The 57671-nt window shown below is 59.0% G+C and carries 38 protein-coding genes and 18 pseudogenes; 28 read left to right on the forward strand and 28 right to left on the reverse strand.

What is annotated here, in order from left to right; genetic code table 11:
• A pseudogene (locus X733_RS01000000166725) lies at positions 1-876 on the forward strand (IS256 family transposase); the annotation flags it as partial.
• 1032 nt (positions 877-1908) lie between these two features.
• Here X733_RS01000000166725 and X733_RS01000000166730 read toward each other — a convergent pair.
• The 7 genes and pseudogenes from X733_RS01000000166730 to X733_RS138605 all read right to left on the reverse strand — a co-directional run.
• Positions 1909-2305: pseudogene (locus tag X733_RS01000000166730) on the reverse strand (FAD-binding protein); the annotation flags it as partial.
• Positions 2306-2369: 64 nt separating this feature from the next.
• Positions 2370-3032, reverse strand: a complete 663-nt coding sequence (locus tag X733_RS1000000167355) for an aldolase/citrate lyase family protein (protein ID WP_081740765.1) — start codon at positions 3030-3032, stop codon at positions 2370-2372.
• 60 nt (positions 3033-3092) lie between these two features.
• Positions 3093-3809 carry a recombinase family protein gene (locus X733_RS1000000168820; RefSeq protein ID WP_348625880.1) on the reverse strand — a complete coding sequence of 239 codons (717 nt, stop codon included), beginning with the start codon at positions 3807-3809 and terminating at the stop codon, positions 3093-3095.
• Positions 3810-4183: 374 nt separating this feature from the next.
• A pseudogene (locus tag X733_RS1000000171060) lies at positions 4184-4874 on the reverse strand (IS5 family transposase); the annotation flags it as partial.
• Between the two features lie 360 nt (positions 4875-5234).
• A complete protein-coding gene (locus X733_RS138615) occupies positions 5235-6344 on the reverse strand; it encodes a porin (RefSeq protein ID WP_023820102.1) in 1110 nt (369 codons plus the stop codon).
• Entirely contained in the window at positions 6341-6535 is a 195-nt protein-coding gene (locus X733_RS138610) for a hypothetical protein (RefSeq protein WP_023820103.1), read from the reverse strand. Before X733_RS138610 ends, X733_RS138615 begins: the two co-directional genes overlap by 4 nt.
• Positions 6536-6737: 202 nt before the next feature.
• On the reverse strand, positions 6738-7436 hold the full coding sequence (locus tag X733_RS138605) for a hypothetical protein (protein WP_245274539.1): 699 nt from the start codon (positions 7434-7436) through the stop codon (positions 6738-6740).
• Positions 7437-7518: 82 nt separating this feature from the next.
• Between X733_RS138605 and X733_RS1000000169895 the strand changes: the two are divergent.
• A pseudogene (locus X733_RS1000000169895) lies at positions 7519-7614 on the forward strand (IS5/IS1182 family transposase); the annotation flags it as partial.
• A gap of 177 nt (positions 7615-7791) precedes the next feature.
• On the opposite strand, the pseudogene X733_RS138600 reads toward X733_RS1000000169895, so the two are convergent.
• Positions 7792-8058, reverse strand: a pseudogene (locus tag X733_RS138600) (3-keto-5-aminohexanoate cleavage protein); the annotation flags it as partial.
• Between the two features lie 296 nt (positions 8059-8354).
• Here X733_RS138600 and X733_RS01000000166745 point away from each other — a divergent pair.
• The 5 genes from X733_RS01000000166745 to X733_RS138585 all read left to right on the forward strand — a co-directional run bounded on the left by X733_RS01000000166745 (position 8355) and on the right by X733_RS138585 (position 11480).
• Positions 8355-8999 carry a M81 family metallopeptidase gene (locus X733_RS01000000166745; protein WP_280790567.1) on the forward strand — a complete coding sequence of 215 codons (645 nt, stop codon included), beginning with the start codon at positions 8355-8357 and terminating at the stop codon, positions 8997-8999.
• Complete coding sequence (locus X733_RS1000000171355; RefSeq protein ID WP_023820108.1) at positions 8986-9498, forward strand: M81 family metallopeptidase; 513 nt, start codon at positions 8986-8988, stop codon at positions 9496-9498. Before X733_RS01000000166745 ends, X733_RS1000000171355 begins: the two co-directional genes overlap by 14 nt.
• A 197-nt stretch (positions 9499-9695) precedes the next feature.
• On the forward strand, positions 9696-10160 hold the full coding sequence (locus X733_RS138595) for a hypothetical protein (protein WP_155924284.1): 465 nt from the start codon (positions 9696-9698) through the stop codon (positions 10158-10160).
• 203 nt (positions 10161-10363) lie between these two features.
• Positions 10364-10921, forward strand: coding sequence for a hypothetical protein (locus X733_RS1000000169900; RefSeq protein WP_155924285.1), 558 nt, complete (start codon positions 10364-10366; stop codon positions 10919-10921).
• Positions 10922-11048: 127 nt separating this feature from the next.
• On the forward strand, positions 11049-11480 hold the full coding sequence (locus tag X733_RS138585; protein ID WP_023820113.1) for a PaaI family thioesterase: 432 nt from the start codon (positions 11049-11051) through the stop codon (positions 11478-11480).
• A 53-nt stretch (positions 11481-11533) separates the two neighbouring features.
• Here the strand turns inward: X733_RS138585 and X733_RS01000000166750 are convergent.
• Positions 11534-12524 (reverse strand): annotated as a pseudogene (locus X733_RS01000000166750) (IS481 family transposase).
• Between X733_RS01000000166750 and X733_RS0135930 the strand changes: the two are divergent.
• The 3 genes from X733_RS0135930 (at position 12507) to X733_RS138575 (ending at position 16796) form a co-directional block, all read left to right on the forward strand.
• The gene (locus X733_RS0135930) at positions 12507-12758 is read left to right on the forward strand and encodes a hypothetical protein (protein ID WP_155924286.1); all 252 of its coding nucleotides are present in this window, start codon (positions 12507-12509) and stop codon (positions 12756-12758) included. The pseudogene X733_RS01000000166750 and the gene X733_RS0135930 sit on opposite strands and share 18 nt — an antisense overlap.
• A 299-nt stretch (positions 12759-13057) precedes the next feature.
• Complete coding sequence (locus tag X733_RS138580) at positions 13058-15109, forward strand: hydantoinase/oxoprolinase family protein (protein ID WP_023820116.1); 2052 nt, start codon at positions 13058-13060, stop codon at positions 15107-15109.
• Positions 15102-16796 (forward strand): hydantoinase B/oxoprolinase family protein, encoded by a 1695-nt coding sequence (locus X733_RS138575; RefSeq protein ID WP_023820117.1) that lies wholly within the window; start codon positions 15102-15104, stop codon positions 16794-16796. Before X733_RS138580 ends, X733_RS138575 begins: the two co-directional genes overlap by 8 nt.
• Before the next feature lie 44 nt (positions 16797-16840).
• On the opposite strand, the gene X733_RS1000000169905 is transcribed toward X733_RS138575, so the two are convergent.
• The 3 genes from X733_RS1000000169905 to X733_RS1000000168850 all read right to left on the reverse strand — a co-directional run bounded on the left by X733_RS1000000169905 (position 16841) and on the right by X733_RS1000000168850 (position 19755).
• A complete protein-coding gene (locus X733_RS1000000169905; protein WP_155924287.1) occupies positions 16841-17365 on the reverse strand; it encodes a hypothetical protein in 525 nt (174 codons plus the stop codon).
• A gap of 133 nt (positions 17366-17498) precedes the next feature.
• Positions 17499-17765, reverse strand: coding sequence for a transposase (locus X733_RS138565; RefSeq protein WP_023820119.1), 267 nt, complete (start codon positions 17763-17765; stop codon positions 17499-17501).
• 1861 nt (positions 17766-19626) lie between these two features.
• The gene (locus X733_RS1000000168850) at positions 19627-19755 is read right to left on the reverse strand and encodes a zinc-binding dehydrogenase (RefSeq protein WP_023820123.1); all 129 of its coding nucleotides are present in this window, start codon (positions 19753-19755) and stop codon (positions 19627-19629) included.
• 1655 nt (positions 19756-21410) lie between these two features.
• On the opposite strand from X733_RS1000000168850, the pseudogene X733_RS1000000168865 reads away from it, so the two are divergent.
• Positions 21411-21780, forward strand: a pseudogene (locus X733_RS1000000168865) (transposase); the annotation flags it as partial.
• A gap of 544 nt (positions 21781-22324) precedes the next feature.
• Here the strand turns inward: X733_RS1000000168865 and X733_RS01000000166765 are convergent.
• Positions 22325-23520: pseudogene (locus tag X733_RS01000000166765) on the reverse strand (IS91 family transposase).
• Between the two features lie 7 nt (positions 23521-23527).
• A pseudogene (locus X733_RS01000000166770) lies at positions 23528-24382 on the reverse strand (tyrosine-type recombinase/integrase).
• A gap of 376 nt (positions 24383-24758) precedes the next feature.
• Here X733_RS01000000166770 and X733_RS138555 point away from each other — a divergent pair.
• The 5 genes and pseudogenes from X733_RS138555 to X733_RS1000000168880 all read left to right on the forward strand — a co-directional run bounded on the left by X733_RS138555 (position 24759) and on the right by X733_RS1000000168880 (position 30052).
• A complete protein-coding gene (locus X733_RS138555; protein ID WP_023820125.1) occupies positions 24759-25757 on the forward strand; it encodes a TatD family hydrolase in 999 nt (332 codons plus the stop codon).
• Positions 25758-25880: 123 nt separating this feature from the next.
• On the forward strand, positions 25881-27254 hold the full coding sequence (locus tag X733_RS138550) for an amidohydrolase family protein (RefSeq protein WP_023820126.1): 1374 nt from the start codon (positions 25881-25883) through the stop codon (positions 27252-27254).
• A gap of 75 nt (positions 27255-27329) precedes the next feature.
• Positions 27330-28937 (forward strand): ABC transporter substrate-binding protein, encoded by a 1608-nt coding sequence (locus tag X733_RS138545; RefSeq protein WP_023820127.1) that lies wholly within the window; start codon positions 27330-27332, stop codon positions 28935-28937.
• A pseudogene (locus X733_RS1000000168870) lies at positions 28937-29156 on the forward strand (ABC transporter permease); the annotation flags it as partial. The gene X733_RS138545 and the pseudogene X733_RS1000000168870, both read left to right, overlap by 1 nt.
• Before the next feature lie 554 nt (positions 29157-29710).
• A complete protein-coding gene (locus X733_RS1000000168880; protein ID WP_081740770.1) occupies positions 29711-30052 on the forward strand; it encodes a carbon-nitrogen hydrolase family protein in 342 nt (113 codons plus the stop codon).
• A gap of 398 nt (positions 30053-30450) precedes the next feature.
• On the opposite strand, the pseudogene X733_RS01000000166775 reads toward X733_RS1000000168880, so the two are convergent.
• A pseudogene (locus X733_RS01000000166775) lies at positions 30451-31647 on the reverse strand (IS256 family transposase).
• Between X733_RS01000000166775 and X733_RS1000000168885 the strand changes: the two are divergent.
• Entirely contained in the window at positions 31634-32053 is a 420-nt protein-coding gene (locus X733_RS1000000168885) for a hypothetical protein (protein ID WP_155924289.1), read from the forward strand. The pseudogene X733_RS01000000166775 and the gene X733_RS1000000168885 overlap by 14 nt on opposite strands.
• 75 nt (positions 32054-32128) lie before the next feature.
• Positions 32129-32998, forward strand: a pseudogene (locus tag X733_RS01000000166780) (transposase); the annotation flags it as partial.
• A gap of 63 nt (positions 32999-33061) precedes the next feature.
• On the opposite strand, the gene X733_RS1000000168890 reads toward X733_RS01000000166780, so the two are convergent.
• Together X733_RS1000000168890 and X733_RS138535 are read right to left on the reverse strand one after the other, a co-directional pair.
• The gene (locus X733_RS1000000168890) at positions 33062-33505 is read right to left on the reverse strand and encodes a M81 family metallopeptidase (RefSeq protein ID WP_081740772.1); all 444 of its coding nucleotides are present in this window, start codon (positions 33503-33505) and stop codon (positions 33062-33064) included.
• A 145-nt stretch (positions 33506-33650) separates the two neighbouring features.
• Positions 33651-34898 (reverse strand): acetyl-CoA carboxylase biotin carboxylase subunit family protein, encoded by a 1248-nt coding sequence (locus tag X733_RS138535; RefSeq protein WP_023820134.1) that lies wholly within the window; start codon positions 34896-34898, stop codon positions 33651-33653.
• 342 nt (positions 34899-35240) lie between these two features.
• Between X733_RS138535 and X733_RS01000000166785 the strand changes: the two are divergent.
• Positions 35241-35571: pseudogene (locus X733_RS01000000166785) on the forward strand (transposase); the annotation flags it as partial.
• A 504-nt stretch (positions 35572-36075) separates the two neighbouring features.
• Here X733_RS01000000166785 and X733_RS1000000171070 read toward each other — a convergent pair.
• The 3 genes and pseudogenes from X733_RS1000000171070 to X733_RS1000000169920 form a co-directional block, all read right to left on the reverse strand.
• Positions 36076-36590, reverse strand: a pseudogene (locus tag X733_RS1000000171070) (transposase); the annotation flags it as partial.
• Between the two features lie 162 nt (positions 36591-36752).
• The gene (locus X733_RS1000000167375; RefSeq protein WP_155924290.1) at positions 36753-37553 is read right to left on the reverse strand and encodes a class I SAM-dependent methyltransferase; all 801 of its coding nucleotides are present in this window, start codon (positions 37551-37553) and stop codon (positions 36753-36755) included.
• Between the two features lie 194 nt (positions 37554-37747).
• A pseudogene (locus X733_RS1000000169920) lies at positions 37748-37831 on the reverse strand (IS6 family transposase); the annotation flags it as partial.
• A 594-nt stretch (positions 37832-38425) separates the two neighbouring features.
• Here X733_RS1000000169920 and X733_RS1000000168905 point away from each other — a divergent pair.
• A pseudogene (locus tag X733_RS1000000168905) lies at positions 38426-38936 on the forward strand (winged helix-turn-helix domain-containing protein); the annotation flags it as partial.
• A 20-nt stretch (positions 38937-38956) separates the two neighbouring features.
• On the opposite strand, the pseudogene X733_RS1000000171075 reads toward X733_RS1000000168905, so the two are convergent.
• Positions 38957-39187, reverse strand: a pseudogene (locus X733_RS1000000171075) (3-oxoacyl-ACP synthase); the annotation flags it as partial.
• Between the two features lie 420 nt (positions 39188-39607).
• Here X733_RS1000000171075 and X733_RS01000000166790 point away from each other — a divergent pair.
• Positions 39608-40629, forward strand: a pseudogene (locus X733_RS01000000166790) (IS110 family transposase).
• A 483-nt stretch (positions 40630-41112) separates the two neighbouring features.
• Here the strand turns inward: X733_RS01000000166790 and X733_RS138520 are convergent.
• A complete protein-coding gene (locus tag X733_RS138520; RefSeq protein ID WP_023820140.1) occupies positions 41113-41808 on the reverse strand; it encodes an OmpW family protein in 696 nt (231 codons plus the stop codon).
• A gap of 702 nt (positions 41809-42510) precedes the next feature.
• Here X733_RS138520 and X733_RS1000000169930 point away from each other — a divergent pair.
• The 5 genes from X733_RS1000000169930 (at position 42511) to X733_RS138500 (ending at position 48961) form a co-directional block, all read left to right on the forward strand.
• A complete protein-coding gene (locus X733_RS1000000169930) occupies positions 42511-42693 on the forward strand; it encodes a hypothetical protein (protein ID WP_155924291.1) in 183 nt (60 codons plus the stop codon).
• Positions 42694-43545: 852 nt separating this feature from the next.
• Positions 43546-44028: a hypothetical protein gene (locus X733_RS1000000169935; RefSeq protein WP_155924292.1), complete on the forward strand. Its 483-nt coding sequence runs from the start codon at positions 43546-43548 to the stop codon at positions 44026-44028.
• Between the two features lie 25 nt (positions 44029-44053).
• Positions 44054-45358: a SidA/IucD/PvdA family monooxygenase gene (locus X733_RS138510; protein ID WP_023820147.1), complete on the forward strand. Its 1305-nt coding sequence runs from the start codon at positions 44054-44056 to the stop codon at positions 45356-45358.
• A gap of 496 nt (positions 45359-45854) precedes the next feature.
• Positions 45855-46634, forward strand: a complete 780-nt coding sequence (locus X733_RS138505) for a phytanoyl-CoA dioxygenase family protein (protein ID WP_023820148.1) — start codon at positions 45855-45857, stop codon at positions 46632-46634.
• Positions 46635-46957: 323 nt separating this feature from the next.
• Positions 46958-48961, forward strand: coding sequence for a class I tRNA ligase family protein (locus X733_RS138500; RefSeq protein WP_023820149.1), 2004 nt, complete (start codon positions 46958-46960; stop codon positions 48959-48961).
• A gap of 800 nt (positions 48962-49761) precedes the next feature.
• On the opposite strand, the gene X733_RS138495 is transcribed toward X733_RS138500, so the two are convergent.
• The 4 genes from X733_RS138495 to X733_RS138490 all read right to left on the reverse strand — a co-directional run bounded on the left by X733_RS138495 (position 49762) and on the right by X733_RS138490 (position 53302).
• Positions 49762-51237 carry an NAD-dependent succinate-semialdehyde dehydrogenase gene (locus tag X733_RS138495; RefSeq protein WP_023820150.1) on the reverse strand — a complete coding sequence of 492 codons (1476 nt, stop codon included), beginning with the start codon at positions 51235-51237 and terminating at the stop codon, positions 49762-49764.
• 153 nt (positions 51238-51390) lie between these two features.
• Positions 51391-51654 carry an insulinase family protein gene (locus X733_RS1000000171090; RefSeq protein WP_023712629.1) on the reverse strand — a complete coding sequence of 88 codons (264 nt, stop codon included), beginning with the start codon at positions 51652-51654 and terminating at the stop codon, positions 51391-51393.
• Positions 51655-51771: 117 nt separating this feature from the next.
• Positions 51772-52341: a hypothetical protein gene (locus X733_RS1000000171095; protein ID WP_023820151.1), complete on the reverse strand. Its 570-nt coding sequence runs from the start codon at positions 52339-52341 to the stop codon at positions 51772-51774.
• A 706-nt stretch (positions 52342-53047) separates the two neighbouring features.
• Entirely contained in the window at positions 53048-53302 is a 255-nt protein-coding gene (locus X733_RS138490; RefSeq protein ID WP_023671853.1) for a hypothetical protein, read from the reverse strand.
• Between the two features lie 344 nt (positions 53303-53646).
• On the opposite strand from X733_RS138490, the gene X733_RS138485 reads away from it, so the two are divergent.
• Entirely contained in the window at positions 53647-53859 is a 213-nt protein-coding gene (locus X733_RS138485; protein WP_023671852.1) for a cold-shock protein, read from the forward strand.
• Between the two features lie 226 nt (positions 53860-54085).
• Here the strand turns inward: X733_RS138485 and X733_RS138480 are convergent, their stop codons facing one another.
• Positions 54086-54559 (reverse strand): MucR family transcriptional regulator, encoded by a 474-nt coding sequence (locus tag X733_RS138480; RefSeq protein ID WP_023693512.1) that lies wholly within the window; start codon positions 54557-54559, stop codon positions 54086-54088.
• Between the two features lie 1157 nt (positions 54560-55716).
• Between X733_RS138480 and X733_RS1000000169945 the strand changes: the two genes are divergently transcribed.
• On the forward strand, positions 55717-56721 hold the full coding sequence (locus tag X733_RS1000000169945) for a glycosyltransferase family 10 (RefSeq protein WP_155924293.1): 1005 nt from the start codon (positions 55717-55719) through the stop codon (positions 56719-56721).
• A gap of 136 nt (positions 56722-56857) precedes the next feature.
• On the opposite strand, the gene X733_RS138475 is transcribed toward X733_RS1000000169945, so the two are convergent.
• On the reverse strand, positions 56858-57211 hold the full coding sequence (locus X733_RS138475; RefSeq protein WP_023671848.1) for a hypothetical protein: 354 nt from the start codon (positions 57209-57211) through the stop codon (positions 56858-56860).
• Between the last annotated feature and the right edge of the window lie 460 nt (positions 57212-57671).

Raw genomic sequence — 57671 nt, forward strand, 5'->3', positions numbered from 1 at the left:
TGTGACGCGGGTCGGCAAGCTCGAGCTGCGGGTTCCGCAGGACCGGGCCGGGCGCTTCTCCACCGAGCTGTTCGAGCGCTACCAGCGTTCCGAGCGGGCCTTGGTGGCGACACTGGCGGAGATGTATGTGCAGGGCGTGTCGACCCGCAAGGTGAAGGCGATCACGGAAGAACTGTGCGGCCATGCCTTCTCGGCCTCGTCGATCTCGGCCATCAACAAGCGGCTGGACGAGAGCCTCGCTGCCTTTGCCAGGCGCCCCCTTCAAGAGCCGTTTCCTTACCTCATCCTCGANAGAAGGTGCGTGAAGCCGGTGTTGTCATGAGCCAGGCGGTGCTGATCGCGGTCGGTATCGACTGGGACGGAAGGCGCCAGATCCTGGCCGTGGAGATGGCCAATCGCGAGAGCCGCTCGGCCTGGAGGGACTTCCTCGTCGGCCTCAAGTCGCGCGGCCTCAAGGGCGTCGAGTTGGTTGTGTCCGACGATCACGCCGGCCTGGTGGCAGCGATCGGCGAGGTGATCCCCGAAGCCGCCTGGCAACGCTGCTACGTGCACTTCCTCAGGAACGCGCTCGATCATCTGCCGAGGAAGCACGGCGACGACTGCCTGCAGGAANATCTGCCGAGGAAGAACGGCGACGACTGCCTGCAGGAATTGCGCTGGCTCTACGACCGGCGCGATCTCGCAGAGGCCAGGGCTGATCTTGCCGCATGGCTTGCCAAATGGTCGGCACGCTATCCGCGCCTGACAGGCTGGGCCGAGGATGCCATCGAACAAACCCTGACCTTCTTCAGGCTGCCGAGACAGCACCACAAGCATCTCAAATCCACCAACATGCTGGAGCGGCTCAACGAGGAAATCCGCCGGCGCACCTATGTCNGAAGCTCGCTCTGCGCCAAGCCGCATGACCAGCATCATGGCTGCCCCATTTTGCAAAACTTGACGCACACAACCACAGCATCTCGCGCCATTGCCTGGGCCAAAATGGCGGGAAATGCAGGGCCCGCACCTGTTAATCCCGTGAAATATTCCAGATCGAGCTCGGAACGCAACTCGTCAACTTCGCCCCAGGCTGAAAGAATGCGATCGGCAACGCCCCGGTCCTCGTCTGAAAGATTCGGCCGCGCGGCCCATGGCGTGTAGGACTGCCTGATTTCTGCAGCAGCATTCGGCAAGGATTGGACGACGCGATCCGTTCCAAGCTGATGGGAAAGCGTCGCCAAGTTGATCCCGGCCATAACGGAAATCACGAGCTTTCCTTCGATCGCGATGTCAACCGACCGAAAATGGGGTGGTTGGACCGAAGCGATGATGATCGAGGCCTTCTCGGCGAGCAGTTTGTTGTCCAGCGTCCACATTGAGCCCGGCAAAATATCGGGTCTTTTGCCTCGAAAGGAAAGGATCAAGTCCGCTGGTTCGGCTACCCCCGCATCAAGAAGACCCTGCGCCAACGCCGAGCCCAACCACCCCGACGCCCCGATGATACCAATCTTTGACATTCGATCTCCTCGAACGCACGCGCTCGACCTAATATAAGGTGATCAGCGCCTAGCTCTGACGTGACGCTGCTGGTTTCGATAGGAGATAGAAGCAACGTCTCTCGAGAGACCGTCCGTCGATGGAGCCCGGTGCCGGCAGAACCGGGGATCGATTATAGTTTCCATCCCACTTCCATACCCTCGTACACTGCTTCTTCTCAGGTCCGAGCCATTTGGCAGTCGCCGATCATATAGAATTCTCTATCACTTCCCTCGAACTTGTCCGCCAGTTCGTCATTTGGGTCGCCGCCTTGCGTCAGGACTGGGTATCGATGCCCTCGATCAGCATCGGGTCACCACTCACGATATGCTGCAGGTCGAATTCCATGCTTCTCGCGTTCGGGGAGTTCCGCTGCCATCAACGCTATACGCATCAAAACGCCTTCTGCAATTCTGGCAGCGCTTCGAAGAGGTCCGCAACGAGGCCGTAGTCTGCCACCTGGAGATCGGGGCCTCCTCGTCCTTGTTGATCGCGACGATGACCTTCGAGTCTTTCATTCCGGCCTATGCTAGGTGGCGCCCGAGATGCCACAGGCGATGTAGAGCAGCGGGGCAACCACCTTGCCCGTCTGCCCGACCTGCCAGTCGTTCGGGGCATAGCCCGCATCAACGGCAGCGCGGCTTACGCCAACGGCCGCACCGAGCTTGTCGTCGACCGGGAGGATCACATCCTGGAACTTTTCAGAAGAGCCGAGCGCACGGCCGTCCGAGATGATGATCTTTGCCCACGTCAATCCGGGTCGATCGGATGAGGACAGCGCGTCAGAAACGTGTGTCAAGACTGGAAGAAAGAGCTACTGTCGAGATTTCATGTGACAACGTCTTCGGATCTCCTCATTGTGTCTGTTCCTGGTTCCCCCCGCGGCTCCGTCGCAGGACGAGATGCGCCCTTGCGATGACCGGCGCGTCGATCATCTGCCCTTCCACGGCTCGCGTGCCGCCGTCGGCGGCCGCCTCGACGACGCGGCGAGCCCACTCGACTTCCGATGCGCCGGGCAGGAAATGTTCGAGAACGGCGCTCGGCTGCGAGGGATGGATGCAAAGCTTGCCGCCGGCGCCGCAAGCGACTGCCGTCAGGCATTCCGCCCTCAGCACAGCCGCGTCCCCGATCTTGAAGGCAGGGCCGTCGAGCGGCGGCGCGATGCCGCCGGCGCGGCTGGCGACCGCAAGCCGGCACAGGATGTGCCGTGTCATTTCGGCCGACACGGGCATGCCCATGTCGAGAAAAAAGTCGGCCGGTCCGAAAGCCAGTTGCGACACCTGCGGATGCCGGGCAATTCCCTGCGCGCCCTCGAGGCCCGCGGCGGTCTCGATCTGCGCGATCAGCATGACGGGATAAGGAAAGCCGACTGCGATGCGGTCGAGCTCGCTTGCGTCCTCGATCTTGGGGACGCAGAGTGCATCAAGCCGAGCGCACGCATAGCATCCAGGTCGGCTTCGTGCCAGCGCGTGTCTTCCGCATTGATGCGCACGAATGCCGGGACGGATAGCGCTCACGCCGCGCTGAGGTTCATGCGAACTTCGTCCTTAAGACTGTCGGGCACAGCGTCCTCGAGATCAACGATCACCGCGTCGGCACCCGAGACGGCGGCCTTGACGAAGCGCTCGGGCCGGCTGGCTGGCACAAACAGCGGGGCTGTGACTGGGGGCTCCTGCCCGCGTCTGGCAGCCCATCTGCTTGAGCCGCCGGCACACCTCCCGCAGGCTCATGCGATCCAGGCCGACCCATGCGAAGATCAGACGAACAATGTGCGCCCTCCGCCTCCACCAACCTCGAAGCGTGCCACGCCGCCACCTTGGTTCCGGCTCACATAGCGGTAGCCAAAGGGCGCACCCGTCAGAGCGCTGACGGAGCCGGAACGGGCCGCATGACGACGACCGCGACGGCTCCGCTCGAGGATCTTGGAGCAAAAGATCATCTTCGGCCGTGCCACCAATGGGGCGGTTCAGGAAGACGATCTCCACACCGGCACGACGGAACTCGTCGATCAGCAGCGCCTGATGGGCGTAGCGGCGGGCGAGCCGATCGGGAGCATGGACGTAGAGACGCTCGACGTGGCCACTGGCAACCGCATCCCTCAGCCGCTCCAGCGCCGGGCGAAGCAGAATCGAACCACTGTAGCCGTCATCCAGATAGCTGTGACCTGGCTCAAGCACGAAGCCATCGGCGGCAATGCGTTCCTGCAACGCTATGACCTGACTGGCGATCGTGTTGTCGCGCGTCTGGGCCTCGCTGGATACCCGTGCATAGAGCGCGCATCGCATCTCGGTCATTGCTCACCTCCCGATCGCGCCATAACTTCCTTCACCTTCGATGAGCGGCCCGGAGGACCGTCCGGCCGCTGGCTTGTGCGCCATATCATCGGCACAAGGCGGGCATAGGCCTCGAGCAGATGTTGGGGCCGGTTCTTGTCGCTTCGAACGACGTGCACGCGCAGCACAGGGCGATCCTTGCGCCGGACCATGTGCGCCTCCATCGGCCAGCTCGCAGCTGGGCCGCCGATGGCGCATTAAATCCTGTGGTGGCTCTGATTCACCCGCGACAAATCGACTCGCACTCCGACTGCGAGTCTCAACAAGCTGCCGCTTACGGCTTGGACGCTCGATGCGCACCGACCACTCAAAGGCAAACTTGGCAACATTGTACAGCGGTTCACGACCCATCGTCGTGGCAGCACCACAAAGCCCTTGGCCGTGTCGGCGCGCTTGATGATTTCGATGGTCCATGTGCCGAGATTGGCCAGAGCCTGCGATTCTCCGGCATAGCCACCGTCGGCGAACAGATGGCCCAACCAGGGATAAAGCCTTCGAATGGAGGCGATGACGCCGACTGCCCCATCCCTGTCCTGGATGTCGGCCGTGTGCACCGTCAGCCCGACCAAGTGTCCCTCGGTGTCGGTAATGATATGGCGCTTCGGCCTTTGACCTTCACCGGCGTCGTAACCACGCAAACCGGCAACGTCCGTGGTCTTTGCCGATTGGCTGTCGATGACGCCGGCGCTCGGGCTCGCTTCGCGACCAAGCGCCAGGCGTGCCGCAGCCACCAAATAGGAAGTTGATGCTCTTCCACAGCCCGTCGTCCCGCCAGGCATAGAAATAGCGTTGAACCGTCGAAATCGGCGGGAACCGGTCCGGCAATGCCCGCCACTGGCAGCCGGTTCAGGCGATGTAGAGGAGCGCGTCCACGACCGCTCGAAGTTCTGTCGTCCGCGGTCGTCTCGTCGTCTTCGTTCCCGGCAGGAACGGCTCGATCAATGCCCATTCCTTGTCCGTCGACGCGTTTGCATCTCGCTGTCCCGCGCGGCAATATCGCCGACGGGTGGTCTCCGTCCAACCGATGTCTTGATCCCGTTCAAGTCTAAACAACTCAAGCGAATCACAATGGACGGGGCCACTCAACCGCTTCCACGCCCAAAACCAAATTTCGGGTGAGGCTCTGACAGCAGGTCGTCGCTACACTACGGCAATCCTTTCGATTCAGTCAGAATGCTCGACGCTCTAAAGTGAAGGGCGCCCTGGTCAAGGGCGCCCTTCACATCGGCGGCGGGCTTCGATCCCGGAGGTGCGGACCTAAGCACTTTGGAAGGAGCCGCCGACGAATCCTTTTTGGGTAACCCGCTGAGCCAACACCGGCTGTACGAGCGAGTCCAGCGCACGCAAACGTATGCGGCGGGCGCTATGGGGTAATGCTTCGATTCGTCAGAACGAGCGCTGGAAGCGGAGGATGCCGCCGACAGCGTTGCTCTTGCCAGCGGGGATGCCGGTCCAGTTGTAACCGTTTCTGTCGTGGTCGTTATGAGCCCAGTCAACTTCGGCCGTGATCGTGAGACCCGGGACGATCTTGTAGGCAACGTTCGCCGCAAGGCCAAACTCTTTGGCTTCATCATACGAGAGCTGGAGGTTGAATTCAGTCTTCTCGTTCAAGGTGTAGGTGGCGCCACCCCACACTGCCCAGTTGCCGCCCCACTGCTTGTAGAAGCCGCGGTCGCCGGCAGGGATCGCATAGGTCGGGTCGTCGAGATTGTCGTTGGTGCCGTAGCCCGCCATGACGAACAGCGCCAGCGCCTCGGTCGCATTCACGTCCAAGCGAACCTTGCCGGCCACCTCTTCGTAGTTGCTGTCATAAGCAACGACGCCGGTGATGGCGCCCCAACCCTGCGTGTACTTCACGCCGCCGACGACATGCGGAACGTAGCTGTCGATCGTGCCGACCGTGCCAGAGCCTTCTTCGAGAGAGAGTACTGCCGAGAAGCCATTGCCGGCGTCGAAGTAGTACTGCACGACATTGGTGTCGAAATCGCCATAAGGAACTAGCGTATCGTTGATGACGTTGCCAGCGTAGCCGATGAACGTATCGAACGCTGATTCGTCCTTACCAACGCGCAGTCCACCCAGTTGAATCCAGGCGAAGTTCAGCGTACTGCTGTTACTGCCGTCGGAATAGTTGAACTTGGTTTCAGTGTAGGTCTTCAAGGTGCCGAGTTCTGTTTCCTGACCAGTCCAGGTCCTCAGCGAGAGGCGGGCCTTCTTGTGCCAGGTATCGTTGATGCTGCCGTCCTCATGGTCGACAGCACGACGGCCGTTGTACGAACCTTCCTGGCCAGCCGAAGCATCCCAGCGGACATAGCCACCGATGCGCAGGCAGGTTTCGGTGCCAGGGATATAGAAATAGCCAGCGCCATAGACGTCGCAGATCTTGACGTACTCAGCTGGTTCCGGCTCGGCGACGGTGACGGCATCGGCCGCGCGGGCGCCGGTGACCGCGGCCAAGGCGGCAGCGGAGCCGAGAAGAAGGCTCTTGATGTTCATTTTGATCTCCAGTCAAAGATTAAAAAAAGGGTCAGGGCATCATTGCTGAAAGACAGCATCCCCTCCCATTCCCCACGATCGAAAAAGATGCGCATTGCGCTGCTTCTTCGCAGTTTGACGCTATCTGTCACATCGAATAATTCAAGGTATACAGCACGAATCGCGCCGTTACGTGCAATAACCGTTGCCATTATGTCACGGAATTTGAATATATATGGCACAATTGGTGCGAACGGTACAAATAACGCAATCGGTACAACTGACACAATAAACGAAATACGAGCTCTCGACATAGGGCAACGCGCGCGTCGCTCTATATGGCTCTCGCGGGTTCACGCCGGGTCTAACCAATTGCCGGTGCATTGTTTTGCAGTGAGCTTCGTCAGTCGGGCTTCATGTCGAGGAAAAATCCCGTGCGGCCAAGATGACTTCTGCAGCCAGATCCTGTTTGAGCATTTCAATGGGAATGCGGCCGTCAAGCCGGGCTGAGGGGCGGGTCAGCCAGAGCCACGCCGGTCTGGGATTGGCGATCAAGGAGAGCACCTGTTGTATCCCCGGCGCAGGCCTGCCGTCGATGAATTGAGCCAAGGGGAAGACATGCTTGCGGGCGCCTTTGCGCAACGCGACTACATCGTTGTGCCGTTGCCACCGATGCAGTGTCGATCGCGGTATGCCGAAGCGTTGTTCCAGATAGGTTGGCCCTGCAACCTGACCCGCCCAGTCTTCGATGCGCACGCATTCGCTTTGCTGATTTCGCGCTTGTAGGACGGTGCCCCCACGTCTGCCCTCGGCTCGCGCCGCGAGCGGAGCCGCTTCATCGGCGGTCTCATTGGAACGACCCACTGCTTCGGCTGCGAGCCTGCGAACAAATTCGGACGCCAGGGCGGTCAAATCGTCATGAATGGTTTGTTGGGGCGGCCCAGAAAGTAAATCGGTGGCAGCAGTATTGCCCGTCCCGATGCGCGATGCGATTGAACTGCGTTCCTTCATAACCTCCTGGTGCTGAGCCAGAACGCGCTGGACCTCTTTTGCAACCAAGCTTGAAAGCTCGTCCTGGCGAGGCTCATTTCCAAAATCAAATGATTTTATCACGGTGTGGCTCCCCTGCCGCGTATGAGTCCGCTTGATTCCCTGCGCGATCGAATTGTGATTATGGGCTATTTATGTGGGCACAATGATCTTCGAGGCCATCCGCAAGCGCTGGCCATGGATCAAGTATCTCTTCGCCGACGGCGGCTACGATCGCATGCAATTGCTGGAACAAGCTGCCCTCTCTACTGATCAACACATGCCGCTCGACTGTTGGTACCGTTGGCGCCTTCTGCATGTCAAAAAACTTCCCTCAAGTCTGCCAACACTCCGGTCATGCTGAAGGAAAGGGCCGCGCAAGTCCTAGCCTTCTAAGACCCTGCCAGTGCAGCCATTTGGCCAACTCCAAGTGTCCAGTGGCGGTGAAGTTGATGACCACGTCGACGCCCGATCTCTTGATCAAATTCAGAACCTCTTCGTAGAGATGCAAATCACGCGCGGCTTTGCCGGTTTCGGGGTTGCGTACATGGATATGCACGATGGCTGCGCCCGCGTTGGCCGCTTCAATCGATGCGTCGGCGATCTGTCGCGGTGTTACAGGCACGTTGACGGACTTGCCAGCGGTGTCACCGGCGCCTGTCACCGCACAAGTGATGAATACGTCACGGCTTGGGTTGAGCCCCATTTTCCCTACTCCTATTTTGATCGGCTGATCTGCCGCAAGCTTCTGTTGTCGTGATCGACAGGCTCTGGCGCACTGAAACCTGCTCTGTTCCAGAACCGAGTGGCGCACGAGAACTTTGCCATCCAACGTGGGACTCGGACTGCGCAGAAAACATCGCTGGCCGCCATGGAATTTCAGAATCACCTTGATCTTTGATCAAATACAGGTTAGCTCTCTCTCTGGCAATAAAAAAATGGCCACGTCGCAGCCGACTGCCGCGCATGAGGGGTACCAAGATGATAAAGGGAGTTGATCGCATGTCTCTTAAAGTATTCGCCGCGACCATCATGCACGAGAGCCATACCTTCAGCATAACGCCGACCACTCTGGATAACTTTCGGAACTGCGAATATCTTGAGGGTGACGCGATAGACGGGGCGATGCGAGGAACGCGCAGCGAATGGGGTGCGGTACTCGATCTTGCCGACGAGTTCGGCTGGAATCTTGTGGCCCCGCTCTTCGCCTATGGTGAGCCCGCGGGCAAGGTCACGGACCACGCCTTCGATCACATGATGGGAATCATCACCCGCGCGCTCGAACGGGCGATGCCCGTGCACGGCGTAATACTGCCGCTGCACGGCGCCATGGTCACCGAGAGCCACGACGACGCCGAGGGGGAGATCCTCCGGCAAGTACGGTCGATCGTCGGGCGCGAAGTGCCCATCGCCGTCAGCCTGGACATGCATGCGAACGCGACCGAAGACATGGCGAGTTTGGCCAACATCATCACCACCTACCGGACGACGCCGCATACCGACATGTACGAGACCGCCGAGCGTGCCGGCCGGCTGCTGCAGCGAGCCATGCTGGGTGAGATCAAGCCAAGCGTCACGCTGGCGAACCGCCCAGTCCTGACCGGGCTGGACCACGGTCGCACCATTGCCGGACATGNTGCTGGGTGAGATCAAGCCAAGCGTCACGCTGGCGAACCGCCCAGTCCTGACCGGGCTGGACCACGGTCGCACCATTGCCGGACATGGGCCAATGATCGAGATGCTGGCGAGGGTGCGCGAGGCCGAGGTCCAAACGCCGGGCGTGCTCGATATCGGCGTAAATGCCGGCTTCGACTTCGCCGACGTGCCGTTCACCGGGCCCTCGGTGCTGGTCACCGGCGATGGAGTGCGGCCGGAATACCGAGAAGTTGCCGAACGGCTGGCCGACTTCATCTGGGAGAGCCGTGGCCGCGAAACGGTCCGGCTACTCCCCATGGACGAGACCATCAGCATCGCCCGCGAGGCCGCTCCATCCGGCTCGGGTCCGTTGCTGATCGGCGACTACACCGACAATCCCGATGGCGGTGCACCTGGCGATGCCACCAATTTGATTCGCGCCCTGATCGCAGCCGGCATCAAGGGCGTTGCGGTCGGCGCCATCGCCGATTCGGACNTGCCACCAATTTGATTCGCGCCCTGATCGCAGCCGGCATCAAGGGCGTTGCGGTCGGCGCCATCGCCGATTCGGAATCGCGCGCCTTCGAGCATCGCTTAGCCTTTTCGAGCCGCCCTCTGCGCCCGACCTGGTCGAAAAAATCAACGTCATGCAGGAGGAGCTTGTAGTGCGCTCCCTTACGTGCCGGCCGGAGTTCCTGTCTGGAGGACTTGCGTGCTCTTTCGGCCGCGCCCCCAACTTCAACGGGATCACCCCCCGACGCGATCCTCCAGCTTGCCCCCGCGACGCTGCGGCCAGCCGATGCCGATTGGCAACGCGCCTGCGCCGTCGAAGTCGAGGCGTCGAATTTCCTTACGGCCGTGGAACTCGTCCGGCACTGGGCCGACTTCGCCCGTGTCGACGTGCCCGTCCAGATCATCCTCGGCGATGAGCGCCCGTGCTCGACCTGCCGCTGCTCGCCGCCTTCGGCCGGTCGATGGCAGTGCTTCGGCTTCTCCGTGATTGTCTGTCCGGCGACCAACCATTTCATGCAGCTCCAGCAGCCCGCGTGGTGCGCCCCTCGGTTGGCTGCATTCGCCAACAGCAACAGCAAGGCCTCCCGCGATGCCGATGCTGCAAATAATGACAAGGGGCCGAACGCTGAAACAACGCGCGGAAGTGCCATCGGCTTTTGAATCACACCAATACGACAGCCTCATCGACGCATTGCGCTATTGGGCTGAGAGAGCCTCAGATGCGATGGCCGTCGCCAACGATGCCTTCGGCTTCAACTACCCCGATGCGGTGATGGTGCCGGGAAAATACCAGAAGCGGCCGAGCCGCCCTTCGTTCCCGGCCGTGACCGCGCCGGCACAATGCTCGCCGTCGGCGAGGGCGTGTGGACTTCAAGGTCGGCGATCCGGTTCTCGCCCAGGTGTTTTCCGGCGACTTCGCGGATCAGGTCGACGCTGCGGCCGGTGCTACAGTATTCAACGCCGTCTTCGTCGCGGTCTCGATCCGGTCGGACGTCAAGGCGGGCCACCGGGTGGTGGCCAAGGGCGCGACCGGCAGCGTCGGCGCCGCGGCGGTGGAGCTTGCGCCAATCTCGACGCCCATGCGGTCGACATGGTCTCCTCTGAGGAGAAGGAGGAACTGGTGCCCTGCTCTGATGGGAAGGCGATCGTCATTGCCGCGCATGACGGATCAAAGATGGACGCTTCCCAAGCGCAGGTGCGCCGCGCCTGGGGCGGCGGCGACCGCGGGGCGTATGTCGTCATCGACATGGTGCGCAGCGCGTTGTTTCGGGGGCTTGACCGCGCGGGCTCGGCTTTGCGGGCAAGCTCGTCATGGTCTGCTTCGCCTCGGGCGACATCCCAGCCGCCAGGCCAACCATCGGCTCTACGAGAACCTGACCGTAATGGGTGCGCCGCTCAACATCTATTTCGATGGGCACTAAAGCGGATGCGCAGCGGGGCCAATGTCGCCGCGGTCCTGCCCTTCGACGGGCTCATCCACGGTCTTCAAGATATCCCCAACTGCAAAGTCACCGGCAAGTTGGTGGTGAAGACTGAGACGGCCATATAATGCAGGCGCCGGATTTCACGCAACTGTGCTTCCGCCCGTTTCGCGAGGATGATGCTCTTCTGACATCGCTCGGTACGGTCTGCGTCGCCTCGAACGAAACCGGTCTCGTCCTTCGGCTGGACAGCGGCCCGACCGCCGTCAATCCCGGCGGCTTCGTCCATGGCGGTGCGACGGCGGCGCTGTTCGATGTCGCGCTCTACGAGGCCGCGAAGGCGGCGTTCGCTGCGGAAGCCGTGACCAGCGCGCTCGATGTGAAGTTCCTCGCGGCCGGCAATGCGAAATCCCCGGTCTATGTTGTCGCGCAGAGCGTCAAGGCCGGGCGCATAATGGCGACCTGTACCGGCTCCGCCTTCCAGGACGGCAGGATGATTGCCTGCGCCACCGGACAGTTCGTGAGAGCGGCCGCCCCTCCGTCTCCAACGTCGCCATGAAGGACAACCGATGACCGCTCTCGTCTTCGAGCAGGTGCTTGAACGACCTCCCGCTAGATGTTTGGTCCCGGGATTTGATGGAGCGGATCGACGCTAAACCGCTCGGGCTGTGATGCCCATGCCTTGCAGATGAACTCGTAGGGCGTGAGCCCTTAAGGGTCTTGAGCCTGCGGGCAAAGTTGTAGGCTGCGACGAAGTCAGCAAGGTGCCTGCGGAATTGGTCATGGCTCTCGTAGTAGAAGCGCTTGACGGTGGCATCCTTGATAGTCCGGTTCATTCTTTCGACCTGACCGTTGGTCCAGGGGTGCCTGGCCTTGGTAGTTCGGTGCTCGATGTCGTTTCTGGCGCAGGCGTATTCGAAGGCATGGGCGCGGAAGAGTTCTCCGTTGGCGATGGCCTCCCTGATGAGCGGCACAGCCGAGCCGCCGGCGCCCGGCTTGGTGAACTAGATGCCGTTGTCGGTGAGCACGGTGTGGATTCTGTAGGGGACGGCTGCGATCAGCCGCAGCAGGAACTCTCTCGATACGGCGGTAGTGGCCTTTTCATGCAGTGCGACGAGGCGAACTTGGACGTGCGGTCGATAGCGACGAACATGTGGAGCTTGCCCTGTTCGGTTCGCACTTCGGCAATGTCGATGTGGAAGTAGCCGATCGGGTAGCTCTTGAACCTCCTCTTTTCCGGCTTGTCGCCTTCAACATCCGGCAGGAGACCGATGCCATGGCGCTGCAAGCAGCGATGCAATGAAGATCGCGTCAGATGCGGGATCATCGGCTGCAGCGCATAGAGGCAGTCATCAAGCGGCAGCAGCGTGTAGCGTCGGAAGGCGACGATGACCGCCTCCTCCTCGACGGAGAGCACGGTCGATCGCGGGTCCCTCGGGCCGGTCGGCAGATCGGTGACCGAGATTCGCGTCTCCCACTTCGCGACTGTCTTCTGATTGATCCCATAGCGCTTGGCCAGCGCTCTCAGGCTCTCTTGACTATGCTGTATCGCTCGACGGACCGCCTCTGTCGTCGTGGCGCTCCCATGGAGAACTTGGCCCATAGTGCCTCCCTTGATTCGGAGCTCAAGGATGCTCCATCAAAGCCCGGGATCAAACATCTGGGCGTACTGCTCTTCCTAGTCGCCACCGGCCTGACGTTGATCTTCGGCGTCCTGGACTTCGTCAATTCCAGCCACGGCTCGCTTCATACTGGGGGCCTATTCGCGCTCACCTTCCAGACCCTTACCGACAGCTTCTTTCTCGCGGCGGTCTTTGCCGGGCAGTCGTCTGTGTGATCGGGCTGCTCTTCGAACTGGCGCTGGTGCGCCGCTTTTGGGAGCGAAGCCATCTCGACCAATGCTGATCACTTAAGGCCTGATCCTCCCCGCCAACGTGGCCGTCAGCATCCGATTAACTTGCAGATTCACTGACAGCCTTCCAAAACCCTCCGAAAGACGCGTGCACCCACTTTTTAAGCGCGGTCAGACTAGCGGCGTTGTTCAATTCGGACGAACAGAAAAGTTTCTCTTGCAACGTATCCAGTTTGGATACTTAATGCCCAAAGTTTCGGTTCAACCCCGGTTATGTAGAAGCAATGGAAAATTGGATTGTGGGCTGCGATGTCGGTGGGACGTTCACCGACTTCAGCGCGAAAGATGTCTCAAGCGGACGAACGGTGATTCATAAGCGAGCGTCAACGCCAGACGATCCGTCTCGCGCCGTCCTGCATGGTCTTAAGGAGCTTACTGAGAGGCATGGGATCTCACCCAATCAGATCAGCCGTTTCGCTCACGGCACCACGGTGGCAACCAACGCGCTTCTACAACGGAAGGGTGCTCGTGTTGCCGTAGTCACCACTCGCGGTTTTCGAGATCTGCTGGAGATTGGACGTCAGACACGTCCGCTTATCTACGACCTTCAGGTCGACGCTCCTCCAGCACTGGCAGAACGACATCTTCGTTTCGAGGTTGACGAGCGCATCGGAGCGACGGGACAAATTATTACGCCGCTGACAGATGCCGCTATCGACAAATTGGTCCACCAAATTGGTGCTGAAAAGGACATCGAGGCAATCGCCGTCTGCCTCATCTTTTCGTTCTTGAATAACGAGCATGAGCTTAGACTTGCCGCAACTCTGCGAAATGCGTTTCCAAACATCTTCGTATCGGTTTCCGCTGAGGTTCAGCCTGAATTTCGCGAGTATGAAAGGTTCTCGACGACCCTCATCAACGCTTTTCTACAGCCAGAAGTCTCTCGCTACATGGAGCGGCTTCAATCAGAGGTACGGACCGTAGCGCCCAACGCTGAATTTGGAATATTCCAGTCAAGTGGGGGGCTGATGTCGGTGGAACGTGCCGCACAGCTTCCGGTTCGCACAGCCCTGTCTGGCCCTGCTGCCGGTGCCGTCGGAGCTTCGGGCGCGGGCGCCCTGTCTTCCATTACCGATGTTATAACGCTGGACATTGGCGGCACAAGCACTGACGTTTGCCTGATCCGAGACGGGAAGACAGCCCTTGCTAACACGCGGGATATTTCCGGGTTCCGTATCCGCCTGCCCATGGTTGATATTCACACCGTTGGAGCTGGGGGCGGATCTATTGCTCAGATTGGCCCGGATGGCCTGATGAAAGTAGGTCCCGAGAGTGCGGGGGCAGTGCCAGGTCCGGCGTGCTATGGGCGAGGGGGCACTTTGCCTACCGTTTCCGACGCGAATGTACTTCTCGGTCGGTTGCCGAAGGAACTGGCAGGCGGCGGCCTAACCATTGACAAAGACCGCGCTCAGGCCGCGATCAAACCGATAGCAGACGCCCTTGGCGTGAGCCTGGAAAAGGCTGCGATGGGCATTATCGGTATTGCAACCGCAAACATGACCCGGGCAATCCGCGTAGTTTCCGTTGAAAAAGGTTACGATCCTCGTCGCTTTGCTCTCATGCCTTTCGGTGGCGCTGGTGGTTTGCATGCCGCGGACGTCGCCCGTGCTCTCGGCATGAAAACGATTATCGTGCCACGAGCTCCCGGAATCCTCTGCGCCGAAGGACTGATTGTCGCGGATTTGCAAGAGGACTTTGTTGCCAATTGTAGAGCCGCAGTCGGAAGCGATCTCACTTTTGTCCAAAGTATCGTCAACGATCTCAATTTAGCGGCGGGCAAATGGTTTAGGACAGAGGCGGCTGGTGCGGAGGCACGCCAGGTAATCCTGACCTTTGACATGCGTTATCTAGGTCAAAACTATGAACTCTCAGTGGAGGTTTACAACGGCGCGCAAGAACCGACCTGCCCCGATACAGAGGTCCTACGAGCTGCTTTTTTCGAAGAGTATCTTCGCAATTATGGACATTGTGACAAAGATGCCCCGATCGAAATGATCAATGTACGGCTGCGAGCCTTGGCACGCCTGAGTCAAGCTGACACTACTGTCGTGCCGCCTAGCGAGGAGCCCTTGCCCTTCCAGCATGTTGATGTCTGGTTCTCGCCACAAAACCCCGAACGCACGCCGTTGTACAACCGCAATACAATGCCGGTCGGCACAGTGATAGCCGGGCCCGCCATAATCACACAGCTTGATACTACAACAGTCGTCCTGCCCGACGCGAGCATCCGCGTCGACGAAGCTTTGAATCTCATCATGGAACTTTCAGATGTCTGACTTTAAGATCGACCCCATTACGCTCGAGATAACATGGAACGGGCTGAAATCGATTGCTGATGAATGCTTCATCACCATCATGCGCAGCGCGTTCTCCTCCAACGTTAAGGAACGCCACGACCATTCAACGGCGATTGCTGATGCAAAAGGTCGGTTGATTGTCCAAGCTGAAATGTCGCTTCCGGTCCATCTTGCTTCGATGGGGGGGATGATGAAGGAAATCATGGCGCTGTACGGCGATGATATCGCGCCAGGAGACCTTTTCATCGCGAATGATCCCCATGTGGCAGGCGGCACGCACCTTCCAGATATCAATATGGCCGCGCCTGTTTACGACGGCAACCACCTCATTGGATTTGTTGCCAATATCATTCACCATGCTGATGTCGGAGGGGCAGCCGTCGGCTCAATGTCGGGTGGTCTCGACGAAATTTACAAGGAAGGACTGCGTATTCCGGTAGTACGTCTTTACCGCCGTGGAGAGCGGGTCGATGATGTGATGCGTCTTCTCCTCCTAAACATGCGGTTGCCCGACGAACGTCGCGGTGATCTTAATGCGCAAATTTCCGCTTGCCGGCTTGGCGAACGGCGTCTGCTTGACTTGGTCACCGATATCGGCAGCGAGAAGCTTCGTCAGATATTTGACGCGATCGTATCACGCACCCAGCTTCGCATGCGCAGAGCGATTGCCGCCCTTCCCGATGGTTCATACAGCTTCACTGATTTTATGGACGACGATGGAATTGCTACCAAAGACATCAAGATCGTGCTGACGGTCGAGAAATTCGGTGAGCGGATAAAATTCGATTTCACGGGAACCGATCCCCAGGTCAAAGGAAATTTCAATCTCACATATAACGCAACGCAGTCTGCAATCTGTTACTCTTTGAAGGCACTGCTAGACAGTGAGGTGCCGACAAATCAGGGCATCTTTGATGCTATTGACATCGTTGCGCCTGAAGGAAGTTTTGTTAACTGCGTTGCCCCCGCAGCGGTCGCAATGCGAGCGAACTCCTGCCAGCGTGTCGTCGATTGTGTGCTCGGGGCGTTAGCTCCTGTGGTGCCGGAAAAGGTCATTGGTGCCGCAAATGGGGCAAACACGTCTGCTGTATTTACAGGAACTGATCCTCGCACCGGAAAAATGTATGTCTACCTCGAAACGTTAGGTGGGGGAATGGGTGCCCGAGCGACGCGAGACGGCAAAGATGGAGTCCAAGTCCACATAACCAACACGTCGAATCTGCCCGTTGAAGCCATTGAGCTCGAGTATCCGCTGCGGGTCGAGGAATATTCTTTACTCGCGGACACGGGGGGCGCGGGTCGCCAAAGGGGCGGTATGGGCATCCGGCGCATTATAAAACCTGTCGGCCACGACTGCGAGTTTAATGGTGTCGGAGAGAGATTTCGCCATCAACCGTGGGGTGTATTCGGAGGATCCTCAGGGGCGGCTGGCGCGTTCTTTATCGTGGGGCCCGATGGCGCTCGCGAAAAGCTCGACTCGAAGGCAAGTAAAATCCAGCTGAATGCGGGTTCAAGCGCGGTGATAGAAACTCCGGGTGCCGGCGGATATGGCGCGCCCGCAGAGCGATTGGTCGCGTCAATCATTGCCGACGTGAAAGCGGGCAAAGTCAGTGAGCAGGCCGCCACTCGTGATTATGTGCAATTCATCGACGAGCCCCCCCTTTAAAAGGTCACGGTTAATGCCGCCGAGACCAGTTCTTAAGAGTGATCTCAATATGGATCGAAGAGACATTCTAACGTGAAACCGAACCTGCCAAGCACCACGCTGGCTCCAACAAAAGCGCCAATAAAGGTAAATTGTGATGAACCAAACCTCCAGTACGTCAACTGATGCGGTGGTGGATGCCCCTTCGGCTGGCGTTGGTGTAATGTCTGCTTCGCGCCATGGTGGCGCTTACGGAGGAAAGGCAGATGACGCAGGTGCGTATCCTTGCGATCGACCTTGCGAAGCGAAGCTGTCAGGGGTGGTGCGGTTCTATTCAATCGTGTTTTGTCCCGGTCCAGGCGGACTTCAAAAAACTCTGGACCAATCCAGACACCCCGAACCGCGAACGAAAGCACCTGCTTGCCCACATCATTGAGGACGTCACTCTCCTCAAACCACCGAAGAGAGGCACAACCAAGGTTCAGTCGCTTCAAGGGCGGTAAAACCCAGACGCTCGTCACCGTGAGCCCAAAATCCCCCAGCCAGCAGATCAAGACGAACCCCAATATCATCGAACTGATCGATGACATCCTCGACAATCATATTTTTTCCGAAATCGCCGAGATTCTCATCGATCAGGGATATCGTCCGGGCTCGGTGACGCGCCGTGACCAGCGGAATGCACGCTTCACAACCAAACGCGTCACCTATCTCGTTGGCTGGTCAACTCCGCCAGTAGGATACGCAGCCCCGGCGGATCGAGTGTCCCGTCGATGCGCAATCGCGCGCCGCTCGGAAAGGCCACGACGATCCTGCCGGCCCGGTTCGGGCAATCGACCGCGGCGCGTTCGACACCGGCAGATCCTTCACCTCGATCCGCGCGAAGGTCGCGATGGCCTGATCGGCCTCGAGCTCGCCGCCGGTCATCTGCTTGCGCCAGGCATAGAGCTGTGATGGAGCTACACCGAACGCTTTCGCGACCTCGGTCACCTACGACCCCGCTGCGCTCCCAAATCCACCAACGCCCACTGCTCGGCGCAACTCCACAGCTTGCGTTGTCGCGAATGCCCGGACTCCGTTGCATCATCGGCGGCCGGCGCGCTAGCGCTCAATTTGCCGACCAGATCGCCCTCTGTAGATTCCAATGTCATGGGTGGAAAACGCCCATCTTCATCGGACTATTGCAAGGTGCCCTTTGCGCGTCGCTTATTACTGTGATCGTCGCCCTTTCCAACAAGCTGGCGCGCATCGTTTCGGCGCTGTTGCCGAAAGGCGGGGTCCATGGCGCTCCGGTAGCGGCCGGATAAACCGACCGCAAACACGAGGCGTCGAAGGTGTAGGAGGGTCGGGCATCAGATGATCGCAACAGAGGCCGGACAGATGTCAGCACCCAACTACGCGCAAAGTACCGTACCTGGAAAATCCTCTTGCACTTACGGGAGTGTCCACAGATGTTCGGGGGGCCAGATAAGCAGACGGCGCGGCGTCAGCGTCCTCATCGGCGATCTCGAGGATACGGGGATACGGTGGTGCTGGCCAAAGAGGAGCGCGTCGCGCGATTGGCAATCTTTTGCGACAGGAACCGAGGAGCGTTGGACGGTTCGTGCGCGTCAATCGGCTTAATACCGGATTGGTGGAGATCGTCCGCTGAGGGCTTCGATTGCGGGACGGGCACTAGGCTTTGCACAGCATGCACTGCACAACGAATTTGGCTCGCGAGCGAATCGCATGCTTCAAATGTCGCCCAGGAAAAGAGACCAACTGGGCGGCACCGTCGGAATCCGCACATGAACCTTTCGCTGGGAGCTGCGCTCGTTTCGTCTGGGTTACGCGACCACCGCTCCTCAATTCGCTCGACAGTTGCTGTACACCGCACGGCATACGGTTTGTAAATTACCTGCCCTTCCACCGCGGCTTACGTTTTTCCTCAAAGGCCCGAGCCCCTTCGCGGCTGTCCTCCGAATCCTCTAAAGCCTTGGATTTTCTTAGTTCACCCGGCGGATTTCTGATCGCCGCAAACCCGTCCTTTGCAGGCAGGTGCGATATGTAGCGCATGACTTCTTTGAGGCCTTCGACAGCGAGCGGGGCAGATTCACAGATTTTGTTGGCATGACGGAAGGCGGCTGCCAGTGCCTCTCCCCGAGGGGCAACCTCATTCACAAGGCCCCATCTGGCGGCCTTAGACGCTGAGATTGGCTCGCCTTCATCATGAGGTGCATTGCGATGTTGAATGGTATACGGCGATGTAGGTCTACGTACCGCCGGCCGTGGGCAAACCCGAGCCGCGCTTCCGGGAGAAGGAAGCGCGCATGCTCGGCCGCTACGATCATATCGCACGCGAGCGCGATCTCGAAGCCTCCACCGGCCGCGGATCCGTTGACCGCGGCTATTACCGGCTTCGTCAAACCCCAGAACTCAGTAATGCCACCCGAACCCTCCCGGGCCCTCACCAACCTCCGGATCAAAATAGAGATCGGGACTGCTCGCCTCATTCAAGTCCCAACCGCCGCTGAATATCCGGTCCCCCGCACCCGTGAGGATTGCCACTCGTAAGTCTTCGTCTTCCTGAGACGCTGCAAAGGCAGAATACATTTCTCGGCTTAGACGGCGAGAAATGGCATTTGCTGGTGGGTTGTCTATCGTGACTACGAGTATTTGTCCTTGTCGACTGAGTGCTAACTATGTGTGGTCATATTGGCAGTCTTCTGATCAGTGCTTTGTGCTTGGTGCCGGACGGCGGCTCTAACCGGTAACGCTGCCGCGACGACGCCGGCGTCGGTAGTAAATTACAGGTTTCTATCCGGGACGCCCCATTGGTGACGAGGCGAGCTCAAACCGCTGACTCGCGTCGCTAAATCGCCACGACGACTTTGCCCATGGCCTTGCGGGCAGCGAGATGGCCAATCGCATCGGCACCTCGGGCAAGGGAAAAGCGCTCGGAGATGTGCGGCTTGATCTTACCGGCAGCATATAAGCCCAAAGCTCCTTGACCTCCTGCTGGTACGCCGCGGGATCACACGGGCGTAGAGATCTCGAGCGTCGTCAAGGAAGTTGGCGAGGGTATTACCAATGTTAGGCCGGGTGACCGGGTACTGGGCACGTCCAACTTCGGCGGCATGGCTGAAGAAATGGCTATAGAGGCGACAAACTTGATCCCTATTCCAGCCGCCATGCCTTTCGACGAGGCAGCGGCGTTTATCTGCACTTACGGTGTCGCGTACTACGCCCTCAAGCACCGCGGTCGATAGAGCCCCGGCGAAAGACTGCTCGTGCTCGGCGCGGCTGGCGGCATCGGCCTGGCGGCAGTGGAGCTTGGTCGCGCCATGGGCGCGCGCGTAATTGCGGCAGCGTCATCGCAGGAGAAACTGGACCTGGCTGTGGCTCGGGGCGCGAAGTCCGGCGTTGTCTATCCACGCGGTCACGTCTTCCAATACGAGCGTCTGTGGCCCGCCGATTGCCTTTCTTAATAACGCCTTCATAATACTTGCCGGCTCTTTTCACGGCGGTACAGTGCGGCGCAAATAGATCCAAACGCGTTAAAAAGCCAGTGGAGTGGTCGATAATCGAAGTGCTACCCCTGGCAGGAGGTCCATCAGGCTCACCGGTCATATCCATCAGACCGGTGTATGCTCTCGCAATCTGATCACAGCTAGGCTTGGTGGCATTTGGACCTGTCTGCCCGTATGCAGAAATGGAGCAATAAACAACGCTGGGATTGATGTCCGCTACTGATCGTAGTCCAGTCCAAGTCGCTTAATTCTGAATGCCTAGAGAATAACATCAGCGTCAGCAATCATCTTTTAATTATATTTAGCCCCGTCGGATCGGTCAGCGAAATCGTTACGGGCTTTTTCCCGCGATTAAGCCAAAGGTACCATGAGTAGCCGTCAATCTCACCGGAGCCCCACCATCCTGTGTCGTCACCGGATACAGGTCTCTCAATTTTAATTACCTTGGCCGTAGTCAGCGAGCATAGCGCTTGCCACGGGGCCAGCCACGTTGTTTGCAAATCCAGTATTTTCAACCCCTCGAAAATCATACTTTGGCGCACTTTAATTAGCCTTTCGTTTCTATTGGGAGCGCTATTCCCCGAATGAGCGGAATCTGTGGATTGTACTCGAAGAGTTACTAGCCCCCTGACTGGTCATCGCTCTGTAAATAAATCCATTAATCATGCGACAATGGACCATTGCTCAAGATGGTGACAACCTGGCCTATTGCATCATCATCGGTAAAGCGGAACACGTTGTAGATCTAGATATCCTTGATCGATGGATGCAACGCCGCATATTCGCGTGCCTTGTGGTTCAATTGTCACGCCCGCCTTGACAAGCGTTTCAGTCAACCCCTTCAGCACGCCAGCTGGCGATCTTAGGGGGCCCTGACCACGTTCCACCACGAAGAGCTCCTCGTCGGCGGGCCTCGGATTCAGTCTGTTCGGTTCCTGGCTGAACTGGGCAACGAGAATGCGATGAGCCTTTGAGATTTTTTGGCACTCGTTCAATCCTTTCTTTGTAAAGTCGGAGCAGGCTAACTTATGTTTGATCAAAGATCAACTGCGATCCTGAAATTCCGTGGCTGTCAGCTATGTTTTTTGTGCAGAGTCCCACGTTGGATGGCAAGGTTCTCATGCGCCTGGAGATGGCCGAGCAAATTGGTGTGCTTACAGAAAAGATCGAGACGCTCGACACCAGGATTGTCGCGGCGCTACGACCGTCCGCGCCACCGTCCAAGATCCCGAAGCGTTCCGAACCGGGGGGGATCTGGCCGCCTGGATAGGGATCACGCGGCGAGCGAACTCGAGTGGCGGCAAGGACCGTTCGGCAAGATAACGAAGCGCGGCAATAAGCAGTTGCGAACTCTGCTGATTGTCGGTGCGACGTCTATCCTGAAGCAGGCGCGCAGAGGCGTAAAGGTACCTGCTCTTCGGTGGCGGGCCCGCCGGTCAGTGCCGCGACCGAAAACAACGCACGCGGTCAAAGCACCTCGTTACGGCAGGATGTAGCAGCGGCCGTTGCCCCCCTCTCAACCGAGCCTGACTCCGCCATTGGAGCCACGCTCGACATCAACGGCGGCGAGCTCAGCACCTAGCGACCTAGCCGCCTCAACTCAAGTGATGCGAAGGAATCTTGGGCGGAACCGCCGACAATCAGCCGGTCTGCGCACGTTCCTTCGCATATGCCACCTCTCCATTATGCAGAGCGTTTTTAGCGTGGGGTCGCTGGTATCGACGTTGACGAGCGCGCCGAGGCCGATGGCGACGGTTCGCTAAAAACGTGTTGGGCTAAGCCGCGGGCGCGACTGGGGTTCTATGGGTATTGAATGGTGCCGATCCAAGGAAAGGGCATCGCAAAGTGGTGTGGATGCAGGGGGTGGCGGGAGCGCGGGAGACGAAAGCAGCACGGATTCCGGTGTCGATAAACGTGACGATTGACGCGGCATCCTATCGGGAAGTGCCGGTGGGCGCGATGGCGCGCGCTTTCGCGGGATCGGCCCGGTTTGCCGGCCGAACGGGGCGATGCGGCGACGATGAAAGCAGTGTGGTTCTTTCATGACGTATCCCAGTACCACAAGGGTCCGCTGACGCCGTCGAAGATTTCGATGATGATCATCTGCCCTTGATGACAGGCCGGGCATTTCCTGAGGGAACGCCCGGTGAGCTTCTCGTAGCGGTCGCGATAGTCCTTTGCGGATCGGCTGTCCGACGGCGCGGAAATCGGCATGGCCGAGCAGCTCACGACAGCAAGCGAGCTTTTGCGCGCGATAGCGATTGCCGAGGAAGCCATAGCAGCGGATCCGATGGAAGCCCTCGGGCAGGACGTGTAACAGAAAGCGGCGGATGAACTCATCGGCCGATACGGTCATGACCTTTTGCCGATCACGGTGCCGATAATCCTACAGCGGAAGCGCGCCGCGCCATCCTCGATATCGACGAGGCGATTGTTGGAGATGGCGACGCGGTGCGTGTAGCGGCCGACGTAATCGAGCACCTGTTCGGGTCCGGCGAAGGGCGGCTTGGCAAAGACGACCCACTCGGCCCTTCGCAGCGGCACCAAATAGTGCCGGAAGGCGTTGCGTTCGCTCAAGGCTCGCAAGTCGGAGAAGAACCGCAGCTTGCCGGCGTCGAAGGCTTTCCCCAGGTACTCCAGGAACAATCGTCGGAACAGGTGTGAGAGAACGCGGACCGGCAGGAAGAAGCCCGGCTTGCAGGCGATCCAGCGCGTGCCGTCCGGCGAAAACCCACCACCCGGGACGACGCAGTGCAGATGGGGGTGGTGCAACAAATTTTGCCCCCAGGTGTGCAGCACGGCGAAGAAACCGATCTCGGCGCCGAGATGCTTGGGGTCGGCAGCGATCGTGCGTAGCGTCTCGGCGGTGGCGCGGAAGAGCAGGCCGTAGACGAGCGCATTGTTCTGATGGGCGATGGCGGCAATGGGCGCCGGCAGCGTGAAGACGATATGAAAGTACTGTGTATCGAGCAGTTCGGCGCGTCGATCCTCCGGCCACTGCGCACGGGCCAGCGATTGGCAGCGAGGACAATGCCTGTCGCGGCAGCTGTTGAAGGCGATGCGCCTGTGTCCGCATTGATCGCACGCTTCGACGTGCCACCGAGCGCGGCGGTCCGGCACAACTCGATCGCCGTCATGACGCGGCGCTGAGCGGTCGACAGCGATGTGTGCTGGGCACGATAGGCCTCGCCGTAGCGACGGAATATGTCCGCCACTTCCGGCCTCGAACGGACCATCGGGAGCTCAGAAATACTCAGGTTTGGCGGGTGGCGGCAGGGAGGGCGCTGGGCGTGGCAAAAGCTCGAAGGGCTCGCGGTAGCGCAGACCTTGTTGGTGGCGATGCGCAGATAATGGGCGGTGGTCGCGAGGCTGCGGTAACCGAGCAGCAATTGAATGGTGCGCACGTCGGCGCCTGCCTCCAGGAGATGAACGGCGAAGGCGTGCCTCAAACTGTGCGGCGTCACCGGTTTGGACAAGTGGGAGAGATCGTGCGCTTTCGCACAAGCTTGCCCCGCTGCATCCCGGGTGATCGGGTGGCCGGTGCGATCTCCGGGGAGCCACTCCTTTGGACGCCGCATCCTCCAATAATCGCGCAGGATCTCCAGGAGCTTGGGCGACAGCATCACATAGCGGTCCTTCTGGCGCCCTGCTCGACACGGACGACCATTCTCTCGCTGTCGATGTCAGTCGTCTTCAGATGCACTGCTTCCGAAATGCGTAGACCGGCGGCATAACAGGTGGTCAGGATCGCGTAATGTTTGAGATCGAGCAGGCAGCCGAGAAACCGCTGCACTTCATCCGGACTGAGGATGATCGGCAGCTTCTGTGGCTTCTTGGGAAGCGGGAGGACCTCTTCAGGCACCCAGTCTCTTTCAAGCGTCACCTTGTAGAATGGCGGTGTGATCGAGCCCGGCGCCAGTTGCTTCTCGTTGGCCAGATAGACCTGGTAGATCCGGACGTCCTCTCGTCCGAGCAAGTCCGGCGCCTTGCCGAAGTGTCGTGCGAACAGCGACACCTGTTGCAGATACCAGAGTTGGTATTGAGCGAGAAATTGCGCACCTGCATGTCATCGCTCATGCGCTGGCGAAGTGGGGTCATGACGAGCTCCTCTGTCCGATGGAATGGGCTGAAAATAGCCGTCCCATCCTCGCGCAGTTGGGCTCCTACTGAATACGTGACCTCCTTGCCGCTCCGGCGTAGCGGAGCGGGTTAGTCCAAGTGAAGTAATGCTCACCTCTCCATTACTTCACAAAAGGCCGCACGTATTGCGGCGCGATCAGCTGCACCTCATGGCGAAGCTTGACCATTTCTATGTAACAGCACCCTGGGCCACCTAACGGGGACTTGAACTGTGTAGAAAATATCGCTGGCAGCCATGGAAATCTCTATTGATCTTTGATCAAATGCCGGTTAACGATCTATCGAACACATGCTCTCTCCGGGGCAGCGCATCCAATAGGGGGAATTTCAACGCATGATGGTCCAAACGGTGACTGGCCCGATCGCGGTTGAGCAACTGGGCCGCACACTAATGCACGAGCATCTGTTCATCGCTCTTCCCGGCGCTTGGTTCGATCCGCTCGCGAAATTCGACCGTGCGGAACTCATCAAGGAAGCAGTCCGGCGGTTGGTTCAACTGCGCACTGAGCATGACGTGCGCACCTTCGTCGACCCGTGTCCAATCGAACTTGGACGCGACGTTTCGCTGATGAAAGAGGTTTCCGAAAAATCCGGCGTGCACATCGTCTGCACCACTGGGTTTTATGTAGAGGAGAGGGGGCTACCGATCTACTGGCGCGCCCGCAGCGTCGATGAGGTCGCCGAGTTTTACGTCCGCGAGATCACCTACGGCATCGGCGACACAGGTGTGAAGGCTGGCGCCCTGAAGGTCGCAACGGGAGCGCCCTTTGTCACCGAGCAGGAGAAAAAGTTCCTTGCCGCCGCCTGCATCGCGCAGAAGGAGACCGGGGTTCCGATCATCACCCACACCGAGGAGGGCTGCGCAGGGCCAGATCAGCAGGAGCTGTTCGCGGCCGGCGGCGTTGCCCCCCATCGCTGCCTGATCGGCCATAGCTGCTACAACCCAGATCCCGCGTATCATCGCCGCATCGTAGATGTGGGCTCTTACATCGGATTCGATATGATAGGGATGCTCGGTACGTCGGACGAAGTTCGCGCGGATAATCTGGCGGAGCTCGTGCACGCCGGCTTTCGTTCGCAGGTTATCATGAGCATGGACCGCATCTGCGGCTACTTAGGCAAATTGAGGTACCAGCTCACTGCCGATGAGATTGCTAAGATCGAACACGAAAAGTCCCAGGGACTCCACCAAGCCTACACTTTCATATTCACCGACTTCATCCCGATGTTGCACGCACGCGGGGTCAGTCAGGCGGACATCAACTCAATCCTGGAGGACAACCCGCGACGGTTCTTTGCCGGTGAGATTCCGCCTAAAAGGGCGACAAACTAACGAGCCGACGCACCACTCGCGGTCAACCGAATGATCCGCCTGCTAGAGCTACTAAGTCAGGGTCCCGCCGCACGAAGTGGGATAGCTTCGCCAAAGGCTGAACACGCGCAAGAAGGATAAGCAATGCACAAGAAGACCGTCGATACTCTCATCATCAACGGGGATATTTTCACCGGCGACAAAAGTCAGCCGCACTATCGGCCGGGGGCCGTAGCGATTTCCGATGGCGTAGTGCTCGCGATAGGTCGCGAGCAAGAGATTTTGTCGGCGTATGATGCGACGCGCAAGATCGACGCCCATGGCGCTCTGGTCCACCCGGGCTTCATTGAAACCCATATCCATTCGACTGGAATGGCTTATCACGGAGCGCCTTTCAGCCCGCAGTCGGCCACTGCCAGCAAGGTGAACTACCAGAGCATGAAGGCAGCGACTGACCCCGAGATAACCGCTGCCTATGCGGCCGCGGCCGCCTGCACGATGCTGCAACGCGGCTTCACCCTGTACTTCGAGGCAGGCACCGTCTTCGAAACCGATGCGTTTGCCGAAACGTTGACCAAGTGCGGTGTGCGGGGAATGGTGACCGCCCCATGGGCATGGGACGATATGTCGTTCGACACGCTCGATGGACTGAACGAGACCTTGATGCGACGTGCACCGGCGGACGCGAGGCGGGTTATCGATCAGTGCAAGTACGAACTTGCGCGCAACAAGGACGACAATGCGTTGGTACGAGGCTATGTCGGTCTGCAAGGAAGTGCTGGCGGCACAGACGAGCTTGTCCGGGAAGCGGTAAGACTGGCCACCGATTCGAACGCGATCTTCTGGCAGCACCAAGCCTTCGAGCCCGAATGGGACGCACTAGAGCGAAGGAAGTTTGGTGACGCCGGCACGGTCCGTATGCACCGGCTCGGAGCCCTTGGGCCCAACACGACGCTCGCGCATATGAACATGCTTGACGAACAGGACGTCGAACTCATCCTGGCGATGAAGCCGGGCCTTTCCTGGTGTCCCAACAATGCGATGGGCTATCAGATTACGCCACCGCATAAATGCTGGTTTCCGCATCTCTACCGAAATGGGGCAAGTGTTTCGCTCGGTGTTGACACTATCATCGTCCATCCGATGGGGATCGCCGGCCTCATGAGCCTCTATCTGTCGAGAATGGTTGGGGACGCGCTGAATCCCTCCGATCCTTTTTACATGCAGACGATCGATGCTGCAAGAAACGTAGGCCTCGGTGACAGGCTGGGCAGCCTGGCCGTGGGCAAGCGCGCCGATGTGGTAATCCGGGAAGCTCGCGACATCACCCATTACTCCTGGCGCGACGACACGGGCATCCTGTTGTCGCTGTCCTCGTCGATGATCCCGGTCGACACAGTTCTCATCGATGGCAAGGTCATCATGGAAAAGGGTCGCCTCACGACAATGGATCAGGATGAAATCCTTGCCGAAGCCGTGCGACAGCGCGATCTGTTGGCCCACAGGCTCTCCGCCTAAGTATGCGACACTTCCGAAAAATGTAGCAACTGCTTGAGACGACTAACAGAAATCAAAAAAGAGGAGGAACAGAATATGAAAATCACTAGACGCGAAATTGTCAAGACAGGGCTGGCCGCCGGAACAGCATTATCTATGCCAACAATCCTTAGGGCACAGACATCACCAGATGACGCTCGGACAGTTCGCTGGATACCGGGCGGGAATACCGTAGCGTTCGATCCGATCTTCTCGTTAAATGCATCGCAGCATGCTTTAGCTATTTACGACATGCTGTTTGATGTCGACTCCAAGGGCATGCCGCAACCACAAATGGTAGGAAAGTGGGGCGTCTCCGAGGACAAGAAGACCTACACATTCCAACTCCGTGAGGGCCTGATCTTCCACGACGGCAGCCCAGTCACTGCGGCGGACTGTGTGGCCTCGATACGACGTTGGGCCCAAGTGGATACAAGTGGAAAACTGATCATGGCCAAGGCCAAGGATATCTCGAAACAAGACGAGAAGACCTTCACGATCACGCTCAACGAACCGTTGCCGCTTCTCATACCTTTGCTCGCATCGTCCTACGCTGGGTATTATCTAGCGATCATGCGCGAGAAGGACGCGAAGCTTCCCCCAACGGAGCAGGTGACAGCGAATATTGGATCCGGGCCATTCAAGTTCAATCAGGCTCTCGCCAAGCCTGGCGCAAGCTTCACCTACGACCGAAATGAACAATATATACCGCGCCAGGAACCAGCGGACGGGTTCGCCGGTGGAAAGGTCGTCAAGGTTGATAGAGTGGTCATGGAATTTATTACCGATGAACAGACCGCCTTCGCGGCTCTCCAAGCGGGAGAGGTCGATTTTGTTCAATACCCCGCACAAGTACTCTACCCTGCGATCGAGAGCGATCCCAACCTTGAATTGGAACTCTTAAACACTGCGGGCTCAGACATGTTCATACGCTTGAACTGCCTGCAGAAGCCGTTCAACAACGTGAAAGCCCGGCAAGCGATGCTTCACCTGATCGATCAGGAGGCAATCATGCTGGCCGCCGGATTTGAGCCAAAAAATATACGCCCTGTCACATCAATATTTGGATATAGTACCCCGTACTCCAATGACGAGAATACGGCATGGTACAAAAAGGGGGGCGACCCGGAAAGAGCGAAGCTTCTTTTGCAGGAGGCTGGGTATGCCGGCGAAACGGTTCTCATTTTGCAGACCACTGACTGGCCGCAAGGTAGCAATGCCGCGCAATATCTGGCGAACACCCTGCGAAATATCGGAGTCAATGCTGAGCTCGCGGCTAGCGACTGGGCTGGGATGGAGAAACGCAGAGTAAACAAGGGACCGATTGTGGACGGCGGCTGGAGCGTATTTATTAGCGACTTCGCCGATTCCAAATTTCATAATCCGATCGGTTTGCCTTTGCTCGCCGCAAATGGCGTAGACTATTATGGCTGGCCGAAGAACGATGAATACGAGGCTCTCCGGGCCAAATGGGCAGAGGTCGAAACACTCGATGAACGCCTGGCACTGGCCCGTGAAATGCAACGCCTCGCATGGGACTTCGTTGGCACTGTCATGTTGGGAAATTATGTCGACCCAATTGCTCGCCGAAAATCTCTGATCGGCCTAGTTCAGGTTCCGTCGGTTTATTACCCGATGTGGAACATGGAGAAAGTCTCGGCCTGATGACAGTTTACATCTTCCGCAGAGTTGTTTCGGCCATCGCCGTCATGGCGATGGTCGGGATTTTTGTCTTCCTGCTTCTCAGGCTGGCCGGGCGACCCGGCTGCCATGATCGCCGGCCGGTCGGCCACGGCTGAAGTAATTGCCGGCATTCGTGAGCAGCTGGGCCTGAACGATCCTATGCCGGTTCAGTTCATCCATTGGGTGCGCGACATGCTGGGCAATTCGTCGACAGTGGCCAAAGCTGCATCGCAAACTATGCTGCCACCCCTATAAACATGTCCGAAGGCCGATTTGGCCGCTAGCGGGCGGCGCCCGAAGGGGTATAACGAAGCGAGAGATACACAGCCTGGTAGCGGTCCAGTTAGCCTGCCCTCATCAAGGAAATCTACATACCCCAAACCATAATAGCCACCTGTGCGTTTCCGGGCACAGACGACGTGGCCAAAAACCTCGATCTACACCTGTCCTAAATCAAGGAGGCTGCTAGAGCCGGTGCTTCCCTTGTCGTCTTTCCTGAGACGAGCTTGCAGGGTTTTCCGGTCCTGGACTTAGGAAAGATTGAGAACGCTATCACGAAAGCTCAGCGCACGGCCGAGTCAGTCCCCGATGCCCCTCGGTGGAACGCCTAATAACGGCTGCCATGAAGCACAACATCCATGTTGTCTTTGGCCTCACTGAGGCTGGCAAGCAGCCAGGTATTCTCTACAATACCCTAGTGCTTGCGGGGCCGCAGGGATACATCGGGGCATTTCGCAAGGTCCACCTCACCCTCGATGAGAATTTATCTGGCGGCCGCGCGACCATTGGCCAGTTTTAACACCGCCCTTGGCAAAATCGGCCTGCTGATCTGCTACGACAAATCGTGGCCGGAGGGATGCCGAGAACTCACCCTTTCGGGGGCCGAACTGCTGGTTATAGGTTCCGCGTGGGCCGCAAATGCTGGCCAGGGCGAGCGCGAAAACAACTCCGTTGTGAGCAGGTACAACCTATATGACCGTGTGCGGGCGTTGGAAAACAGCCGCTGGCTCATCTCCTCAAATTTCTTTGGTGAACATGGTGGATCGAACTTATTGGGTTCAGCCAGATTGTCGATCCGCTCGGCGGCATCGCTGTAAGCAGTGGACTTGACCACGTTGGACTGGTCACCGCGGAGATAGATATCAGTGCCGGACTTGCCGATGCTTCTGCGGCTTATATGGGGCCGCGCCTCATTAGGGACCGTCGCGCCGATACCTACAAGGTGCCCAATGGGTCCTTGCCAGTAGTAGTGGACGGCTGACAGATGGTTTAGCGTTAGACGCCCTGTTTGAGCGCTGTGCGGTTGTCGCACGCTTCACAGATCGCAGCCACCATGAGCCGCAAGAGACGCCTGAGCCATGCGAGCAGGGCGCGGAGAGTGTGGCCGATGGGCGAAAGCACGGCTTGTTTCGGTCGCCGTGGCGACCGCTTGAGCATGTATGAGATCGTGTAGTTGACGGCTTGGTCGCCGCAGTTCCGGCATGGGCCGGGATGATCAGCGCGCCACAGCTGGCAGGCTGATGAGCGGATCATCGCTCATTTGGCTGATGGTTTCCAGCGTCATGTATCTCGCCCGCTGCACGGCCCATTCATCGTTCTGCTCGAGCAGGATCGCGTCGACGAGGCGAATGATGGCGTCGTGGTTGGGGAAGATGCCGACGACCTCGGTGCGCCGCTTGATCTCGCCGTTGAGGCGCTCGATCGGGTTGGTCGAGTGCAGCTTGGCGCGGTGCTCCTTGGGGAAAGTCATGTAGGCCAGCACGTCGGGCTCGGCGTCGTCCATGATTGTCGCCAGCTTCGGCACCTTCGGCCGGATCTGGTCGGCGACGGCGCGCCATTGTACGGACGCGGCCTCGGGCGTTTCCTGGGCGAAGGCGGTGGCGATGAAGGCGGAGACGACACGGCGCCCGCTCTTGCTGGCATGGGCCAGTACGTTCCTCATGAAGTGGACGCGGCACCTCTGCCATGTCGCGCACAGCACCTTGGTGACGGCCGCCTTGATGCCTTCATGGGCATCGGAGACGACGAGCTTGACGCCGCGCAGGCCGCGGCGGGTCAGCTTGCGCAAGAACTCCGTCCAGATCGGCTCGGCCTCCGAGGTGCCGATCTCCATGCCCAGTACCTCGCGCCGTCCGTCCGCGTTGACGCCGACAGCGATGATGACGGCGACCGAGACGATCCGCCCGCCGCGGCGGACCTTCAGGTAAGTGGCGTCGATCCACAGGTATGGCCAATCGCCCTCGATGGGTCTTCGAGGAAGGCCTTGACCTTGCCGTCGATCTCTTCGCACAGCCGGCTGACCTGGCTCTTCGAAATGCCGCTCATACCCATGGCCTTGACCAGGTCGTCGACCGAGCGGGTCGAGATGCCCTGGACGTAGGCCTCCCGGATGACGGCGGTGAGAGCCTTATCCCATACGCCGCGGCTCCAGGAAGCCAGGGAAGTAGCCCCCTTTCCTGAGCTTCGGGATGCGCAGCTCGACGGTGCCGGCCCGCGTCTCCCAGTCGCGCTCGCGGTAGCCGTTGCGATGGGCGAGGCGCAGAAGGTTCTTCTCGCCATAGGCAGCGCCGGTGGCGGCCCCAACCTCCAACTCCATCAGCCGCTCGGCGGCAAAGCCGATCATCTCGCGCAAGAGATCGGAATCCGGAGTCTTCTCCACGAGCGCGCGCAGGTTCATCATGTCGTCGGTCATCGATGGTTCCTTCGAATCAGGTTGGTGTCAGCAACCCGACCTTACCGGCGAACTGTCGATGACCACCGCAAAGCCGCTCGCTCGCTACGGCGCTATTGAGGGCGCGCTCGCGAGCGGCTTCGCTACCGCCGAACTACACCACCTGTGGGAGCGCGACCCTGTATCAAGTGCGGACTTCTGTCAGGCCTTTTTACGTGCGGCGGTCCACGCGCCGCGGGCCGGTTTCGTGATGCGCGGATCAGGTCCAAATCTGCTTGACGATATCATGAGACTTCCGTTCAAACGCTGGTACAGCGCGACACGCTGGTTTCCCTCAGCCGGTTTGATCGAACATTTGCCCATACGCCTTTCCTACATCTCCGACGCACCTTCTTGGGGTTGTGAGCTATGGCGGAAACTGGGGTGATGACGGTTTGAGGAGAGCGGCGTATCGAGGCGGGTGATGAAGCCTGCCAGAACCTCTCAAGGAGAGCGATACGCCATGAATGAGACCACCAATGTTTTGCGTCTTCGTCAGCCCGACGAGTTTGATGATCCACTGATGGATGTGCTTCGCACCGGGGCGCGCAAATTGCTGGTGCAGGCGATCGAGATCGAGGCCGAGACGTTTCTTGCCGAGATGCGGGATCTCAAGCTTGCCGATGGCCGTGACCGGATTGTCCGGCACGGTCACGGCCCGGAGCGGAGCATCCAGACGGGCATCGGTCCGGTGCCAGTCAGCCGGGTGCAGATCCGGGATCGCGGCGCGAATGGCGAGGTTGATCGGGTCCGGTTCGCCTCATCGATCCTGCCGAAATGGGCGCGTCGGACGCGAAGCCTGGATGCGCTGCTTCCCGTTCGCTACCTGCGCGGTGTTTCGACGGGCGATTTCAGGAAGCGCTAAGCGCGCTTGTGGGCAAGGACGCGCCGAACCTTTCACCCTCGGTGATCACGCGGCTGACGTGGAACGCCGATTACGAGCGTTGGCAAAAGCGCGATCTTTCGGCGCGCCGCTATGTCTATGTGTGGGCGGACGGGGTCTACCTGCAGGCGCGGGTGGAAGACCAAGCCGAATGCATGCTGGTCCTGATCGGCGCCACGCCCGAGGGCAGGAAGAACTCGTCGGTTTCCAGACCGGCGTTCGCGAGCGCGCAGAGCTGGCGCGAGTTGCTGGTCGAGGTGAAGCGGCGTGGCCTGAAGATCGCGCCCAATATTGCCGTGGGCGATGGCGCGCTCGGCTTCTGGAAGGCGCTCGACGAGGTCTTTCCCGGCAGCAGGCACCAACGCTGCTGGGTGCCACAAGACAGCCAACGTCCTGAACAAGGTGCCGCTCTCGGTGCAGGCCAACATGAAGACGGATTTGCGCGAGATTTATGGCGCGCCGAGGACATCGAAAAACAATCTGACGACCTTCTTGCCATTGTCGTAGTAATCGTCATGGGGATTGTTCTTGCAAGCAATGCAGATGTCGGCTGCCTTTAAACTGCGGCGTGATATTGGCATGAAGGTAGAGACCTACTCCGATAACTGGATTTCCGCCGATGGCGCTGCGAATGTAGGAGAGGAAATCACCTTCCGCATCTTCGAACTCAGTCGTGGACATCGACCCATGCAGGTCCAGGACAATCGCATCGGGCGCGAGCTTCTTCAGTTCCTCGCCCCAGAACTGGCGTTGCTCAATGTAGAAACCATGATCGATGGCGCCGCTCGGGGCGACCATCGAATCTGAAACGGGAAGGATTTCAATATCAGCGCGTTCAATCAAGGTGTCGACAATCCCGCCGAGCGTCGTGCCATTTCCCTTGGCCCTTCGATCATAGCCTCGGCGCGAACGACCGTGAGATCTGCCGCCGCTGTCGCATGCGCATATCCATGCAATTCATGAAACAGGCGTCCGACTGCATCGCGGCTACCTTGCTGGGCAGCGTGCGACGACGTTTTATGCAGCGGTTTCAAGTTTGCGATTTGATCGGCTGGCGGGTGTTGACCCGCAAGAGGCTGCACCGGGGACAAGCGCTGAAGTCTTAAGGGGCCGCAGGCCGCTCCTGATCGCCAGGGGTCGAAAATGGTGTAATCGACCAATCGATTAAGTCGACGGCACGCTGAAGTATCGCCTCAGTCCGGTCATGGGCGGGTGAAGCAGCGATGACATATCCGATCATGTCTCGGCGATCGCCTTTTCTGACGATCAGTGTCTTGGGTTCAACATACAATTTGACCTCGGCTACACCGGGGACAGCAGCCGCCCGACTGTCGCCACCGATCCAATCGAGCGTGCCATCGCGATCAGCAACCAGGAATCGCGCGGCCGCTGTGTGCGAATGCCTTCTGCGCAAATTCCATTCCTCGCCGATGGCAAGCTTGATGTGCTCAGTGACCAGATCAACACCGTAAGCCAGATGAACCAGTTGGGAAGTGGGCGCGCCATGAAGCCGCGGATTGACTTCAATGACGACTGGGCCACGCTTCGTCCACCGGAATTCGATGCCCGTTGGCCCCCAGTCAAGGCCGAGAGCGCGCAAACAGCTCAGCGAAACATCGGCGATACGCTGATGCTCGTCATCGGTCATCGGGGCCGGAACGGTCCATTCCCGATCGACGAAATGCGGTAGGGGGCCGGAGTCACCGATGCCAATTCCAATGATCTGATCTCCCATTATGTCGGTCCAATAAAGGGGGCCCTGTGCGAATTCTTCCACCAGAATTCTCGGCGAAGATTGCCATACGTGCTTCCCGCCCAACAGATAGGTCGTATGTTCAGCCAACTCGTTGACGTTGCCGCACAATCGGACTCCCCTACTGCCGCTGCCCACGGCTGGCTTGATAATCACCGGCAGGCCGATCTCCTCGGCAGCGCTTTCCACCTCCGTCGCATCCGCTGCCAAGCGATAGGCAGGTATCGGAACGCCGTCTTCCTCGAGAAGCTGACGTTGCTTGAATTTGTCGCAGCATTGTTCGATGGATGTAGGGTTCGGTCCCGGTAGATCGAAGTGGCGGCAGAGCTTGCCAACTGTCGCATAGAACGAGTCCCCGACCGACGTAATGCCAGCAATGTCATAGGTTGCATGGAGCCGGGAGCATTCGCGGATCAGCGCATCGAGATCGGCTGTATCGATACGGATTGTCTCAATTCCGTCGACCCCAAGATAGTCGTACTGTTCTGGATCAGCCGACAGGACAATTGTATGAAGGCCAAGTTGCATAGCTGCTTGAACGTATAGCGGACCATTATATCTTGAACCTTCAAGCAGGATGAGCGCTCTTCTTGCCATTGGCCCTTGTCTCCGACGTTGCGTAGTGCGGCGGTCCGAGCGTACATTGGACAAAATCTTTTCAGCCTTGCCTGATCTCAGGCCCTGTGGTGATCGTACCATTGTCAGCGAGTTTTCAGCTGCAAAGATCCTGTAAATTTACTTCAAGGATTTGTTGCAACAGTTTGGTCGGCGACCCTTGTCTCGCTTTTGCGATCCGCTGCAGGTGCCGTCGCTTATTCGTTTCGATTGAGATAATCTTTGAGCTTCGTTGCTAGAGCACGTTTTTAAATCGATGAATCGATTGTGATGTGACGAGGGCGTTGGCAGTGTGGTTCAACATCCACTTTCATGAGGTGGATGATGGGAAGAGCACTGAGCGAAGATCTTAGGTCCCGGGTCTTGAAGGCTTCGGACGCCGGCATCGGCGCGGCAGGCTGCGGCGCGGTTCGGGGTCGGCATATCGAGCGCGATCCGTTGGGTCGCTCGGGCAAAGATCGGTGAACTGGGGCCAAGGCGGCAAGGCACGACGCGCGTCCAGCCTCGATTCGCATGAAGCCTTCATCATCGGGCTGATCGATGGCCGCAAGAACATCACGCTGAACGAGATGGTGGAACGGCTGGCGGTCGAGCGATCAGCTCGAATCAGTCGCAGCGCCTAAGCGCCTGGCTTGGCCGGCATGGCTGGACATTCAAAAATGTATGGCCCGCCCCGTCTGCAAGAGGGTTTTTGAAGTCGGCTTGAGTGGTCTGCTCAGACGCATCCGGTCTCGCGGTTTTTGCCCGCGGTCAAGATGGATATCCGCACGCCCCGGTCCCCTCATAAAACGCACCGCATCGAGTGCCATTTTTTTGATCGGGCTTTCCAAACGCCGGTGAATTGTCAGGCGATCTTCACGATCCTTTCTGCAAACCTCATTGGACTACGTGCGCGATGATACGTAGCCGACCCGATTATGCCGTCGCTAACAGGTAGCCGCGTTCAAAGCGTATCTCCTTGCGTAAAGCGGCCCAGGCGACCTCCCTTCGGACATAAACGCTTCGCCGGCCGTGGCGACATTGTGCAAGAGGTCGGGTGTGGCCTCGAGGTACCAGTAGGTCGCGTAGATGTTGACGTGACCCATGTAGTGCCGCCATGTGTGCCCCGCACTGGCCTCGGCCGGCAGGGCTGCCTTGCAGCGCGCGCACCGCAAACGGCGCTTGCAATATCGGTGATGCCAAGCGTTTGAATGAAGCTGCCGCTCGTGACCGGCCCGTTGTGCGCGACCAGGTCGGGCTCGACAAATCCGGGTGGATGGTCCTGCCAATCGGAGAAGGTTGGGATCGGAATGCTCCGTCTCAACGCGGTCGATGAGGCATTTCGGCGTCGTTTCCCTCTTCCTGCGGCCTCTCGTACGTCGCGGAGGGCACGGTCGATCGTCGCCGCACTCATGGCAAGCAGACATCTCCGGATGAAGCAAGTTCGAGATGGCAGCGCCGCTCCATCGCATCAAGTTTGCCGCAGATCCGGTCCGAAGCCTCGCAGAGCGCGATCAACGCTTGATGGACGCCATCGTCATACAGTCGGCGCTCAGGCCGCGGTCCCGAACGGACCATCGGAGGCCGGTTTCGCAGCAGCCGCATAGCGTGCTTCCGATGAAAGCCGCTCACCGCAACGAATTCATCGAGAATGCGCGCCTTTCGGCACGAGCACTCCGCCACCGCGTTCACCAACTCATCCCGCGTCCATGCTTACTCGCCCTGCTCCTGCCACTCCATTGCCGGCAGCAGATCAGATGAGGTAAACGGGGGTCAAATCGTCACTTCGCTCGACAAAAGGCAGACGGATGCCGCTTCGGCCGCCGAAAGCTCATCGCCGTACATCAAGGTGGTTAGTTAGCCAGCCCTTGCGACCACCAATAACTCCTTCCCATAAGTCGGCGGAGAATACCCATAATCGCTGTACTCTGCCTCAACCGAAAAGGCGCAGCGCGCCAGCAAGTGGCGCAGTTCCCACCGGTGCGTCCAGCGCAGCACCAGATCGCGCCTCTCCTCGCGCAAGATTTCGCCTTTATCGCCAATTTCTGAAAAGCGCCAGACATTGTGCTCTGTTTGAGCAAAGTGATCATAACGGGTATTCAGGAGTTCTCGGACAAACCGCCGCCCGCTGGGCTCGTCAATGGCAGTGCGCGACCGGGGAGGCACCAGCTTTTCCGACAGGAGATCAATGTGGAATTCGACAAGATCGAGCACGAGCCGGCCGCCGGGCCGAATGTGCCGGTGAATGGCCTCCAATGCTCTGATCTGCAGCTCACTTGTCAGAAGGTGCTGAAACGAGTGAAAGGGCACCAAAACGACCTCGAAAAGCTCACCAAGTTCCAAGTCTGTCATGTTTTGCTGCACAAACCGTAGTCGTTGTTGTGCCGCGATCGGAAGCCCGGCTGCCTTGTGCTTCGCAATTGATAGCAGGCCCTCCGATAGATCGACTCCAGTGACATTGAAGCCAAGCTCCGCGAGCGGCAATGCCACTCGCCCGGTCCCGCAGGCCAGTTCGAGCACGTTTCCGCCGGCTTCCCGCGCAACGCCTGCGTAAAAGTCGATGTCCCCGACGGGCGTCTGCGGCATCTTGGGGCTATAGAAGGCGTCGTAGGACTGAACAAAAATTGAATTTTCGCCATCATCGTAAAACCGTTTCAAAATACTCTCCCTGATTTGGCTCTGCAGGATCAGTTGCGAACTGGCTTTTTGCCAGAAAACATTGTGTAAAATGTCGCTATCCGTTGCGGATATGCATCGAGCAAGTCCCTTCCTACTGGGTCTCGGCCACCCCAGTGTAAAGGCCTGGATACATGCGACGCTAGTGACGGTTCCTAGTGACGGTTCGCTTGCGATCGGTTGAACCCTTCCAGCAGTTGAGGCGAGAAGTGAACAACCCAGCAATGAATTCTGGAGAGATCGACCGGCAAACCTCGCTCGGGCTGAGCTTGGAAAAGAGAGGTATTGATTGCGGAAACGCTGTTGTAGTGAGCGCGATCATGGGACGATTCTCCTCGCGTCGTGATACGTGTGCGGACAATCACGCGCATACACCGTGCCAATCGAATTATTCAGTTTAAACAACATGGTGGTGCTATTGACATTGTTCGATGTCAGACACCAAACAATGCGGTTGAACGACCCTGAATCCCACTTTGCTCGCAGGTAGCGCGCCGACCGATAGATGGGATGGTTATCGCCCTCCCAAAACGGCTTCGCCATGTGCGGCCGAACCCTTCCGGTCCCGATCGGGTCATGTCGACCCGTCCGAATGTCAGCTGGCCGTCTTCCCAAACCACCACCACCCCGCAAAGGTGCGGTGGAAGTCCGTTTTAATCACACGCCTCATCGGCTCGCTCCTCAAACAGTCGGGAGCCGGCGGGCGACGCGACACCTACGGGTCCGCGCTCTCGGCGCAACCGGGCAAGTCGCAGGGGCGGCCAGCCACTAATACAAAGGCTCTGAGGGCTGACCCCTCTAGGGGTTCCCGCTCGATTGATCCATGATTCCTTGTCGCGAGGAGGATTCGCGCGATGGGATCAGCGGTGAAGATACGGACGGACTATTCGGCTGCAGCGCTTCGGCGACTGGCGAAGGTGGCGAAGGACGTCAACCAGAGCAGGCGCTTGTTGTCGCTGGCTGCGGTCATGGACGGGATGAGCCGGGAAGATGCTGCACGAATCGGCGGGATGGTCCGCCAGACGCTCCGGGACTGGGTGCATCGCTTCAACGAGGCAGGTCCTGACGGACTGAAGGATGCCTGGTATGGCGGACCCACGCCGCGCCTGTCGCCGGAGGCGATTGACGGCGTGGTGCGCTGGCGGCGCATCCATCTGCAGCGCGTCATCGAGGATCGTTTTCGGCGTCGCCTATCACGAGCGCTACGTGGGCAAGCTGCTGAAGGGACTCGGCTTCTCGCACATGAGCGCGCGGCCGCGCCCCGGCGCAGGATGCCTGGATCGTGGAAGAGTTCCAAAAAACTTCCCGCGCACGCTAAGCGCCCACCTCGCCGATCTGCCGAAGGGCAAGCCCGTCGAGGTGTGGCCGCGGCGCACCTGACGCTGTTTGCCGTGTAGGCGGGTGAAGTCATCCGCAAACATCAGCGCATAGATAAAGCACGCGCAGGCGCCGGTCAGGTTGACGGCGCCTGCGCGACCAAGTCCCAGCCAATGTGCGACCAGCGGTGCACTGGGCGGCAGGAGGTGATCGGGCGTCGAGGTGGCAAGCAACAGCAGCCCGATGTCGCTGCGGTCAATGCCGGGGTTCGCCAGCGCCATGTCACCGGCATGCGCGGCTTGACCGATGCGATGGTCTGTCCGTGCGCCACCTCGCTGCCGTCCGGACACTCCACTGTAACCTGTACAGTCTGATAGATCAGCCTGAAGGCGAGCCTCGCCAGATCAAGCCCGGTACAACTCCGGTCTGGCGCGCTGCCAGTACGCTCGTCGCGCTAGAGGTCTTCGGCACGATCGTATCGGTCGTCAGATCACGCGCCGGCCGAGATCTTCCAGAAGTGCTGCCCGCACCAGAGGCTCTGGCATGATTGCGGTAAGTGGTGGCAGGTTCATCACAGGACGCTTTCCAGCGTTGGGGAGGATGCAAGTGCCCGCGCTGTCGCCCAGGCTTCATCGAGCGTGTTGGGGTGGACGGCCCCCGACGGCATCGCAATGTGCCAGAATGAGGTCGTTGCAGATCTCAAGCAAGGGAGACCGTCCGTGGATAAACTTATTCGCATTGCCATGGATACGTCAAAGAGCGTTTTCCAGTTGCATGGCGTGAACGATGCAGAACAGCCTGTGCTGCGCAAGAAGCTGCGGCGCAATCAGGTGCTTGCCTTCTTTGCCGGACTTCCACCGCTTGCGGCTCGGCCCATTACTGGGCGCGTGAATTGCGCGCGTTGGGGCATGAAGTGGTGTTGCTGCCGCCGCAATACGTGAAGCCCTATGTCAAGCGCTCCAAGTCGGATGCGGCCGATGCGCAGGCAATCTGCGAAGCGATGAGCCGGCCGGAGATGCGTTTCGTTCCCGCCAAGAGTGGCGAGCAGCAAGGATCCCAGATGCTGGCCAAGCTGCGCGCGCAGTTCATCGGCCGGCGCACACAGCTCGCCAATTCGATCCGTGGCTTTGCGGCCGAGTTTGGCCTTGTTGCGCCCAAGGGGCTTTCCCGGCTCGGCGACCTGCTGGCCGACATTCGTGCCGACGCGACGATTCCGGACACAGCCAGGGACATGTTCGAGACACTGGGACGCGACTATGCGCATATCGGCACTGAGGTTGCCTCTCTCGATGAGAAGCTGCTTGAATTTCACAGGCGCAGCGAAGTGAGCCGGCGGCTGGCTGCCATACCGGCGATCGGTCCTGTCGGGGCAACGTTGCTGGCCATCAAGGTGCCGGATGCAAACGGCTTCAAGTCGGGTCGCGACTTTGCCGCCTGGCTCGGGCTGACGCCGAAGAACCATTCAACAGCGGGCAAGAACAGGCTTGGCGTGATTACCCGCGCTGGCGATGAGATGCTGCGAAGCGTACTGGTGGTGGGCGCCACTGCTCTCATCCAACATATGCGGCGCGGCAGTAAAAGGGTCTGGCCATGGCTAGCGGCCCTGATAGCGCGCAAAGCCCCCAAGCTTGCGGCGGTGGCGCTGGCCAACAAGCTGGCCCGTATCGCCTGGAAGCTAATGGTCAGCGGTGAGCAATACCGCCCCATCGCTGCCACCCATCCGGCGCCTGTGCAGCCGTAGAGCATTCAGAATTCGGCGCCGAGCCCACACTCGACGCTGAAGGCCGGAACTTGCAAGCAGAGGAGAAGATGGTGTGACCGGTCGAACCGGGACCATCGAGGCATTCCGAGGTGCTCACCGGCAGCCAATGTCGTGTACGTGTTTGGAACTCGCTATCCGCGTAGCCCATCTTGGCCAGCGCTCTCAAATCCGCGCGCAAAAGGCCGGACATATGAGCGCAAGCGATCCGATCAACTATCTCCCCAAATCCTTGCAAGCAGGGGGCCGTCCACATATGAGCACCCGTCGACCGACAAGTTGCCGAAGACTGATCGGCAAACTGGGTGCAGGCCGCCCGGGGCATTCACAGGCGTCCTAGTACCCGCGGGCCGCCAGCCGCCGGGGAAACGGACTTTTTGGTACCTAAGGGCATGGCTGACGGCAGAGGGCGCACAAGGCGCCCTTCATTTCAGCTCGATGTCAGCAATCCGCTTCGCCTTCCCCTCAGAAGCGGTAGGTGACACCTGCACCTATCAACCAGGGATCGAGAGCGGCCTTCCCCGTCAGCTTCGCGCCGTCCACCGTGACGTCGAATTCTGGTTTTAGGAAAAGCTTCTTCACGTCGAAGTTGACGCCCCAGTGCTGATCCATCATGTAGTCGAAGCCGACCTGCAGCGCGGTGCCGAACGTATTCTTAATCTTGAGAGCATCGGCGCTGCCGGCATCCTGGTTATAGAAGATCGTGTAGTTCACGCCGGCGCCGACATAGGGCTTGAACGCGCCGAAATCCGTAAAATGATACTGCAACGTGAGCGTGGGTGGCAGCAGCCAAACCTTGCCGATATTGCCCAGCCCGCCGATCGCTCCTTGGCCCTCGATGTTGGCATAGGTGGTGCCGAGTATGAGTTCGGCGGCGATGTTGTCGGTGAAGAAATACGAGATATCGAGTTCCGGAACCACCGTGTCTGAATAGGAAAGACCGGAGCCGGGCACCGTATTAACGTAGCCCGAATCCTCAGTGATGACCCCCAACGCGCGCAGGCGGATCTGCCAAGGGCTAGGCCATTCCGTGAACGCGGCTCCCGCCTGCGGGACGCTCGCGGCTTGCGCAAGGTCGGCCGCGACTGCCTGCTGTCCCGCCAGCATCAGGACGATGGCCGCTGTTACGCCACGTGCCACGCCCATTCGCTTTGTCTCCATGATGTTCTCTCCTTGTCGTCAGAAATGATACACTGCATTATGACTAATACTGATAGAGTTACTTAAAGTTGACGGAGGCTCTAACTCTATATTGCGGGAATGTGTGCACACATAATTTTGTTGTGCTCACATCATCGAAGTTGTTCTTGTTCGAGGCCGACCAATTATCGAAGGCCATCGGCGTGCCACACGATCGCACTGCGAAGGAAATTGTTGCCGATGGCAATGAATGCGGCCGCTCGCGATGGTCCTTGCCGCAGCTATGTCCGCCCGCGCTGGGCTCATAGAAGTAGGCGGGATAGCCAAGAGCCTGCAGCTTTGCGGCCATCTTACGCGCGTGGCCCGGGTGGACGCGGTCGTCCCACTTCGTAGTGGCGAGCAGGATCGACGGATAGGCGGAAGGATGATCCCGGCGCCACAGTGCGCGCGGATTCCGGCATCTTGCCAGAAATTGTAGAGGTACTGGCCGCGGCGCGTGATCACGGGAACCTTGTCAGGACGGTCGAAGATCGTTGTCAGGGCGTCGTGGTCGTGATCGAACTGTGTTCCACCGAAGTGCCCCAGGGTCCTGGCCGACTGGCTGGGGGCCCAGGCAAGTGTCCGTTCAGCTTCTACATCTTCGAGCCAAAGATAGGGATCATCGTCCGGGGCATTCAGCGTTGGGCGGAAATCGAATACGGTCATGTCCGGATAACGTGAAGAATGATGCCGACTGGAAAACAGCCGCAACGTCCTGTCGGCTCGGAAAGGCCCAGTTTTCGCGGCTGCGACCGCATGTTCGGCGAGCTTGATCATGGCATGATTTCTCCTCAGTCCTTGCCGCAGCGCGTTGCGGATAGCCTTGCACGTGTCGTGCCAAACGAGAAAACCATTTCACAACAATGACATGGCTCTGATTGCGGCGTGTCTCATGTCCGACTTTGTCGAAGACCCGACAACGAGTGCAGCCGTGACCGCCTCATAGAACCTCCTGTGCGAGCTCGGTGGGCACTGCGGAATAAGCAGTGAAGCTCACCGCGAAACTGGCCGAGCTTCGGATCGACATCGGCGACGCGGCGATCGACGATCACTACGTCGCCGGTGTCGGGCGCGGCACAGCCTGACGAGCTCCGCGGCGGCGATTATCAAACACTGCGTTTACGATGGCTCCATCCTGGCCCACCGGTGGGCGCGTAGAAGACCGCTTTGCGGCCTCATCCCTCCGCCTGGATTGAGTCGCAGCGACCGAATGGCGCACGTGCTTTTGGAACCGGCAGAGTGGTCATGACGCATTGGTCTTCCGGCTATCTTTCCAGAGATTCGACAATCCAGTTGGTGAAGGCCCATATCGCGCAATCCTTGATGCGCTTAGGTCTGGCCATGCGCCCATCCGCAACCATCTCATCAAGAGCATCCAACACCAACACAGAGAATTGCTTCCCCATGAGAGAGGCCTCGCGGCGGACATGAGATTGCGTCACTCTTCATGATCACGGCCTCCGAGGATGTCGGGATCGAGCCAGTGCAACGGCACGATAGGGTGAAGGATCTGGCAGCTCTTGCCACTGCGGACCTCGATGGACAAGGCATATCGCGATCTGTCCGGCAGAGACACAAGGTTCTGCACTGTCCGTTCATGAAGACGTCGTGCTAGTCTCCATAAGAGAAGTATTCTGGTGCAGAAAGTGCCCGATTAGCTATTCGGAAAAAGGCGACATCGACGTGCAAATCGGGCGCCGCCGTGTGGCGTCCCCCTCAATGTCGGATTTCGGACAGGATCGTAAATCCGCCAACCCATTGTTTGATAAAGTTTACCTTCTCTGGCACGGCCCATGCATGGGACTCTGCGAACGCACCAGCGAGACGTCGTCCATGATCATGCGCACCGAAAATGCCGTCGCCGTAGTGAACACCGCGCTTTCGCCTGCCATCAAGCCGCCGAAAGGCCGGCGCGTCATGGTCGGGCCGGCGATTGGGCCGGCTTCAAACACCTTAATGGGCCTGCAAAGCGTCTCGCGTGACGGCGACGCGGGCATCCAGACGAACGGAAAGACATACGTCGTTGCCCCACGTCGCCGGCCTAACCCCTCGATTTCACCGCGCTGGAATGCTCCGGTCTACATTCGACGACGCGAACGCGCTGGGCAAATTCTCGCAAACCCGGTCGGGACCGGTGCTCCGAACGTCCGCGAGGGGGGGCCAGCGGCTGCGGCCGATATTCGCCGCGAACAAACCGCCTAGTGAGAAGACTCTATAGGAGGAAGCAGTGGAGTTATCTTGCGTTGGGATCGGTGCTGGCCCGTCCAATTTGAGCCTCGCGTGTCAGTTACACGAGCAAGTTGGGAAAGGGGCCGTGTTCCTGGACCGGCAGGTCGACTTCCGCTGGCACCCAGGCAGTGCATTCGATTCCTCGGAGCTCCAGGTCAGCCACTTCAAGGACCTGGTCACTCTAGTGAATCCGCGATCAGCCTACACTTTCGTAAACTTCCTGCACGAGAACGGGCGTCTGTATCACTTCCTGAACGCACAGTTCGAAGCCGTGCTCAGAGTGGAGTTCGAACAATACCTGAAATGGGTCTTCCACAGGAACCCACTTGTGCGCGGCGGCGAGACAGTGCGCGAAATCCGCTTTGACGGCGAGTTTCGGGTGCGGACGGATAAGGCGGTTCTCGGCGCCAGAGACGTCGTGGTCGGCATTGGCAAGCAGGCGCAAATTCCGCCTCAGTTCCAGGGCTGGACTGGACGCAACCTGTTCCACTCATCTGTTTTACTGCACATCCACCCTGAGGTGCGGAGAAAGCATGTCTGCGTGGTCGGCGGAGGACAATCGGGAGCCGAGGTGATGTTGCATCTTATCGGCCTGCCGAAAGAACGGCGGCCTGCCTCGATCACTTGGGTCTCGCAGCGCGAAAACTATCTGCCTCTGGACAACAGCCCGTTCACAAACGAGTTGTTCATGCCCTGCTTTTCGGATCGTTTCGCGGCCATGAGCGAGTCGCAGCGTAAGCTGCTCCTGCGGCGTTTCGTGCTTGCCTCGGACGGCATTTCAGAAAGCACGTTGCGGGCGATCTATCAGGCGCTCTACCGCCACGCATTTTTCGAGCCAAACCGATCCGACATCACACTGCGGCCGGGCTGCACCGTCTCGCACTGCATCAACGCCGGCGCGGGTCACAGGCTGACCCTGCAGCACGGCATGGTCGAGGTCGAAGAAGTCGCGGCTGACATCGTCGTGCTGGCCACCGGTTACGAGAACGCGATCCCAGACTTCTTCGAACCTATCGCGCACCGGCTGGAGCATATCGACAATGAATTAGCTATTCGCGAGGATTTTTCGGTGAGCTGGGACGGACCGCGTGACAGACGCATCTTCGTACAAAATGCGAGCCTCGGGCAGCGCGGCCTGGCCGATCCGAACCTAAGCCTGCTGGCCTGGCGCGCGCGCCGCATCCTCGATAGCCTTATTGGGCGCGCGCCATGCGCGAACCCCGAGCATCCTGGCTTCATCAGCCATACCTCGATCGAGAGCTGGCCCGCCCCCGCAGCCGAAGAAATGGGCAGCGGGATATGACTCGTAGACTTTTGATCATCGGCGGTGGCATCCTAGGAATGATGTCCGCCTCCGCTGCGGCGAAGGCCGGAGGCTTCTCCGAAATTGTGACCGAACAAGTTCTTGGACCAAGCGGCGCATCGCATTATTCTGGGGGCGTGCATTTCCCCTACGGTTGTCAAGACCGTACCAGGTCGCTCACTCGAAAGAGCGCCGTGGTGTTGGCGGCCATGGCTGGGTCGGCGGTCGGATGGTGCCGGCCTCTAGCGACGCGTGTCGCGGCTGGACCGGGTGAACCGAATGATCCGGCCCAGTTTACCGAAGCCCTGGACCCGGCTGAGCCTGACATAGGCAGTCTCGCGCCGAGCTTCTGCGGACAAAATCCGTCGGAGCGGAACGCACTTAGCATCGCCGTCCCACATGCGCGGGACCGTCTCCGTGGACCCGCAACTTGCCAGCGCCCGACTGCCCGAATTGGGGTCCGACCAACCAGTCTTTCCAACTGGAGGCTTTTCGCATGTTGACTGATACACAAAGAGACAAGTGGCAGAAAGACGGATACGTCAGGCTCGAAAGTTTCTTTGCGCCTGCGGCTCAGGAAGATATCTCTAATTTTGTCGAAGATGTGTCACGCTGGGATGTCAGCGATGATAAATGGCTCATGTGGTTCGAGAAGACGACGGACAATCGAAAGACCATATCCAAGATCGAGAATTTTCTCGACTTCCACGATCCATTGCGTCGTTTGCTATTAGAAGATCAGCGCATAAAGTCAGCGGTCGAAGATTTGCTTGGCGAAAATGCGCGCAGGCTCAAGGAGTTGCTTATTTTCCACTACCCCGACAGCGGCGGCTATCTCCCGCATCAGGACATTTATCACATTCCACACAAACTCCCCGACCGGATGGTCCATGCGGTGGTTGCCATAGGCATCGACGATTCCGACCCGGAAAACGGCGGGCTTTTCTTCAGCCCCGGCAACCACAAAAAGGGGGTCTTTCCCATGGATGCCGGTGGGGTGATCTATCCTCAAGTCGCCGAAACGTTCTCGTGGGAACCCGTAGTATGGAAGGCTGGCGACATCTTCATCTTCGACGATTACGCACCGCACTACTCACGACCGAACAAAAGCAATCGTTCTCGGCGGACACTCTACTTGGTGTTCCAGCGTGCCTCAACCGGTGGGCCGACCCGCGCTGAATATAACGTGCTCAAGCGCGCCCTTAACCCGCCCGAGGGCAAAGTGGCCGATCTCGACAATCTCAAGCCCCCAAATGGCATCTTCTATCGCGATTGAGCTCACGCAGCCAGGCGGAGGCAAGCACACGAAACTGATCGACCGCTCAAAGATGCGCGGACGGTATGGCGGTCTGATTTCCGGGCTCGCGGAGCATCGGACGCCTTGGCACGTGGATTGTGGACCTGGTTGCAGGCGGTCTTCTGTGTGCCTTCAGCCCGACTAGCGCCCCCCTTGGTCGCCCGCCTGCCGGCCCAGAGCTGCACTATCCTGGCCGGGCCGCCAACGGGTCGGGCTGCCGTTTCTCTCCATGAAGTGCACTTGAGGCTGTTCGTTGGCAGCCAAAGGTCCGTCCCACTCTTCAAAAGCTTAGGTTCGTTGTCATGCGCAAATACACATTTTCTCGAACGGAGCTGTCGCGAGCATTCGGTATCGACACGGCCACGCTTGGAACGGGCAGCGCTCGCACGGGGTTTTCGTTCGGAAAGGTTGGACCCGGGGTCACATCCGAGCCCCATCGGCACGACGAAATCGAGGCCTTCGTGGTCCTGTCTGGTGCGGGCAAGGTCACCACCGACCTTGGGGAAATCTCGGTCGGGGCCGGCGACGTCGTTCTGTTCCATCCTTTTGAAGCGCATGTGCTGCGCAATGACGGGAACAAAGACCTGGATTTCGTCGATGTCTACTGGCGGGACGGCGAGGCCGCCCTTGGTGCCGCTGCAAAGACCACGGCTCCACGCGGGCCGACCTTCGTCTTCTCCGCGCCGCCAACGCCAAATGGCGATCTGCATCTGGGGCATCTTTCTGGCCCCTATTTCGGCGCTGACGTCTATACCCGTTTCCTGCGCATGAAAGGAGTCGAGGCGTATCACCTGACCGGAAGCGACGATTACCAGAGCTACGTCGCGACACGCGCCGCTACCGATCAATGGACGCCTGCAAACGTGGCGCGCTACTATTCCGACGAGATTCGCGCCACGCTCGCACTTCTCGATTGTGACGTCCACAGCTTCCAAGCCACAATGGGCGATGACGGTTACCGCGAATTTCAAGCCGCGTGTTTCCAAACTCTTCTGAGCAGCACGGCGGTAGATCTGCGCCAGAGCCCTGCGCTTTTCGATGCTGTGACAGGCCACTATCTTTATGAGCCGGATGTCAGAGGCCTCTGCCCCGATTGCGGCGGCTCCGCCGCCGGCAACATCTGCGAGGAATGCGGCGCCCCAAACCTTTGCCACGACCTGGGTGCAGCGCGGTCACGGCAGTCTGCCGAAGCGCCGCTGGTCGGCTCCCTCCGCCGTCCGGAACTTGCTCTGGACCGCTGCTACGACAATATCGACCGGCATCTAAGGGCATCAGGCGTCCCGCTACGCATCTTGGATGTCTTCGCGCGCCTACGCCAACGCGGCGAATTTTCAGTGCCCATTACCCACCCCTCGGACTGGGGCCTGCCGGCCGAAGGGTTCCCGGGTCAAGTGATCTGGGTCTGGCCGGAGATGGCCTTCGGTTTTCTTTACAACATCCAGGCGCTCGGCCGCTCGCTGGGTCGTGACTGGAAGGCGGAGGTGCCCGGCAGCGATTGGCAGATTGTCCATTTCTTCGGCTTCGACAATTCCTTCTACCACGCGCTACTCTACCCCGCTCTTTACGCCGAGGTCTTCTCCCACTGGACGCCGCGCATCCACTATCACGTCAACGAGTTCTACTTGCTCGACGGCAAGAAGTTCTCAACCAGCTGCCGCCATGCGGTCTGGGGTAAGGAGGTTCTGAGCCCAAAGACAGTCGACGTCGTGCGCCTCCATTTGGGCCTGACACGCCCGGAAGGGGAGCGGAAGGATTTCACGCTGGACGGGCTGCGCCGCACGGAGAAGGAGGTCTTCCAAGGGATTTGGCTGAACTGGCTTGATGCGTTGGACCAGGAAATCAAGCAGGATTTTGCCGGCCGTGTACCCGATGCAGGCGACTGGAGCCCAGCCGACCGCGCCTTCTTTGCTCGGATAGAGATCTATCGCGCGGCGATGGAGCGGGCATATTCGGACGAAGGCTTCTCGGTCCGGCGCGCGGCCGCTCAGGTCTGCGATTTCGTGCGCGATTGCGTGATCTACCGTCGGGCGCGAGACTATGCGGCTGCGCGATGTTTGTATCCCGCCCGCAATCGAACTTCGCTAGCCCTTCAGACGACGGCCGCTGCGATCATGGCACCGACAGTCGCTCCGTTAATGCCCCGGTTCGCCAGAACGCTGGCGCGAGGCATCGATGGCGTCTCAACCGAAACATGGCCCCGGTCCGTCCAGCGCCTTGCACCCGGGACGCGCTTTGATCTCAGACCCGTGTTGGTGTTCTACGCCAAGTCCGGCAATCCTCATCTCGATGAGGAGGAAGCACTATGAGCCCGAAGGTGCACCAGTGAGCTGTCCCAATCTCGACCAGATTTGCGCGGCAACCAAAGCCGACCATGCCAAATATGCTGTCACTGGGGCGACCCAAGCCGCTATCAAACGGTAGAGACCAGATTAGCGGCCCTGAACCAGCGCGTCGTCGACAACCCTGGCCCGCGCCTTCGAGGACCGCTCGGCCGATCGCTTCCCAGCCCTTGCTGTTCGTGCCGCAATGCCGTGTGGGCTCGACTGCGCTGACAACCTCTGCGGCATCGGCATTCCGTCCTCCAGCCGGTCAAGGCTGTCATGCGATTCGACCCGCTTGGTCAACCTGGCGCCCTGGAACGTGCGCCGATCACCAATGTGAATGCGAATGCCTGCGTGATGCTATCTTCTATTCTGTCCGAGACCGTACCAACGCGGCATTCAGCCGAAGAACAACTGAGCTACTGACAATCGGAATGTAGCAGGTTCAAATTCGGGTCCGAAACAGGATATTGCTCACAACCAGCGTTCAGCATCCGGCATGGTGCACAAGCTTCCAATCAGACCCGCGCAACGCACAGCCCTTTGCCTGAAGTATTCGGCGAGGGCTGCCAAATCGCAAGCGTATCCTCCTTAACATTCACGAGGTCTTCGCCGAAAATGCAGACGCTTGTCGCGGGAGAGATAGATGCCTAAATTATTAGGGTGCTCCTCAGGATTGCGTGTTTGCTCCGGTATGACGGCCCTAATCGAGGAGCGATTCTACAATTTACATGTTTGGGGATCGCTCGCTAGGTACTCGGCCTGTGACCCTGCAAGCCGATGCTTCAGATGCCGCCCATGCAGAGATATTTCATTTCGAGGTAGTCCTCGAGGCCATGGCGGGAACCCTCCCGCCCGATTCCGGACTGTTTTATCCCACCGAACGGCGCCGCTTCCGAAGACATCCGGCCGGTATTTACCCCCACCATTCCATATTCCAAGGCCTCGGCGACACGCCAGACACGCTTCAGGTTGGACGCATAAAAATAGGCCGCGAGGCCGTAGATCGTTTCATTGGCATCACGCACGACCTGATCGGCATCTTTGAAGTGAATAATCGGTGCGAGCGGCCCGAATGTCTCTTCGCGCGCGACGGTCATCTCGCTGGTGACACCGGTCAGGACCGTTGGTTGGAAAAACGTGCCATTCGTGCCGATGCGTTTACCCCCGCATCGAATCGCGCCGCCTTTAGCTACGGCATCGGCAATATGGGATTCAATCTTGGCCAAAGCCTTCTTGTCGATGAGGGGTCCTATGTCCACTCCGAGCGCGAAACCGTCACCAACTTGAAGTTGGCGAGCCTGTTCAACGAATTTCTCGACGAACTCGTCATGAACGCCCGACTGGAGGTAAAGTCGGTTCGCTGAGACGCAGGTCTGGCCGGCATTGCGGTACTTCGCTTGGATGGCACCATCCACCGCGGCATCGATATCGGCGTCATCGAAGACGATGAAAGGTGCATTGCCGCCGAGCTCTAGGCTGACTTTTTTGATCTGGTCCGAGCACTGGCGCATGAGTAAGCGCCCGATCTCAGTAGACCCGGTGAAGCTGATCTTGCGGACCTTGGGATTTGTGCAAAGTTCGCGGCCGACCGCGTCACCTTCGGATGCGTAGATCAGGTTGACGACGCCTTCGGGAAAGCCTGCCTGATGGGCGAGGGCGAACATTGCTCCAGCCACCAGCGGCGTCTGTTCAGCGGGCTTGAGGACGATCGTGCAGCCCGCCGCCAAGGCTGGCGAGATTTTGCGCGCCACCATCGACACCGGGAAATTCCATGGTGTTATCGTGCCCACGACCCCGATGGGCTGCTTGATCACCAGCATTCGGCGGTCGGCCGATGGTGCGGAGATCGTCTCGCCATAGACGCGATTTGCCTCCTCGGCGTACCATTGCAGATACGCCGCAGCATGCGATATCTCCGACTTGGCTTCCGCAAGCGGCTTGCCCATCTCCGCGGTGAGAATTGCAGCGAGATCGTCGGCGTGGTCGATGATCAACTGATGCCATCGCCATAGAACGTCGCTGCGCTCACGTGCGGTAAACCCTGCCCATCCAGGCTGCGCGACATAGGCCTTGTCGATCGCAGCGCATGTCTCCTCGACACCCATATCGGGTAGTTCTGCCAGCACTTCGCCGGTCGACGGGTTGAGAACCTCAAATGTCCGCTCGCCCATCCGCGTGCCAAGTGCCGGCAGGCGATCGATGGGTCCAAACAGGTCAGGGGATCGCAGGTGACGGATCATCGGCAGGCACAGGGGCAATATCCGATTCCTCCTCAACGCGGCAGGTGTCCATAGCAGGTGCGGTGTGTATTCCGGACGTAAAGGTTCCTTATAGGGCCTCGGCCATACAGCTAGCAGACCACGGTACCCAAGTGGGAGGGAGAATACGCTACAAGACGCCTAGCGGTTCTACTAGTCGGGCTCGACCGGTCGGTTGCGCGGTGGCAGGTCCGGCCCGCGCGCAACCTTGCCATAGGTCTTCGCGGCCAGCGCCTTCACCGTCTCAGGCTCTGCGTCGCCGGCCACCACCAGCACGGCGTTGTTCGGTCGGCGGTATTCGTTGCACATCGTGAACCGATCGGTGCCGTTCAGCTTCTCCATCTCCTGCGTCCAGCCGTTCACCGGAATGCGGTAGGGCTGATTCGGCCGCAACGTCGCGTTGACCTCCTCGTCCACCAGACCTGAGGGTCCGTCTCTCTGCGCCAACGGCGCTCCTCCAGGATCACGTTTCGTCGGTCTCGATATCATCGTCGTTGAGAATGAGGTTGAACATGCGATCGGCCTCGAAGCCCATCATCTCGCCCAAAGCGATTTATAGGCAATGAGGGCGGTATTGTAGCCGCTGACTGAGACGGCTCCGTCGAACTCGCTGTCGGGGCGGTTGGGCGTCGCCCTGAAGATCAGACGCTCGAGGGAAGGGGCAAGTTCCGTTTTGCCCGGTGGCTCGTCGGCGCTGCGGACCTTGTGCCAGATCATGTGAGTGACGATTTGCGCGGGGTCATGTCGACCGTTCCATGCCATCATCGAGCAGGAAATCTTGCCGCCGTCGGTGGCGGCCAGAGCCGGAGCGGTCGTCGCCAGGCCAGGGCGGTGGCAGTGAACGGCTTGCGCAGCCAGGGGGTGATCGATGGCTCCGGTTGGAAAGGCAAGTTTCGAGGCAGTGATTTGTTCCTCATTTTCATGAACGGGCTGCGTCTTCGATCCCGTGGGAGGATCGCGGGCAGGCCGAGCCAGATGAATCATGCGGCCAGGGCTCACTCGGGCCTCATCTTGGGATGAGCCCAGGAGACCGGCGGCGGTGTTCTTGGGGGGATGGTCATTGGAGGGATTTTCCTTGATCCGCGACGCCTTGCGGACGACCACGCATGCACCGTGCCAGATCAGAAAACATTCGAGGCATGTGGACAAGTCAGTCTGACATGTTGTGCATCCGACATTGTGGGCCATCGAACAGGGCTGAAGGCGACGCGAGCACGGCTGAGAATATCTTCTTCATTGGAAGACGATTGGGCGCGCTGCTGGGAAGGGGGACGGGATGCGCTTCGAAGGCCGCTGCACCGACGGTCAGAATTGAAATGTTGTCGCTCCAGCGGACCGATGTCCTCGACAGTCAGACCGGGCGGTGCTGAAGGGTAGAGGCGTGAGCAGCGTAGCTAAGTGGGCGCGGACCCAGCTCGCGCGCGAAGACGGACCTGAAAAAAACGGCGGGTGGCGACATTCGCGAGGCGCTGGAAAACGAGGTCGTAGGACTGGGCGGGAAAAACGATGCCGTTGCTGTCTTCTGGCGTCATGGCCTGCCGCGAGGCGGTTGAACAGTGATGAGTTGCTGCGGAAAGGGGAGTGTTTTCGCGGGACCTTGGTCAACGTAAGAAACAAACGTCGAGCTCGCCTTGGATGGGGGCATGCAGCACATTTGCCGCTGCAGGACAGCAGCACGGAAGCTGTCCGCGCTTGCCGTCGTCCATGGGAACCAAACAGCAGAATTTAGCGGTCGCGATTGATTTCATGTGCATAAAATACCGCCTGGTGCGCTCGGCTGCAAATGCACCCTGGCGAGTGGTCGCTTAGGTCAAGAGCATCGCGTGAGTAACAGCCTTACCTTGCTCAACCTGATGCGCGCTAACCGCCTCGCCGGATTGTGGAACTGCTCGCGGGTGGCTTCTACCACAAACAGCAAGGTCATGAAATCAAGCAGGAAGTCGTCAATCGCTTGGGCGATTGTTTCTGACTTGCCCTTGAACTGGTCCAGCAAAACGCGCGCGCTATCGATCGCTTCCACGCTGGTCGCATCGATCAACCCCTCGACCCTCTTGAAACAATCCAACTCGAAACTCCTTAAGGCGCTCCCAAGGTGTTATGCACGAAGGCAGCTCCGTGAACTACCCGGCCTTTTGACCTGGCGGCACGAGCAGCGGTCGGCCTTACGTCCCGCGCCTCCAAACACGAGCCATCGACGTGGCGCTGAGGAGCGTTGGAGGAAATTGGGCGCTTCCGGCCACGCTCGAGCGGTAGTATAGGACAGTGCTTGCTGGCGGCTACGCCCACAATGGAGTGCGCCAGCTGATCGGGGCTTAACAATTTTTCGCTTTTTGCTGCGCCCAACTCTCGGCTATGACTCGGACAGGCCTAATGGCCGCCCACGTGCATTGTAGAAGAAGGAACAAGTATATGACGACTGGAACGGTAAAGTGGTTCAACAGCACCAAGGGGTTTGGATTTATCCAGCCCGACAATGGCGGTCCGGATGTTTTCGTCCACATTTCCGCTGTCGAACGCGCGGGCCTCTCGACCCTCGCTGACGGCCAGAAGATCAACTATGAGATCGAGCAGGACCGCCGCACTGGCAAGTCCTCAGCTGGCAGCCTGAGCAAAGCTGGTTGAAATTTTCTCCTGCGAAGTCGCAAGAGTGGGCGTGTAGGCCCGGAAGTGCTCACTGCCGCTCGATAGGGACGAGCAAAAAGTGAGGGCAGCAGATTGCTGCATGGGTCGCGAATTCCTCATGAAACAAGTTGTTGGAAAGGAAGGCGGGGTTGGCCCCGCCTTTTTTATGCGACGGCCAGATTAAGCCGACGGCTGAACGCTGCAGAAGGAATTTCAATTGCCGCAATCAAGCCGCGACCTTCTTGCGAGTTCGCTTCGTCGGCACCGGCGCTTCCGGCTCTCTCGGCGCTTTCGGTTTGCGGCCGAGCCCCATCGTTTTCGCCAGTGACGAACGCTTCGCGGCGTAGTTCGGCGCCACCATGGGATAATCCACCGGCAGGCCCCATTTGGCCCGATATTCACCCGGCGTCAGCCCATAGTGGGTCGACAGATGGCGCTTTAAAGATTTGAATTTCTTCCCGTCTTCAAGGGAGATGATGTAGTCCGGTGTCACCGACTTCCTGATCGGGACTGCAGGCGTAAGGGCAACCGGCTCTTGTGCAGAGATACCTCCGGCCGTCGCTCTCAGAGCCGCATGCACTTGGCCGATGAGGGCAGGGAGATCCCCCACCGGGATCGGATTGTTGGACACGTAGGCCGACACGACATCGGCGGCAAGCTCAATGAGGGTGTCGACGTTTTTTCCGGCTTCTTCTGTCATGAAACTCTCCAGGCGGTGAAACATAGTCAGCGAAGCGTCGCTTCATAGGGCCGGTTGCCGCTGAAAGCAACAATGTCTCTGACTGCGTTATTGCCAATGCTCGTCCAGAAGCGACATCGATGCGCCAAATTTCGCGGCGTGACCGCTGAGCCACTCGTTGTTGGCGACCCTGCCGAGGTGCGTGGCGCGTGCCGCTTAACTTAGCGCCGAAGTCGCTAGTAGCCTCGAGGCTAAGCGCGCTGTTTTTGTCTCGCTTTGCTTCTTTGGACTGTGAAATCGAGCGATAGTGGTCGCTTGATGGTGGGCGTCAGGGACGATGGAAACGTTCATTGGCAATGGCCAAAGTGATGTAAGTTCATCGCCGGTGAGCCGCTCTTGCAAAGGGGCTGGGAACCGCCGCTGATAAACCTAGGACATCAATGTATTTCGAGGCGTTTCTTAGCCGGTCCTGGAGAGGCGGCAATGGCTGCGGATGACACCTGTTCCACGATATCAAACAGCGCGGCGACCGGCAGCTTCTCGAATCTGGAGCGGCTTCTCGCAAGTTGGCGCCGCGCCGAGAGGCCGGGCAAGGACAGTGAGCCGCCTGCATCAATCATACGCATCAACCAGCCAGCGACGCGTCCTCATACAGAATGCCGCGACCGGCCGTGTGATCTCGCCGGTAGTCGCCGAGGCCCTCTGCATGAAGCCTCCGGATGTGCTGACGATCAACCAGGCCAGAAAGGTCGACGTCCTGAAGCAGGGATGACATGAGTTTGCCACTATGCGCAGGCTTGCCTTGCCCTTCCGCGGCATTTTGCGGGGCCTGTGAGTTGGGCAAGCTCGGCACTTCGATCGACTTGGCGTCACCCGGCTCATCGCCATCACGCGTTTCGGTCTGGTCCTACGCCGTGACGTTGACTCCGTTCGCGATGCCATTGAACTGCCGTGGAGAACGGCCGAGGCGGAAGGGCTGATCAACCGCCTGAAGACGATCAAACGTACCATTAGGCAGCGCCGGCTGCGAACTCCTTAGGCACGCATGCTGCCACTCAGCCGGCCTAATCACCACACGAAGCGAGGAAGAACCTGGTCAAGTGCAAAGCGACAATTGCCTCGACAGCAGGTCCCGGAAGGTTTATGCTCCCCGATGTTACCGCAATCCTGAATGGCGATTGAGTACCTTCACGAGTGAAGGGAGTGGAACTGCTTTGTCGGCCAAATTGTTGACGGAACGCCCGGCGCCCATTGTTGCTACATGTCTAGATTCTTGGGGCGTTTTGGATGATGCAATCCACCACCTCACTCCAAAGGGCAGTGGAATCTGGAACAATGTCGCTTTTGTACGCACGACATCCTTCGTGCCTGATTGGCATATTGTCTTTAACTCTGCTTCTCTTTTTGGGCTCCCTGTTGATATCGAGGCGAGCCCCAACAGGACAATTTTTGCAATCGGCGAACCGCCGACGAAAGCTCATCGTGCATTTCATGAAGGGCAGGGGAAAAATACTATCGTCCTGACGTCTGACGCAGAGCTGGTTGCTCGGCAGAATGCAGCTCGCCGATTCGTTTTGTCTCCACCGATCACTCGGTCTTGGTCTGTAAACAAGACATATGACCAACTTCTGGTCAGCGAAGTCATGGATAAGCCACTTCGGCTCTCATGGATTACCAGTAACATCGCCCTGCTTAAAGGACATCGGTATCGGCTGGCGTTTCTGGAACGGCTAAGAAAGGAGCTCGATTTTGACCTGTTCGGCCGAGGTTTTCGGCTGATTGGGGATAAATGGAACGCACTCGCACCTTATCGCTACAGTATAGCGTTCGAGAATACTCGTGCTGATTACTATTTTACAGAGAAGCTTATGGACTGCTTCGTCGCTGAAACAATGCCGATCTATTACGGCAGCCCGGCAATCACGAGGTTCTTCCCTTCGGACTCTATGGTTCTGATTGACCCAGAGGACAAGAACGTAATCCAAAAAATTCAAGAAATTATCAACTCAGACCTCTGGAAGGAACGTCGCGGCGCAATAAGAGAGGCGAAGCGGCTAGTCCTCGAGAAATACAATACGTTTGCCTATCTCGCGGGCTTCATCGAAAGCGTTCAGGATAAACCCTTACCGCCAGAAATTATACACATCGAATCGCCTGAAGTTGATTTTTCGATAGACGAATGAAGTACTCCAGCGCTCGCTCCGCGTGCCCGGCGGTTGGTGGTCTCACGAGATCGGTGCGGAACGCCCGGCGGAGAATGCCTGCTGCGCAAACGGGCCGGCACGGGCGCACAAGGTCATGCGCCCCGGCTGCCGCTAATCAGACGAACTGGGGAAGGCCAGGAACGGAATTGAGGACCTCGTCCACGAGTTCGTCGCCGGCATGTTCCTTGGCGCAGGCGATCGTCTCGTTGGCGAGGGCGGCGATCTTTGCCATGCTGAGACCCTCACTCATCAATTGCTGCCCGAGCCCCATAAGGCCGCCACCCTCTGGGTCGTCCCCATGATACTTCGCTACTAATTCCGAAGCTCCCGGAATGGCCTCGATCATGCGCGCGCCGGGACCGTCGGCCGCGTGGCTCCGCAGGAAACCCAGCATTAACCCAACGGCCTTCTCTGCGACAGCCGGGCCGATGCCGGCACCAGTGGCGATGCGCGGTAAGATTTCTTCCATGCAGGGTCTCTCTCTCTCTTTGATTACGTTTACAAGGGGGCGGTCCGGCGCCCCGCGCCTTTGGCCGAACCACAATTGAACTCCACAAATAGGCCAGCGGAGGTGCTATTGCGCCTAAAACCGCCTCTGTCAACGCAAGCTGCGTCGGACGTGCGTGTTTCCCAAACCGAAGATCATTCCAATTCACTTCATTACGCACTGGCAACCGCACAGTTTGCCGTGGCTCGCTTATGAGCCAATGCCCCGCGCCCGTCAAATGATGACGACAACATGGTCATCGCCTAGGATCTGTGGATCAAGGTGTGAGGCAGTTGCAGCGGGTGGACCTGCTCAAGCGCCGCGCCATCCTCGCGTGATGGGATGTTCGTAGAAGCGGAGCTATATGCCGGTGTGACGATCGATGAAGGCAGAACGGCTATTCCGCTACGACCTCCATACTGTCGCATAGACCGTCGCTGCT

Source organism: Mesorhizobium sp. L2C066B000 (assembly GCF_000502335.1).
Classification (GTDB): domain Bacteria; phylum Pseudomonadota; class Alphaproteobacteria; order Rhizobiales; family Rhizobiaceae; genus Mesorhizobium.

Bases quoted from the DNA above. Each gene is read 5' to 3' on its own strand.
- X733_RS1000000168820 (WP_348625880.1), bottom strand. From the start codon at position 3,809: ATGACCGAGATGCGATGCGCGCTCTATGCACGGGTATCCAGCGAGGCC.
- X733_RS138485 (WP_023671852.1), top strand. From the start codon at position 53,647: ATGACGACTGGAACGGTAAAGTGGTTCAACAGCACCAAGGGGTTTGGA.
- X733_RS1000000169930 (WP_155924291.1), top strand. From the start codon at position 42,511: ATGATGCCGACTGGAAAACAGCCGCAACGTCCTGTCGGCTCGGAAAGG.
- X733_RS138545 (WP_023820127.1), top strand. From the start codon at position 27,330: ATGAAAATCACTAGACGCGAAATTGTCAAGACAGGGCTGGCCGCCGGA.
- X733_RS1000000169905 (WP_155924287.1), bottom strand. From the start codon at position 17,365: ATGTCATCGATCAGTTCGATGATATTGGGGTTCGTCTTGATCTGCTGG.
- X733_RS138535 (WP_023820134.1), bottom strand. From the start codon at position 34,898: ATGGCAAGAAGAGCGCTCATCCTGCTTGAAGGTTCAAGATATAATGGT.
- X733_RS138500 (WP_023820149.1), top strand. From the start codon at position 46,958: ATGCGCAAATACACATTTTCTCGAACGGAGCTGTCGCGAGCATTCGGT.
- X733_RS138615 (WP_023820102.1), bottom strand. From the start codon at position 6,344: ATGAACATCAAGAGCCTTCTTCTCGGCTCCGCTGCCGCCTTGGCCGCG.
- X733_RS138505 (WP_023820148.1), top strand. From the start codon at position 45,855: ATGTTGACTGATACACAAAGAGACAAGTGGCAGAAAGACGGATACGTC.
- X733_RS1000000169935 (WP_155924292.1), top strand. From the start codon at position 43,546: ATGTCGGATTTCGGACAGGATCGTAAATCCGCCAACCCATTGTTTGAT.
- X733_RS1000000168885 (WP_155924289.1), top strand. From the start codon at position 31,634: ATGTCGTCGGTCATCGATGGTTCCTTCGAATCAGGTTGGTGTCAGCAA.
- X733_RS0135930 (WP_155924286.1), top strand. From the start codon at position 12,507: ATGGAGAACTTGGCCCATAGTGCCTCCCTTGATTCGGAGCTCAAGGAT.
- X733_RS138575 (WP_023820117.1), top strand. From the start codon at position 15,102: ATGTCTGACTTTAAGATCGACCCCATTACGCTCGAGATAACATGGAAC.
- X733_RS138555 (WP_023820125.1), top strand. From the start codon at position 24,759: ATGATGGTCCAAACGGTGACTGGCCCGATCGCGGTTGAGCAACTGGGC.
- X733_RS138475 (WP_023671848.1), bottom strand. From the start codon at position 57,211: ATGGAAGAAATCTTACCGCGCATCGCCACTGGTGCCGGCATCGGCCCG.
- X733_RS138480 (WP_023693512.1), bottom strand. From the start codon at position 54,559: ATGACAGAAGAAGCCGGAAAAAACGTCGACACCCTCATTGAGCTTGCC.
- X733_RS138550 (WP_023820126.1), top strand. From the start codon at position 25,881: ATGCACAAGAAGACCGTCGATACTCTCATCATCAACGGGGATATTTTC.
- X733_RS138520 (WP_023820140.1), bottom strand. From the start codon at position 41,808: ATGGAGACAAAGCGAATGGGCGTGGCACGTGGCGTAACAGCGGCCATC.
- X733_RS138580 (WP_023820116.1), top strand. From the start codon at position 13,058: ATGGAAAATTGGATTGTGGGCTGCGATGTCGGTGGGACGTTCACCGAC.
- X733_RS1000000168880 (WP_081740770.1), top strand. From the start codon at position 29,711: ATGAGAATTTATCTGGCGGCCGCGCGACCATTGGCCAGTTTTAACACC.
- X733_RS138610 (WP_023820103.1), bottom strand. From the start codon at position 6,535: ATGGCAACGGTTATTGCACGTAACGGCGCGATTCGTGCTGTATACCTT.
- X733_RS138585 (WP_023820113.1), top strand. From the start codon at position 11,049: ATGCAGGCGCCGGATTTCACGCAACTGTGCTTCCGCCCGTTTCGCGAG.